Raw genomic sequence first — 55,850 nt, forward strand, 5'->3', positions numbered from 1 at the left:
CTGCAACTGTTCCGGTTCCTGCAAGCACTCGGCGGTTCCGCAGGACCAGTCCTCGGCAGAGCCGTGGTGCGGGACGTTTATACGCCCCGGGAAGCGGCAAAAATTCTCGCCCTGCTTGCCGGCATGATGGCCCTAGCACCGGCAGTGGCGCCCACGCTCGGCGGGTTTATCGTAGCCACCATGGACTGGCACTGGATCTTCATCGTCATGGCGGGCTACGCCTTGATCATGGTTGCCGTCATCGCCTTCGGCATCCCCGAACCCCTGCGCCTGGAACACCGGCAACCGTTCAGATTTTGCCAGCTCATGAGCAACTACCGCCGCATCAGCACCGACATGACCTTCATCGGCTACACCCTCACCAGCGCCGCCATCTACGGAGGCCTGTTCGCCTTCCTGTCCGGATCCGCCTTCGTACTGATCGACGTCCTGGGCGTTGCACCGGAACACTTCGGCCTGTACACCGCCATCACCGCCGGCGGCTACCTGCTCGGCAACATGGCCTCCATCCGCCTCGCCGGGCGCTACCTCCCAGACCAAATCCTACTCTACGGCCTGGCCACCACCCTCACCGCCGGCGCCACCATGACATTGCTTGCCTACCACAACATCTACAGCCCCTGGGCCGTGGTGCTACCGCAAGCCCTGTTCATGGCCGGCACCGGCATGGTCCTGCCCCAAACCATGGCCGGCGCCTTAGCCAACCACCCCAACATGGCCGGCTCGGCATCCGCCCTCCTCGGCTTCATCCAAATGACCGCCGCTGCCGCTGCCGGAGCCCTGGTAGGCATCCTCCACGACGGCACGCCACTGGTCATGGCCACGATTATTGCTATCTGCGCAGGGCTCGGCCTGATTGGTTACCTGTTTCTAGTGCAGCGATACCCTGCACCGGGATTTGAGGCGCAGGGAGCTGGTTCAAACTGATACCGTCTTTTGGACAAGGTAATCCCGTAACTTCAATTTGGTGAAAACCAGCAGAAGAGCCGAGGGTTCGGGTAGGGGACTGCTTTCCAAAACCTTGCGGAGCCATGGATGGCGGAGCAGAGCGTACATGGATGTATTCACAGCGTGTTTTGGAAAGCAGTCCCCTACCCGGACCTGCACCGGTGTTAAAGCATTGGTTTACGTGCAGAAGGATGAAAAGTCATCCAAAGTAGACTACACAGAGTAGATTGCAGAGATCCAAAACCACAAGACAAGGAGCACACCATGAGCAACGTCACCCTGGACGGCAACCCCATCGACGTCAGTGGCAAATTCCCCCAGCCCGGCGAAAACGCCGCCCCATTCACCCTGACCAACAGCGGCCTCGAAGAAGTAAAACTCGACAGCTGGCCCGGCAAACGCAAAATTCTCAACATCATCCCCAGCATCGACACCGGCGTATGCGCCGCCAGCACCCGCAAATTCAACGAAAAAGCCGGCAGCCTCGACAACACCGTCGTCCTCGTCGTCTCCGCCGACCTCCCCTTCGCCGCCGCCCGCTTCTGCGGAGCCGAAGGCCTGAACAACGTTGAAACCCTCTCCACCTTCCGCAACTACAGCTTCCAACAAGACTACGGCGTCGCCATCCAGGACGGCCCGCTGGCCGGCCTGTGCGCCCGTGCGGTTGTGGTCCTCGACGAGAACAACAAAGTCCTGCACAGCGAACTGGTCAACGAAATCAAAAACGAGCCGGATTACGAAGCAGCGCTGAAGGTTCTGTAAAACATCCCCAACCGGGTGGTCAGAGCATTTACGCAGCGTTGATATTGTTTTGGACTACCCGTTCCGAGCTTGGGCTGAGTGTGCGGGCAGGTCTTTCTCAAACCTTGCGGAGCCATGGATGGCGGAGCAGAGCGTACAGGGACGTATTCACAGCGTGTTTGAGAAAGACCTGCCCGCACACTTAGCACGCACCAAAAGCCAGACCTGTTAGAATCCACGCCCAGAATCCAAAACCCAAGGCACCGACCCCCAAGTGCAGAACCAACCGAAAAGCCCAAGCCTGGCCCGCCAGCTCTACCAAATGACCTGGCCCATGCTGTTCGGCGTGCTCTCCCTGATGACCTTCCAGCTCACCGACAGCGCCTTCGTCGGCCAGCTTGGCCGCGACCCCCTCGCCGCCCTGGGCTTCACCGTACCCATGCAACAACTGGTCAGCGGCATGTACGTGGGCCTCGGCATCGCCACCACCGCCATCATCTCCAGAACCCTGGGCCAGGGCGACAACCTCCGCGCCCAACGCCTTGGCGGCCTCGTTGTCACCATCGGCGCCAGCCTCGCGCTCATTCTGTGCCTTTCAGTCTGGCTATTACAAACCGGGATACTCAACTTCCTCGGCGCCGAAGACCAACTCCGGCCCGCCATTCGGGAATACTGGGTGCCGTGGCTTATGTCTGCCTGGCTTGGCGCCTTGCTCTACTTTGGCTACGCCGTCTGCCGTGCCAACGGCGACACCAAGTTACCCGGCTACATGATGATCGCCACCAGCCTGCTCAACATCGCCCTGGACCCACTGTATATCTTTGTCTTCGGCTGGGGCCTGCCCGGGGCCGCCTGGGCCACCATCACCGCCTTCGGGATCGGTGCCCTGGTGGTTTTCCCGGCATTGGTAAAGCGCCAATGGCTGCGCTTTGACCTGCTGCAACTGCAACTGTCCAAAGCAATCCGACAACTTGGCGGTATCATGGCACCGGCCATGGTCAGCCAGCTGATGCCGCCCCTTTCCGCCATGCTGGCCACCTCGCTGGTGGCCGGTTTTGGCTCCGCCGCCGTCGCCGCCTGGGGGCTGGGTACCCGGCTCGAGTTTTTCTCCATCGTGGTCGTATTGGCACTGACCATGTCCATGCCGCCAATGATCGGGCGCATGCTGGGAGCCGGCGAACTGGACAACATTCGCAAACTGGTGCGCATTGCCGTGCGCTTTGTGGTGGTCTGGCAACTGTTGCTGGGGCTGGTGTGGCTGGTGGCCTCCGGGCTGGTCGCCACCCTGTTCAGCCGTGATGGTGATGTCCAGGACATCCTGCTGAGCTACCTGCTGCGGGTGCCCCTGAGTTATAGCGGCTTGGGGGTCTGTATGCTGATGGTCTCGATCAACAATGCCCTGGGATTACCCATGCGGGCACTGCTGATCTCAACCCTGCGGCTATTCGCCTGTTACCTGCCAATGCTTTGGCTGGGCGCTCAGGTGTCCGGGCTCACCGGATTGATGACCGGGGCCCTGATCGGCAACCTGGCAGCCGGACTGTTGGCATACAGTCTGTACCGCCAAGGAATGACCCGTTTGCGACAAAAGTACCCGGCCACTTGACGGTTAACAATGAATTAATGTGCTAGTCTTCGGTAATCTGTTTTAGCTATCACGCCCGAGCCTGATCGCTGCGGGCGGATGAACAATTAACCCAAATATTCCTTCCGGGCTACCGGCCTCTCTATGGTACCAGGACTCATCATTTTGCTGCCGGTGCTGGGAGCGTTTGCTTCCTGGTTACTGAGCCGCCGCTCTGACGGCACCAGCATCCGTGCTCATGCACTTCTGGCTGCCGTTGCACCTTTTACCGGCGCCCTTTTGCTGGCAAGCCATTGGCCGCAGGCTTCAGACCAGAACGCGCTGATCACCACTGTACAGTGGATTCCTCAACTGGGGTTGGACCTGTCGTTCCGGCTGGACGGCCTGAGCTGGCTGTTTGCCACTCTGATCACCGGCATTGGCTGCCTGATCATTCTGTACGCCCGCTATTACTTTGACGGCAAAGCCAACGCGCCGCGCTTCTTTATCCTGATCCAGCTGTTCATGACCGCCATGCTGGGCATTGTGCTATCTGAAAACCTGCTGTTCATGCTGGTGTTCTGGGAACTGACCAGCCTGGTGTCGTTCCTGCTGATCGGCTTTACCTGGTCCAGCCGAGGCGCCCGCCGGGGTGCCCGGATGTCACTGGTGATTACCGGGGGTGGCGGCCTGGCCCTGCTGGCCGGCATTCTGTTGCTGGGCAACATGGCCGGCAGCTTCCAGTTGTCCGACATCCTCTCTCAGGGCGAGGCCCTCAAGCATCACAGCCTGTACCCGCTGATGCTGAGCCTGGTGCTACTGGGCGCATTCACCAAATCCGCCCAGGCGCCTTTCCACCTGTGGTTGCCCCACGCCATGGCCGCCCCCACGCCGGTCTCCGCGTATCTGCATTCAGCCACTATGGTCAAGGCCGGGCTGTTCCTGATGGCGCGTTTGCACCCGGCCCTGGGCGATACCGAGCTCTGGTTTGCCCTGATCACCGTCACCGGCATGGTGACCCTGATGGTGGGCGCCTTTGTGGCCATGTTCATGCACGACATCAAGGGCCTGCTGGCCTATTCCACCATATCCCATCTGGGCCTGATCACCCTGCTGATTGGTATGGGCAGTGAAATGGCCATGGCGGCGGCCCTGTTCCATCTGGTCTGCCATGCCCTGTTCAAGGCCCCGCTGTTCATGATGGCAGGCTATGTGGATCAGGCCACGGGCAGCCGGGATATGCAGCTGATCAATGGCCTGTGGCGCTGGATGCCTGCTCTGATGATCGTCACCCTGGTGCCGGCGGCCGCCATGGCGGGGCTGCCGCTGATGAGCGGCTACCTGAGCAAGAAGATGCTGTTCTCCGAAAGCCTGCTGGTGACCGCACCCCATTGGGCGGATGTGGTGATCCCGGCCTGGGTCACCGTGGCCGGTCTGTTCTCGGTGGCCTATTCGGTGCGCATCTTCCACAACGTTTTCTTCAATGGCCAGCCACGGGATCTGCCGGTGTGGCCGCCAAAGCGTAAGCCGGCCGCCGCATTGTTGCCGCTGGCCATTCTGGCGACGTTATCGTTGCTGGTTGGCTTGGCTCCCCAGTGGATCTACGACCACCTGGTGCATCTGGCGGTGCTGCAGACCACCGTGTCTCATCTACCAGCGTATGATTTCAGTGCCCTGTCGGACGCCCACACCCCAGCCATGATGAGTCTGGCCGCCATGCTGGGCGGGCTGGCGGTTTACAGCGCCCGCAAGCCGCTTTTTGCCATCCATGCACGACTGCCGGAAGTGGACGCCAAGGACATTTTTGAAACTGCCATGCAGCGCACCATCCGCTTCTCCCAAACGCTGGTTTATCGCCTGGAGAACGGCTCGCTCCAACGATACCTGGCACTGATCCTGTTAACCACCGTCGCCCTTGTGGCCTGGAGCCTGCTCGGGCTGGAGCGGTGGCGCGGGCCGGTGCCATTGAGCAGTCTCGATCCGCTAGTGGTGTTTGGCATCAGCATCCTGTGTCTGTCGGCCATTGGCGTGACACTGTTCCACCGCCACCGCTTGCCGGCCCTGTTGCTGTTGTCGGTCACCGGCCTGTTTGTCACCCTCACCTTTGCCTGGTTCTCCGCGCCGGACCTTGCCCTGACGCAACTGTCAGTTGAAGTGATGGCGGTGGTGATCATGATGCTGGCCCTGTCGTTCTTACCCCAGAGCTCACCCAAGGAATCCCGCTTTCCCAGAATTGCCCGTGATCTGTTCGTGGCCCTGGCCGCCGGCGGCGGTGTGGCTGCATTCACCTTTGCCGTGCTGACCCGACCGGTAAACTCCATTTCCGACTTTTTCCTGGCCAACAGTGTGCCCGGAGGCGGCGGCACCAACGTGGTGAATGTGATCCTGGTGGATTTCCGGGGGTTCGATACCCTGGGTGAGATCACGGTACTGGGCATTGCCGCCGTGGCGGTGTTCGCCTTTACCCGCAACCTGAATCTGAAAAAACGGGTGGCGGAATCCGGCCACTCCCATTGGGTAGCAGAGCCCCATCCGGTCATCCTGCAGATGGTGGCGCACATGGCTTTGCCCATTGCCCTGCTGGTGTCCGCGTATATTTTCCTGCGCGGCCACAACATGCCTGGGGGCGGTTTCATTGCGGGATTGGTCACGGCCGTCGCGCTGACCCTGCAATACATGGCCGGTGGCCTGGTCTGGGCCCAGGCGCGCATGCGTACGCACTTCCGCTCGCTCATTGGTGCGGGGCTGCTGATCGCCATGTTCACCGGGGTTGCCAGTTGGGTGTTCGGGTATCCGTTCCTGACCACCACCTTTGCTCATCTGCACTGGCCATTGATCGGCGAGTTCGAATTGGCCAGTGCGCTGCTGTTTGATCTGGGCGTTTACACCACTGTGGTCGGGGCAACCCTGTTGATTCTGGCAAACCTGGGCAAACTGATGACCATAGCCGGCCCCGGCAAGGAGGTAGGCTGATGGAATTGCTGATCGCAGTGGCTCTGGGCGTGCTTACCACTTGTGGGGTGTTTCTTATTCTGCGTGCGCGCACCTTTTCCGTGGTGCTGGGCCTGACCTTGTTGTCGCACGCAGTCAACTTGTTCCTGTTCAGCATGGGCCGGCTGACAACCGGCGCCCCGGCCATCGTCGGGCTCACTGAAACCAGCGCAGACCCGCTGCCCCAGGCGCTGGTGTTGACCGCCATTGTGATCAGCTTCGCCATGACCGCCTTTGTGGTAGTGCTGTCGCTGAAAGCCGCAGTGGAGTTGCGAAACGATCACGTAGACGGTGAAAACCCGAACGAGGACCGGCCATGACCCACCTGATGATTCTGCCGGTCGTCATCCCCATGCTGGCCGCCGCCTGGTTGCTGGTAAACCACCGGGCCAGTATCGGCCGGCAACGGGTGTGGAGTATTCTGTCCACCAGTTTGCTGGTGGCGCTGGGCGTGTGGGCGGTTATTGCGGCGCAAACCGATTACCACACCTACTGGCTGGGCAACTGGCAGCCGCCGTTCGGCATTGTGCTGGTGCTGGACCGGCTGAGTGCAATGATGCTGCTACTGGCCGCCTTACTGGCCCTGTTCTGCGTGCTCTATGCCAGCCGGGGCAGCGACCGGGAGGGTTCCCACTTTCATGCCCTGTTCCAGTTCCAGCTGATGGGCATTAACGGCGCCTTCCTGACCGGTGATCTGTTCAACCTGTTCGTGTTTTTCGAGATCCTGCTGCTGGCTTCCTACGCCCTGTTGCTGCACGGCGGCGGCCGGGCCAGAAGCCGGGCGGGCTTGCACTATGTGATCATCAACCTGCTCGGCTCTGCCCTGTTCCTGCTGGCCCTTGGCATTCTTTACGGCCTGACCGGCACCCTGAACATGGCCGACCTGGCGGTGCGGATTGCCGCCGCCAGCCCCGATGACCAGACCCTGCTCAAAGGTGCCGCCCTGCTGCTGATGGTGGTGTTCGGTATCAAGGCCGCAATCCTGCCACTGCTGTTCTGGCTACCCAGGGCCTATTCGGCTTCCAGCGCACCGGTAGCCGCGCTGTTTGCCATCATGACCAAGGTGGGTTTTTACGCCATGGTTCGGGTGCTTCTGATTGTGTTCGGGCTCGACCCGGCGCAGCCCCTCAATGCCGGGGTATTCCTCTGGCTCTGGCCTCTGGCGCTGGCCACCTTGGGCCTCGGCGCCATTGGCGTGCTGGGGGCCGCCAGCCTGCGCACCATGGCGGCTTACCTGGTTATCATGTCCAGCGGCTTGCTGATGGCCAGTTTTGCCATGGCCGAAACCACCGTATTGGCCGCCAGCCTGTTCTACCTGCTGCACAGCACCTGCCTGGCGGCGGTGTTCTTCCTGCTGGCCGACCTCATCGGCCGGCAGCGGTCCGACGGCTACGATTTGCTCTCGGTGACCGCGCCTCTGACCCATCGCTGGATTTTGGGTACGCTGTTTCTGGTGGCGGCGGTCAGTATGGCGGGGCTGCCGCCGTTCTCCGGGTTTATCAGCAAAGCCTGGCTGCTGCAAAACGCCACCGGGCATCCGCATTATCTCTGGCTTTGGGGTATCACACTGTTAGCCGGGTTATTCATGATTGCCGCACTCAGCCGTGCCGGCTCCGGCTGGTTCTGGAAACCGGAGCCGTTCACCGGCCGCCAGCGCCGCAAGCTGGACCCGGCGCGGGTGGCCACAGTATCAGTGCTTATCGGCATCAGTGGCACCCTGGCCCTGTTTGCTGCGCCGGTGATGGAGTATATGACCGCGACCGCAGGCCAGCTCTATCATCCGTCCGCCTACGTTCAGGCGGTGCTTGGTGAGCCCGCCACGAAAACGGGAGGGCTCACCCCATGAACTGGTTACAGCGCTGGGTGCCACACCCTCTGTTCGCCGGCTTTCTGCTGCTGTTATGGCTGCTGATGAATGAGTTCAGCTTTGCCCACCTGTTGCTGGGTGCGGTGCTGGCGGTGGTGATTTCCCGGGTCACCCAGCCGTTCTGGCCGGAGCGTTCAAAGATCAAGCATCCGGGTAGGTTGCTGCGCTACCTTGGCCGGTTGTTGATGGACATCCTGAAATCCAACCTGATTGTCGCCCGGCGCATTCTGTTCTATTCCCGGCAGCTGGAGCCAGGGTTCTTCACTTACCCTCTGACCCTGACCGACGATTTTGCCGTGACCATATTGGCCAGCACCATTTCGCTCACCCCGGGCACGGTGAGCGCCCACTACGATCGCGAGGGCCGGTGCCTGTTGATTCACTGTCTGCATCTGGAGGATGAGGCTGCGCTGATTCAGGACATCCGTGAGCACTACGAGAAACCGTTACAGGAGATTTTTGATGATTGAATGGGCGGTTAACCTGGCGATCACTGTGTTTGCGATTGCCATCCTGCTGAACCTTTACCGGCTGGCCATCGGGCCCGACATTGTTGACAGGATCCTGGCGCTGGACACACTGATGATCAACAGTATTGCGTTGATTGTGCTGTTTGATATCCGGTTGTCGCTGGGCATCCTGTTTGAAGCTGCCATGCTGATTGCGCTGATGGGGTTTGTCGGAACCGTGGCAATGACCAAGTACCTGTTGCGGGGGGATGTGATCGAATGACTGCGTCATCCATGCCGTTCGTTCTTGAGTTGGTGATCTCGCTGTTCCTGGTGGCCGGTGCCTTGTTTGCGCTGATTGGCTCTATTGGCTTGGCCCGGTTGCGGGATTTTTTCATGCGTCTGCATGGGCCCACCAAGGCCAGCACACTGGGCCTGGGGTGTTTGCTGATCGGCTCGTTGCTGTTTTTCAGTTTCCAGCGCGGCGCGCTGTCCGTGCATGAGGCGATTGTGACCGTTTTCCTGTTTGTGACGGCGCCAGTCAGCGCCCATATGATGGCCAAGGCCGCCCTTTTCCGGGGTGTGGATAAGGGCGGCCCGAGCCGGAATTACCCGGACCGTTAGCCGGCAAACCTGGCCCGGAAGCTCTCGGGCATGGGGGTGACTTCCCGGGTTTTGTAGTTGAAGAACACAAAACCGTATTTGGCCATGGCCACCGATTGGCCGGTGTCGGCTTTGGTAACCCGGAACACGAAATCCCCACCGTATTTGTTGAAATCCATCAGGCCGACTTCGAAGCGGAGCATGTCCGGGTAGAAGGATTCGCCCTGGTACATGGTGGCCAGGTCGGTGACGATGATGCCAGTGCCATTCTGGTCGGCTTCTTCGATGCCGTGTTCGACCAGGAACTGGGCGCGGGCTTCGGAGAGCATGGAGATGAGGGCGTCGTTGCCCAGGTGGTTGGCGCCGTTGATGTCGGTGATTCTGACGGGCATTCGGGTTTCGAAGCTGAAGGCGTTGTCGGGGAATTCGAGTTTGATTCTTGCCACGGGGGTGTCCTGATCTGGTTCAACATTGGATTGGGCTGAATCATACGCTTCCGGTTGTGACTTCTCATCTTATGGTGCTATCGGGTATCTTGCTTCTTGTTCCTGCGCTTTTTGTTTCGGAGTAAGCGGCGCTTGGGGCTGGGCTTTCCAGAACACGCTCCTTCGGCACATCCATGTGACGCTTGGGCTCCGCCATCCATGGCTCCGCACAATTCTGGAAAGCCCAGCCCCAAGCCCCACCCAGACTTCCTGAAAGCGCCCAACAAAACGTCATAATAAGAGTTACTTATGGATATTCGCCCGGCTGCCACCCTGGTTCTTACCCGCGATACCGAAAACGGCATTGAAGTGCTTCTGCTGCAACGCACCTGGGAGGCTATTTTCCTGCCTGGTTACTTTGTTTTTCCCGGCGGAGCGGTGAACGAGCAGGAGTCGGAGGCGCAGCCGCATGTTGTGGGTGTTGAAGACGCGGATATCAGTCAGACCATGAGTCTGGATGAAGGTGGCGCGGATTTTATGTTGGCGGCGGTTCGGGAGTGTTTTGAGGAGGCGGGGATTCTGCTGGCTCAGGACGGCAGCGGTCGGCTTATCGGTGCGGAGCATCCGGTGCTTGGTGAGCGTAACGCATTGTTCCGGGATGAGGTGTCGCTGGCGCAGTTGTGTGAGAAGCATGGGCTGGTGGTGCCGCTGGACCGGTTGGCGTATCTGAGCCATTGGGTGACACCGCCGGGGCCGCCGCGGCGGTTTGACACGCGGTTTTTTGTGGCGGTGGCGCCGGAAGGGCAACGGGCCGGGCATGATGGTCAGGAGACGATTGATCATGTGTGGATGTCGCCTGCGCAGGCGTTAGAGGAGCATCGGGCAGGCCAGCGTTTGTTGGGGTTGCCGACGATCCGTACCCTGCGGGTGTTGTGTGATTTCAATACCACCGCCGAGCTGATGCGCCATGCCCATGCCAATCCACCCGAGGCGTTTCCGACCGATCCCTGGCCGGCGCTTCGCAAGGGCAAGCCGGTGATGCTGGAGCCAAACGCGCCGGCTTACGATGAGGCGGTCAAGCTGGACCCGGAGGGGGAAGGCACCACCCGGGCGGAGATTGTGCCAGGGCAAGCGGTGGAGGTGGCGGCCGGTGTAGTACGATTGACGGCACCGAACCCGGGCATGATGACCGGGCCGGGCACCAATACCTATATTCTGGGCTTTGAGCGGTTTACGGTGATTGATCCGGGGCCGGCCCATGAAGCCCACATCGAAAAGATTCTGGAAGTGACCGGCGGGGTGGTGGACCAGGTGCTGGTCACCCATACCCATCTGGATCATTCACCGGCCGTGTCGGTTCTGAAAGAACGAACCGGTTGCCGGGTGTTTGGCTGGCCAGCCCCGGAGGGCGCAGGCCAGGACCAGTCCTTCAAGGCGGACGACGAGCCGGAGCATGGCGACCTGATTGTCAGCGAGGCGGGCATTCTGAAGGTGATCCATACCCCCGGGCATGCCTCCAACCACCTGTGTTTCCTGCTGACGGACCAGGAGTTGCTGTTCTCCGGTGACCACATCATGCAGGGCTCGACGGTGGTGATCAATCCACCGGACGGCGATATGAAGGCCTATGTGGAATCCCTCTACGAGCTATTGGAGGAGCCTGTGCGCTTTATCGCGCCCGCACACGGCTTTCTGATGGGGCAACCGGAGGCAGTGATTGATTACCTGATCACCCACCGGTTATCGCGGGAGCACAAGATCTTCCGGGCACTGGAAGCACTGGCGCCGGTGTCCCTGAAAGACCTGACGGCGAAAGCCTACGACGATGTACCCGCAGCCATTCATGGCCTGGCAGCACGATCAGCCCTGGCACACCTCCTCAAACTTGAGGCAGAACACCGGGCATACCAGTCAGACAACCTCTGGCATGCCCACTAGCCAGGGTACCGGGCTACTTCTTGGCGATGATCCACACCGCGTGCACGATGCCGGGAATGTAGCCCAGGATGGTCAGCAGGATATTGATCCAGAAATGCTTGCCCAGGCCCACCTGTAAAAAAACACCTAATGGCGGTAACAGAATCGCAACCAGAATTCGCAAAAGGTCCATTTAGTTCTCTCCTCGTGGCACGTATAACAGTCATATCTCTGAAAGATAGCAGTGTTATTACATTCAACCACACTGGGCCACCACAGATGGGCCCGTGATCATGAAAGTGGCATTAAACCTCTGTCACAGCGGTATTCATGAACCATACAGGGCCCTATCCTTGGGGCCACTGGACAGGTACTCGAGGACTTATGCTGTTTCAAAGGCCCAGACACTCCACAATCCGACACTTTCTGATCTGGCTTTTCGCGGCCGCCCTGCCAACGGTCACCTTGGCCGACACCAACGATTCGTCTGTGCTGGTGGCCCAACTCGCAGAGGATGAAAACGTTGAGGATGTGGTGCGCTCTGAACCCCGCCGCAGTCCGGGCGAAGATGACGACGCCAGCGACGACGGGCAGGAACCGTCGGCACCAGTTACCGACCAGCAAACACAAACGGTCAAACCCCTGGTGGCACCCGTTACCCGCAAGATTGCCCCCAACATCGACTTGAAAGAGGTAGCACCCCTGCCGGAACCTGAGCCGGAACCAGAAACCCTGCCGGGTGCGGAACTGTCTGCAGAGGAGGTTCAGGCCCTGCAAGATACCGCACAAGGGGAAACGCCCGCCGCCGAGGACGAAGCTGACGCGCCGGCAGAACCCCTGCCAGCCGAAAGTTTCACCCTGCTTGGCAAGGAAGTGCTGCCCGGCACCTCCACGCGGCTGGCCTGGTCACCCCAGATCCAGATTGCCGGCCTGTCACAAATTACCCCTGTTCTGGTGGTCAACGGCGTGAATGCCGGGCCAACCCTGTGCCTGACTGGCGCCGTACATGGCGACGAACTTAATGGCATCGAGATTATTCGCCGCACCATGTATGACCTCAATCCGGAGAAACTCAGTGGCCGAGTGATCGGCGTGCCTATTGTCAATCTCACCGGCTTCCAGCAGGGCAGTCGGTACCTGCCGGACCGTCGGGATCTGAACCGCTTTTTCCCGGGCCGCAAGGACGGCAACCTTGCCGACCGGGTGGCCTATTCGTTGTTCGAGAATGTCATTCGGCACTGCGACATGCTGGTGGACATTCACACCGGTTCCCTCAAGCGCACCAACCTGCCTCAGCTGCGGGCCGACATGAACAATCCGGACGTGGCGGAATTCACCCGTGGGTTTGACCGCATGGCGGTGGTGCACAGCTCCGGTTCCCCTGGCATGCTGCGCACGGCAGCCGTCCAGGCAGGTATCCGCGCCGTGACCATGGAAGCCGGGGAGTCGTTGCGAATTCAGGAGCATCAGATTGAAGCGGGGGTAAATAGCCTCAACAGCCTGCTGGAAAAGCACGGCATGATTTCCAGGATGTTTGTCTGGGGCGATCCGGAACCGGTCTATTACGATTCCACCTGGGTGCGCGCCGAACACGGCGGCATTCTGTTCAGCGAGATTGACCTGGGTGCCAACGTCTCAGAAGGCGAGGTGCTGGGCTATGTGGCTGACCCGATTACCAACGAGCAACACCCGATACGCTCCACCTCCAACGGCAGGATCATCGGCATGGCGGTGGATCAGGTGGTGATGGCCGGCTTTGCCGCCTACCACATTGGTACGGAGGCAGAAGTTCCAGGAGAGTAGTATGCTAGGGGTTTTACCCGACAGCCTATGATCCACAGGAGCCCATGTGTCTTCGGCAACCTCCGGTATTGTGTCCCGAATTCCCGGCCTGGCCTATGTGGGCCTGGTGCTTACGCCGCTGTTCTGGGCCGGCAATGCGGTGGTGGCACGGGGCACTGTTGAGCATATACCGCCCCTGTCCATGTCATTCTGGCGCTGGGTGATTGCCCTCGCCATCCTGCTCCCCTTCGGGCTTCCCGGCATGTGGCATCATCGCCGGGTCATCCGTGCCCGCCTTGGTTCCATTCTGGCCCTGGCCACCTTCAGTGTGGCGGCGTTCAACTCTCTGCTGTACTACGCCGCCATCACCACCACCGCCACCAATATTGCCCTGATCAATGCCACCATTCCTATTTTCGTGGCCCTGCTGGCGTGGATGCTTCTGGGCGACCGCACCCGGCCAATTCAGGCATTAGGCATCGCCCTGGCCATCGGAGGCATCCTGACCGTGGTGGCCCGGGGCGAGCTCTCGGTTCTGACCGGCCTTCAGGCACAACCCGGTGACCTGATCATGGTGGCGGCCGTCTTCAGTTGGGGGTTGTTCTCAGTCTTGCTCAGACGGCAGGCGGTGCCGTTACCGGCCCTCACTTTCCTGACCACCCAGATTCTGCTGGGCACGCTGGTGATCCTGCCGTTTTACCTGGTCGACCTGTTTTTCTTCGCCGGAGGCTTCGAGCTGACCCGAAATACGGCCATGTCGCTACTGTATTTCGCCATATTCCCCGGTATCCTTGCCTACGCATTCTGGAATCACGGCGTGCATGCGATCGGCCCCGCCAGGGCCGCGATATTCATGTACCTGACCCCAGTCTTCGCATCCATACTGGCCGGCATTTTTCTGGGCGAGTCGCTTGGCGTGTTTCACATGATTGGCGGCCTGCTGATACTCGCAGGCCTGGTACTGGCCACGCGAACCGGTCGCCGACAGGCTGCGTATTCACTTCGGAGTCAGGAACAAAACGGGAGAGACACATGATGAAAGCCACCACCAGCATCAGGCGAGCCCGCACCCTTTATGGTCTGTTGTTGATCATCCTGGCACTTGGCATGCCTGCATTGGCGTCTGCCGAGGCCTGTGATCCGGAAGACCATGAGTGGGTGCCCAGCCGCTATTACCCGGCGGGGTCCGTGGTGTTTCACAACGACAACTGGTACGAGTCCCGTGAAATTCACGAGGGTATGGAGCCGGGTATCACGTTCGATTGGAAACGCTTACATTCGGTGCCAGATTGTGGTGGTGAAAACAGGCCGCCCGACCCCATAGACCCGGCTGATGTGGAGGAAGGCGTTACCCAGACGGACAGTAACACAGAGTTTTGCGAACGCCCGGAACAATGGCTGTTTGCGGAAAGTTACTCCGTCGGCAGCCAGGTCAGCCATGGCGGCAAGATCTGGGAAGCTATCCGGGATACCAAGGGCGACATGCCGGGTATCCAGGAGCCACCACACTGGAAGCTGGTGGAAGACCACTGCGCCATTCAGTCGCAACCAGCACTATAGGCCAGCCAACGCTGCCTCGATCCGCGCTATCACCTCCTCCAGCACGGATCGCGGGCAGCCGATGTTCAGGCGCATGAACCCACTGCCAGGTTGCCCGAAGGACAAACCCGGGTTCATGCCCACGCCGGCCTCCTCCACGAAAAATCGTTTGAGGCCGGCGTCATCCAGCTCCAGGCTCCGACAGTCGAGCCACATCAGATACGTGCCTTCCGGCACAGCGACGTCAATGCCTGGCAATCGCCGGGACACCGCGCTGGCCACAAAATCCCGATTGGCCTGCAGATAGCCGAGCAGTTCATCCAGCCAAGTGGCGCCGTGGCGATAACCCGCTTCAAAGCCGGCAATGCTGAACGGGTTGCACTGGGGCAAGTGCATGGACTCAAACACCGCTTTCATGGCTTTGCGCCGATCCGGGTCCGTGATCACCAGGGCCGACAGACCAAGACCGGGCATGTTGAAACTCTTGCTCGGAGCCACCGCCGTCACCAGAGCATCCTCTTCTCCGGCGAGTCTACCCAGGACGGTATGCGGTGCCGCGTCCGGATAGGTCAGATCGCAATGTATTTCGTCCGAGAGCACCACCAGATTGTGGCGCCGGGCAATGGCCAGCAGCTCTTTGAGCTCCGCTTCCGTCCAGACCCGGCCGACCGGGTTGTGGGGGGAGCACAACAACAGCACCCTGGCATCGGGCCGGGCAGCGCATTGCTCGAGATGCTCCAGATCCATCCGGTACTGCCCGGTCTGCGGATCCTGAACCAGGGGGTTTTCGATCACTTCACGACCGCTCTGGCGCACCGAGCTGAAAAAAGGCGGATACACCGGCGGCTGTATAATCACGCCCTCGCCGGGTTCGGCGTAGGCCATACAGGCGGCATTCAGAGATGGCACCACCCCCGGCGCCATCAATATCCACTCCCGGCGAATGTGCCAGCCGTGGCGCTGCGCAAACCAGTCGATCATTGCCTGATACAGGCTGTCAGGAAACAGGGTATAGCCGTAAACCGGGTGCTGAGCCCGCTCAGTCAGAGCGCGGGTGACCGCCTCGGGCGCAGCAAAGTCCATATCCGCCACCCACACCGGAATGACATCCTCCCGGCCAAACACTGCCTGGCGGGCATCAAATTTGACCGAGCAGGTATTTTCTCGTCGAACAGGCTGATCAAACGCACTGGCCACAAACGAACTCCCCAACTGGTTGAAAGGCTGCCGAGGGCTATTGTGGTAGCCCCGGCCAACGACCGCAACCAACCGTGGCAGGCGCCTCCCGCTTTGGTCGAACATGGGCAAGTTTTGCTTGCCGAAACGGGCCGATACTTGCGAACCTAACCGTTTGTTGATGGTTGTCGTCCCGAACGTTTGTCGGAGTTCTCCCCATGATCGGCCAGATCCTAGCTACCATGCTGCCGGTATTCCTGATTGCCGGTTGCGGCGCCCTGTATGGCCGCTACCGCACACCAGACATTCAAGGCCTGAATGTTCTCAACATGGAACTGTTCGTGCCCATGTTGGTGTTTGCCGTACTGGCCGACCAGCAGGCGCCCCTGCAGGACTATGGCTGGCTGGCCCTGGCGGCAACAGTGGTGGTGCTAGGTTCTGGCATCATTCTGTACCCGGTGGCCCGGGTTCTGAACCTGAACCTGAAAACCTTCCTGCCGCCGATGATGTTCAATAATTCCGGCAACATGGGCATTCCGTTGCTGGTACTGGCGTTTGGTGAGGCGGCACTGCCGGCAGCGATCGTACTGTTCATCGTCGAGATGCTGCTGCACTTTTCCGTTGGCCTGTACATGCTGGACCCGCACACGTCGATCATCCGGCGATTGCGGCTACCGATCGTGTTCGCCAGCATCGCCGGGCTAACGGTTAACTTCAGCGGTGTTGCCCTGCCTGGCTGGCTGCTGGAAACCCTGAACATGCTGGGTGGCGTGTGTATCCCCTTGATGCTGTTTGCCCTGGGGGTGCGGATGCTGGATGTGGATTTCCGGGACTGGAAACTGGGGCTGATTGGCGCCATTGCCTGCCCGGTCAGCGGCTTGCTGCTGGCCTGGCCAATGATTGCCCTGCTCGACCTGCCGGGCCTTCAGGTAGCCTGCCTGTGGGTCTTCGCGGCCCTGCCACCCGCGGTGCTGAACTACATGGTTGCGGAGCAGTATCAGCAGGAACCCCACGCGGTGGCATCGCTGGTATTATTGAGCAACCTCGGCAGCCTGGTAGTCATGCCCATTGTCCTGGGCCTGGTGTTCGCCGCTGGCTACACCTGACCTCCAATTCGCTCAACACGTACACTGGTAACAGGGCTCAGCCTCTGAACCGGAACACGCTGACCCGTGAGCGCAACTGACCCGCCAGCACGGCCAGATCCCGGCTGGCACCGGCCACCTGATCCGATCCGGCAGAGGTTTCAATGGTGGCATCGTGAATTCTCGCGATGTTGCGGTTCACTTCCTCCGCCACGGAACTCTGTTCTTCTGCAGCGCTGGCAATCTGGGCATTCATGTCGTTGATGGAAGCCACCTCTTCCCGGATGCGCCCAAGCGCGGTTTCTGCCTCGGCGGTCTTCTCAACCGTCACCCGAGCCAGATCCCGGCTTCGTTCCATTTCACCGGAGGCCTCACCAGCACCGGCCTGCAACCGGCCAATCATGTCCTGAATTTCCCGGGTGGAATCCTGGGTACGGGATGCCAGCGAACGCACTTCATCAGCCACCACCGCAAAGCCCCGGCCATGTTCGCCAGCGCGGGCGGCTTCTATCGCCGCGTTCAGCGCCAGCAGGTTGGTTTGCTCGGCGATGGCGTTGATCACTTCGATGATTTTCTCGATATTACCGCTGTCTTCCGACACCCGGTTTACAGAAGCCGCCGCGTCCTCCAGCTTGTTCGCCAACTCGGTGATCGAGGTGGCGGTCTCCTTGACCACCTGATTTCCGGTTTCCACTTCCTGGTCAGCCTTGCGGGTTGCTGTCGCGGCGTTAGCGGCAAAGCCCGCCACCTCGTTCACCGTGGCCGCCATCTGGTTCACCGCGGTGGCCATCTGCTCAGCCTCGGTAGCCTGCATACGGATCTGTTTGCTGTTGTTGTCTGAGGTATCTTCCAGCTCACCAGACGCGTTGGACAGCTCCTCGGCCGCAGACCGTACCTCACGGATGATGCCCGTTAACCGGTCAATGGTATCCGCCAGAGCGCCCATCACGCTGTCCGGGTAACGGGTTTCCAGATTTTGCTCCAGCTGGCCGTCCGCCAGCTGCCGGATGGCCGCCGCCACTTCCTCGGGCTCCGCACCCAGGATTCGCTTGAGTTTGCGGATGATGACCGTGGCCACCAGCACACTGACCAGTACGGCAAAGCCGGTGATGGAGAGAATCATGATGTTGAAGCCACTGGCGGCGTCGCGCACTTCTTCCAGGTCAGCGGCAACGGTGTCTTCCTGATAATCAATAAACGCGTTAACCCGCGCCAGCCACTCGCTGTAAGCCGGTGAAACCTGATCCAGCAACAGGCGCCGGGCCTGTTCGGTATTGCCTGCGGTTCGAAGAGTCACCACCTCATCGGTCAGGGCGAGGGTTCGCTGCTCGGTGGCTTCGATGTCCCGCAGCAAACGGCGCTCCTGATCCGTGGCCCCCTGGCGCTGGAACATCTGGGACATGGCTTCGGCGTTCTTCCGGTACATAGCCGCGAGGTCATCAATGGTGCGCAGATGCTCACGCAAGGAAGCATCGCGGTTCACCAGCACCACATCCCGAATGGCGATGGCCCGGTCGTGCACGCTGCCCCGGAAATTAATGGCGAAGCGTTGTTTGAGTGAGGCGCCCTCATTAACCGAGGTCAGGGTCCGGTCAATGAATCCCACCTGGTGATTACCTACAACGCTGACCAGCACCATCAGCGCTACCATCAAACCAAATCCCAACGCCAGGCGTTTTGCTACCGTGAGCTGGCCCGTCATATAAGCACTCCACATATTGGTTAAGTGGAGAGAATTACGATTAAAAAAAGGAATGGATTTATTGCTTTTGCAAGATTTTGTAAATTCTTTAACGGTCTGCCACTCAGCCCCCTATTGAACCGTCCGTTTTCCTTGCAACTGCCTGGACTTTGGCCGATGGTTAGAGGCAAATCTGCCTGATCTGGTAATGATATGGAGGTCTGTCCATGAGTGTTCTGCTTCTGGTTATCAGTGCCCTGGTGCTGATCTATTTCAGCATCGGCGGCAAAACCGCTGCGATCGTGATGTCTGTCGCCACCCTCGTCGGCGTTGCCAACGACGGCTGGCACCTTCTCAGTTTTGTCATCGGCGGCCTGCTGTTAGCGTTGGCGTTACTGATCACCCTGCCCGGCGACCTGCGCCTGGACAAATTCAGCCGGCCCTTACTGGGCTGGGTCCGCAGCCGCCTGCCCAAGCTCTCGCCAACCGAGCAGGAAGCCCTGAACTCCGGTTCCGTAGACTGGGATGGCGAACTGTTTTCCGGCAAACCGGAATGGAACAAGCTGCTGGACGCCGCTCCGGCGCATCTGACCAGCGAGGAGCAAGCGTTTCTCGACGGCCCGGTGGAAGAACTGTGCAAGATGCTGGATGACTGGCAGATCACCCACGAACACTACGACCTGCCCGATAAGGTATGGAAGTTCATCCGTGACAAGGGCTTCTTCGGGCTGGTGATTCCCAAGGAAGACGGGGGCCTGGGTTTCTCCAACACTGCCCACTCCGAAATCGTGATGAAAATCTCCACCCGCAGCGTATCGGCAGCGGTGACCGTCATGGTGCCCAATTCCCTGGGCCCGGGTGAGCTGCTGATGCACTACGGCACCGACGACCAGAAACACCACTACCTGCCGCGCCTGGCCAAGGGCAAGGAAATCCCCTGTTTTGCCCTGACCTCACCGGTGGCCGGCTCCGACGCCGGTGCCATTCCGGACAAAGGCATCGTCTGCAAGGGCGAATGGAACGGCAAGGAAGTGCTGGGCCTGAAGGTCACCTGGAACAAGCGCTATATCACTCTCGCCCCGGTAGCGACCCTGATTGGCCTGGCCATCAAGGTCTATGACCCTGAACACCTGATCGGCGATCAGGACGACATCGGCGTGACCTGTGTGATGGTGCCCCGGGAGACCGACGGCGTGAACGCCGGAGCCCGCCACCTGCCCATGAACACCGTATTCATGAATGGCCCCACCTGGGGTACCGAAGTGTTCATCCCCATGGAACAGGTGATTGGTGGGCAAGACATGCTCGGCAAAGGCTGGAAAATGCTGCTGGAATGCCTGTCCATCGGTCGCTCCATCTCCCTGCCCGCCCTGGGCACCGGCGCCGGCAAGTTTGCAAGCCTTGCCACTGGCGCCTATGCCTACACCCGGGAACAGTTCGGCCGCACCATCAGCCAGTTTGAAGGCGTTCAGGAAGCCCTGGAGCCCATCGCCGGCTACACCTACATGATGGATGCCGCCCGCCTGCTCACCGCCGGCATGCTGGACCGGGGCGTTCGCCCATCCGTGCCCTCGGCGGTACTGAAATACCGCAACACCGACCTGATGCGGGAAGTCATTAACCACGCCATGGATGTAGTGGCCGGCCGGGGCGTGATCACCGGCCCCCGTAACTTCCTGGCCCGGGCCTACCAGGCAGTGCCCATCGGCATTACCGTGGAAGGCGCCAACATCCTGACCCGCAGCCTGATGATCTTCGGCCAGGGCGCCATTCGCTGCCATCCGTTTATCGTGGAAGAAATCGAAGCCGCCGGCATGGAAGACCAGGACAAGGCTGCAAAACAATTCGATGGCATCTTCTACCGCCACCTGGCCCACACCACCCGCAATGCCCTGCGGGCGTTCGTACTGGGCCTGAGCAAGGGCTGGTTGGAAACCGCGCCACGCCAGGGCGACATCCAGAAATACTACCGCCAGCTGGGCCGATTCTCCGCTGCCTTCGCATTAATGACCGACGTCACCCTGCTGACCGTCGGCGGCGGCCTGAAAGCCCGCCAGCGCTTGTCTGGCCGCATGGCCGACTGCCTGGTGCATCTGTATTACGCCACCGCGGTGATCAAGCAATGGCATGAAGAAGGCTACCCGGACGACCAGCGAGACCTGGTGGAATGGTGCCTGCAAACCTGCCTGCACGACCTGCAGGATTCCATGCGCGATGCCATCATCAACTTCCCGGTCCCGGCCCTGCGCTGGCCGCTGCGACTCATCGTGTTCCCACTTGGCGCGACCGGCCTGAACGGCCCGGACGACAAACTGGGAGCGAAAGTGGCCGCGACCATTGTGAATGATACCCCGGTGCGCCAACGCATCAGCCGGGGCACCTTTATCAACATGGATCCAGACGACCCGCTGGGCCGGGTACTCAATGCCTACAAACTGGCCAACGAAACCGCCGAGATGCGCCAGCGCCTGCACGAAGCGATTCGCAGCCGCGACGAAGACGAACTGGACGGCATTGCCCTGCTGATGGGCCATCAACGTAAAGAGCTGGTGGACTGGGCCTGCGCCCAGGGCATCATCAAGGCGGACGAATGCCCGAAAATGGAAGAAGCGCTGACAGCCCTGTATGACGTCATCCGGGTGGATGCCTTCGACGCCGATGGCCTGAAAGCCCTGGCCAAAGGTGCCAAGGGCAAGCGCAAGGTTGTAGAGCGGCCTGGCTCAGGTTCCTAGCCTTTTAGTTCGGTGGAGGTCAGTCCTTGGCAGGAGGCCTCCCAAAAACCGCTCCTTCGGCACATCCTTGTGGCGCTTCTGCTCCGCCATCCATGGCTCCGCACATTTTTGGGAGGCCTCCTGCCAAGGACTGCCCCCGCCCTGCTCAAAACACCAGAACCCGCAGGCTGCTAGAAGGTTACTCCCCACGAAGCCCACCCCGAATAGCCTCATCCACCAGCCAGCGGCGCAGCGTCTGAATCCCACGCTCCCGCCGGCGACTGGTCTTCCAGGCAAAGTAGAACTTGTCACCTGTCACCACCGAATGGGCGGGCAACCGAACAAAATCCGCTGAATCCTTGCGGGTACTGAGCATGTAGTCATTGGTCAACGCAATGCCCTGATGAAAGCGCGCCGCCTCCAGCGACAACAGCATATGGCTGGAATGCAGCAGCCGACTGGACGCAGGCAGCTTCATATCGGCCTCCTGATACCAGGCCTCCCAGTCACCGCCCTGCCTGTCATAGATACTGTGAGTCGACAGCAACGGAAACCGGGCCATCTCTGCCGGCGCTATCGGCTGCTCACCCCGCCGCTCTGGCTCCGCATCCCGCCCTAACTCCCGCCGTATACGCTGCCAATAATCCTGACTGCACACCGGGAACAACCGCTCCTCATACAGCAGATCGTAACTGTAGGCCCGCGAATCCCGGTGAATCGTAATAAAACAATCCGCCACCCTATCCGACAACACCGGATTCTCACTGCTCATCTCCAAAGCCAGATCAATCTGCGGATGCAAACGCTGCAAATCCGGCAACCTCGGCGCCAGCCAGCGCACCGCAAACGAACTGAACACCGACAACCTCAGCCGCGACTCCTCATGCCCCAACAATTGCTCACTGGCCCGTTCAATCTGCAACAGTGCCGAACCAACGGCATCCAGATACTGCCGCCCCTCATCCGTCAACGTCACCTTCCGGCCCGAACGCCAGAACAACCGCTCGCCCAGGTAGGTCTCCAACTGTTTGATCTGGTGACTAACGGCACTCTGGGTGATCGACAGTTCCTCGGCAGCCGCCGAAAAGCTGTTAAGGCGAGCGGCGGCTTCGAATACAGGGAGGGCTTTGAGGGGCGGGAGTCTCATTGTGGCTCACTATCGAATTTTCTAATAGATGGGGAATATTGATCATTTTATCGGATAGTTAAGCACGCCTAGAATCCACTTCCAAGGTAAGAGAGTGGGTAGGCGGTAGGGCTTCCGAAAATGCTTGTAGCCACGGATGGCGGAAAGCAAGCGTACATGGACGTACTCGCAGCGGTTTTCGGAAGCCCTACCGCCTACCCACTCCTGCACCAAACCAGCGAAATTCAGCCAGGAAAAGGAGCACCAACGTGTCAGGCAAAACCGTCAACAGCGCCATTCTGCTGCTGGTCATCGGCAACGCCATGGCCATCCTCTCCGATGTATTTATCAAAATGCTGGAACCCGGCGCCCCCGTCTTCCAGTTCGCCTTCCTGCGCTGCCTCCTGACCCTGGCCTTCCTGATTCCCCTGGCCCGCAAACTCGACCGCCAGAACCTCTTCGGCGGCCTGAAAATCCACGCCATCCGCGCCCACATCCACCTGGTCGGCATCGTCTGCATGGTGATCGCCCTCACCAACTTGCCGCTGGCCACCGCCAACGCCCTGTTCTATGCCGCCCCGATACTGGTGATGGTGCTCTCCGCCTTTTTCTTCCGGGAACAACTCACACCCCTGAGCGTCACCGCCGTCTTCAGTGGCTTTGCCGGCATCATCGTCATCCTGCGCCCGGTGGAATTCAACTGGGCAGTGATTGCGGCCCTGGGCTCGGCCTTCGCCCTGGCCATCAACGCTGTAATGGTGCGCCAATTGCCCAAAGAGCAGACCACCGTCCACAAGCTGTTCCTGAACTACCTGTTGATCGTGCCGGCTGCCGCTGCCCTGGCGTTCTGGGAAGGCGCCGCGTGGAACCCGCAGATCCTGATCAGCGCCGCCGGCTCAGCCCTGTTCATCCTCGGCTACAACATTACCGTGCTGCTGGCCTACCGGCAGGTGGATGCCAACCAGGTTACCAGCGCCGAATACACCGGGCTGATCTGGGCCGTCGCCATTGGCTGGATCTGGTTTGGTGAGGTGCCGGACCTGTGGTTCCTGGCCGGCAGTCTGATGATTGTGGTGCCGTTGGTACTGATTGGCCTGCGGCACCGGCGCCGCTCCCCGGCACGGGGCTTCAACCCCGCGACCCGGGAATCCACTTCGGAAAGGCTGGTTGCCGAACCTACCGGCGGGTCTGGTCAATAAGAATCTGGGTATCACGAATGATCCGGGCTGCCCGATACTCCGGCGGTATCCGGTCGTTGTATCCCAGGGATGACCGGTAACCACTGCGCTGGTTGTGGTACTTCGGTTTGTACTGGTAATGGGAATGCTTTTCACCATAGTCCCGGCGGTCGTACCGATGCTTGTGGCGATTATCCCGATAGCGGTTGTCACGATGGCGATCATGGTAGGACCGGCGATGCTCGGCACGCAGCATTTTCTTCTGATGGCCCGGTGGCAGCGCCTTGCCCCGGTCCAGCTGCTTCTGGATACCCGGCGGATGGCCGTGGCCCCGGTAGCCATCTGCCTGGGCAATACCGGCAAAGCCCAGGGCGACAATCAGGGTACTGCTGATCAGTAATCGTTTCATCATGACTCTCCCGTCCCTATCGACTGGAACCATGCTAAACGGAAACATTCCGTGAAGCCTTGCCACCAGATTAATGATCAGAAGGGAGATGTCAGCGCCCAAGGGCCGGTTTTGCACAAGCTTTACATGGGTTGACGTTTAACTGTCCGAAGCCTCGACAGGCCCGGAACGGGTGAGGTGAGATTCAATCGAAAAGGTATGGCGGCAGTCATCCCCCAACGCCCGCAGGGACTCCGCCAGCCTGAGCAGATATTCGGAATTGGGCCCACTGGGGCCAACCGCTGCGGCAATCTGGGCAGCAATATCGGCTTACGGAGCCTCGCCCAGAAACGCTTCGTTGTCTTCCGTGGCGATATACACCAAGCCCTCGGCATGGCTGCCATCGTCAAAGGTCATGGTGGTGCTGAAGCGCAGGTAACCGTTTTTCTCCCGCACATCCAGATACTCAAAGACATTCGGCGATACCCGGAACGCCATGCCCCGGCAGACCGCTCCGGGTTGCTCGATCAGCGTGACCACCCGGCCAGGAGCCTCAGGCGTGCCACGGTGGTCATGGGACCCCTGCCAGAACCTGCGAGCCCAACCGCGAATGGAGGCCGGCCGTTGTTCCAGGAACGGGAAATCCACCTTGTAGATCAAAGAGCCGTAACCGAACAACCAAACCGAGTCGATGCCGTCAAAGTTGTAGCGGGTACGATTGTGATCAATGGTGTTGGCGGGCATAACAAACCTGCAGACGATACAGAAACCTGATTCTGTCAGGCGCCTTGAGTGCTTGCAATAAAGCCGGCAATGCCGGTCAGCACGATTTCCGCCGCCATGGCAGAGAGAATCAGGCCACTGATTTTCGACATGATGTTCAGGCCGGTTTTACCCAGCACTTTTTCCAGGTAGCCGGACAACCGCAACAACACCGCCAGAATCAGCAAGCCGGAGACCAGACCCAGCAAACCGCCAGCCACTTCGTGAACAGCTTTCAGCTCGGCACCGTAGACCATGATGGCACCGATGGTCGCCGGGCCGATCATCACCGGAATGGCCAGGGGCACCACGGCGATATCGTCGCGGTCTTCCTCTGGCAGGCCCGTGGCATGGTTGCGGGTGCCGCTGGTCACCAGACTGATAGCCGTGAGGAACAGCAGGCTGCCGGCGCCAATACGGAAAGAGTTCAGGGTAATACCGATAGCGCTGAATAACAGCGGCCCGGCGAAGAACAGCACCACACCCAAAATGAACGCAGACACACAGGCCCGGCGAATGATCGACGCCTTCTCCGCCGCCGGCAGGCCACGGGTCAGCGCCAGGAACATGGTGACCACAAAGAACGGTGCCAGCAGAAACAGAAAACGGATGGTACTGCTAAGGTAAGTGGCGAAAAACGTTTCAAACATTCAAGCAAATCCGGCCAGGGGTTAAAGCCGGTAAGCATAGCGCCTGTGGGCAGATTCTGCCGTAAGGAAGAGAACCTATTGGCCGGCGGAGCGGGTCAACGCTTCTTGATGGAGGGCTTGCGCGGCTTGCCGGGTTTGCCTTTCGGGCCGGTCGTGCGCCCACCGGCCTTCGGGCCACGGCCAGGCTTGCCTGCAGGCGGTTTGCCGGTGCCTTTGCCAGCTCCCTTTCCACCTCGGCCGGGGGAAGGTTTACCTGACGGCTTTGCGCCGGCCCTGGCCGATTTACCACCGGCACCCGGGCGGGCACCTTTGGGCCCGGCGGGTTTCTTGCGGGGCTTGCTGGCCGCCGGCTGCGTTGCTTCCGAAGACGAATCCCGGATGGCATCAAACAGCACCGCCAGTTCCTTCTCCGTCAGATCCCGCCAGGCGCCCACCGGCAAACCTTGCAGGCTGACGTTCATAATCCGCACCCGCTCCAGCTTCGTCACCTCATAGCCAAAGTATTCCGCCATCCGGCGGATCTGGCGGTTCAGGCCCTGCACCAATATGATCCGGAAGACAAACCGGGAGACTTTCTCCACCTTGCAACGCTTGGTCATCGTCCCCAGAATCGGCACGCCGTTGCTCATGCCTTCCACAAACTCCCGGGTCACCGGCTTGTCGACGGTCACCAGGTATTCTTTCTCGTGGTTATTGCCGGCCCGCAGGATCTTGTTCACCAGATCGCCGTTGCTGGTCATAAAGATGAGACCTTGGGAATCTTTGTCCAGGCGGCCAATGGGGAAAATGCGCTCGCTGTGGCCGACAAAGCGCTGGATATTGTCTTTCTCCGCGCTGTCGGTGGTGCTGACAATGCCCACCGGTTTGTTCAGGGCAATGAAGACCAGATCTTCCTCATCCCGGGGCTCCACCACCTGGCCGTTCACCTTAACGGTATCGCCGGGCAGCACCTGATCCCCCACCTGGGCCCGCCGACCGTTGATGTGCACGTTGCCCTGTTCGATGTAACGGTCAGCATCCCGGCGCGAACACATGCCGCTCTCGCTGATGTATTTGTTCAGTCGGGTGGATGTCCTGTTGACCATGAAGCCCTGCCAGATGCGGATGATGAACGGATAGCGTGCAATGCAACCCGCGCATCATCCCATCGGGATTGGACGACGGCAACTATCGTTGGCCGCAACCCAAGGTTCAGCACCATGCCAAGAACAACCACTCCTTGCAATCTACCCAATTAGGGTATAATTTTGCCCAATATGGGTATTAAATAGCATGGGCGCTTCGATGATCTCAACAAACCCCGGCCATTATGAAGACACCAGCATTGCCGACGCACTTTTTTCCGGTACCCGTCAGAAAGTGCTACGTCTGTTTTTTTTGCAACCTGACAGAACTTTTACGATGGGTGAACTGATTGAGCAAGCCAAAGCCGGCTCAGGAGCAGTCCAAAGAGAAGTCGCCCGACTGACCGAAAGTGGACTTGTGAACGTGCAGTATCGGGGGCGACAAAAGAGCTATCATGCCAACATGGCGTCGCCAATATTTGGCGAACTGAGCGCATTGATTGTCAAAACCCTGGGGCCAACGGAGATTATCAAGAAAGCCCTTCAACCGGTTGCCCATGAGATTGAACTGGCTTTTATCTATGGGTCCGTAGCCAAACAAACCGACCGAGCTGATAGCGATATTGACGTATTGTTGGTGTCTGACACACTCTCACTCGAAGATATCTTCAGCGCTCTTGAAGGAGCAGAGGGTGAATTGTCCAGACCAATTAACCCGACACTTTATTCAAGGGATGAATTTGAAAAACGCCGCAAACAGGACAACCCATTCATCAGAAAGGTATTGAACGGGCCAGTTTTATTATTGAAGGGAATCATCGATGAACAAGGAAGCATTGGACAACCTGGTCCAGATCAGAAAACTTCACCATGAAACACCTGATACCGAAGAGATCAGTGGCTTGGTTCATTCCGGCTCCATCCGGCTCAAAGACGCTGCTCTGGAATCACTCAGTCTTGAGAGCCGCTTCGATCTCGCCTATAACGCTGCGCATGCCTTGGCGTTGGCAGCTTTGCGGTATCACGGGTATCGATCAGATAGTCGTTACCTGGTGTTCCAATGCCTGCAGCACACACTCGACCTGCCCTCAGCAAAGTGGAGAGTTCTTGATCAGGCCCACCGCAAACGAAATCTAGCCGAGTACGAGGGTGTCATCGACGTGGATAAGAATCTCGTTCTGGGGCTTCTCAGGGTAGCGGAAGAAATTCACGCCTTGGTTAATTCTCTGGATATTCGTCGCTGACAGAGCCGGGACGCTTTAGGGCCTGGCCACCGGCGATAGCACCCTCCGGTGGCCAGGAAGTGGTCAACCCGCCAATGCCGGCTCCCCACCCTGCTCCATTACCTCCGTAGCTTCACACACATACTGCTCGGCATCAAAACGCTTGGTCTGCTGCCGGAACTGCCAGGTGAAGCCCGGCCACAGGGTGGTGTTTTTGCCGTTCTCATTCACGTACCAGCTCTTGCAGCCGGTCTGCCACACGGAGTCGCCGAGTTTGGCGTGAATCGAGGCGTTGTATTGGCTGAAGGCGTCGTCCTTCACTTCCACCGTCTTCCAGCCCCGGTGCTGCATTTTCTTCAGGGCATCCAGCACGTACTGCACCTGGGATTCGATCATGTACACCATGGAGCTGTGCCCAAGGCCGGTGTTCGGGCCCATCAGCATGAAGAAGTTGGGGAAGCCGGCCACCGTGGTGCCCTTGTAGGCTTCCGCGCCTTCGCGCCAGGCATCGAGCAGGTCCTGGCCGCCGCGGCCGTAGATCATGCCCCGGGGAATCGGCTCCTGGGCCTTGAAGCCGGTGCCGTATACGATGCAGTCCACCTGGCGCTCGGTGCCGTTGGTATCCACGATGGTATTGCCCTTCACCTCACGGATGCCATCGGTCAGCACGTCCACATGATCTTGATCCAGCGCCGGATAGTAGTTGTTGGAGATCAGCACCCGCTTGCAGCCAAAGTGGAAATCCGGCGTCACTTTTTTACGCAGTTCCTTGTCCTTGATCTGACTGCGAATATGACGACGCGCCTGCAGCTCACCGATTTTCAGGATGCGCGGGTTGCCGACAAAGCCCAGCACCCGGGCTTCCAGCATCCAGTAGATACTTTGGCGAAACGCATTCAGGGTTTGCGGAACCTTTTTGAACATCATTCGCTCCAGCGGACGGATTTCCCGGTCCGGCTTGGGCATGATCCACGGCGGTGTGCGCTGGTAGAGGTCCAGGTGGGCCGCATCCTTGGCGATCTCCGGCACAAACTGGATGGCCGAGGCACCGGTGCCGATCACCGCCACTCGCTTACCGCGGAAGTCGTAATCGTGGTCCCAGTTCTGGGAGTGGAAGCTGGAACCGGTGAAGGTGTCCATGCCCTTGATATCCGGGTAGGCGGGCGTGCTCAGGCCGCCCATGCCGGATACCAGAACCTCGGCGTGCAGCTTGCGGAACCTGGGCAGGGTTTTGTCGCTGCGATCCAGAACATCCCCAGGTTTCAGGTTGTTGGCTTCCATGTAGGCCCAGAGTTTGGGGCTGTCGCAGGTTTCGATGGCCCAGGCGCCGGTTTTATCGTTCCAGCGGGCACCGGCCACGTGGGTATTGAGCTGGATGTGTTCGAGCAGGCCGTACTTCTCCGCGCAGTGTCGCAGGTAGGCTTTGATTTCCGGCTGGGGCGCGAACATGCGGGTCCAGTTGGGGTTCTGTTCGAATGAGAAGGAGTACAGCGCAGATTGCACGTCACATGCGCAACCGGGGTAGTGGTTTTCGTGCCAGGTGCCGCCGATGTCGTCGCTTTGTTCGAGGATGACGAAGTTGTTGAAGCCGGCTTCTTTAAGTTTGATGGCCATGCCGAGGCCGGAGAAGCCGGTGCCGATGATGGCGATCTGTGCGGTTTGTGTCATTGCTGCACTCCTGTGTGGCCTGTTTGGCCTTGCCTGTTGTTGTCTGGGTGGTCATCATTGACCGGTAGACACATGTATACCGCCAGGGGTAGACACTTGTATACTCTGGTTCGGGTGTTTGGCCCTTGGTGACAGATTGTTGGCCTGTGTGGCCTCGGGGTTGGGAGTCTCGTCCAACTAGCCTCTGGCTCCGGGGGTTGGTTGGTTTGGGGGTGGGCTTCCAAAACACGCTCCTTCGGCACGTCCGTGTGACGCTTGGGCTCCGCCATCCATGGCTCCGCACAGTTTTTGAAGCCCACCCCCAAACCAACCGTTAAACTATTGTGATAGCCGTCTCCCAAATTGAACTTTTGGGAAGGAATCCATACGCCAATGTTCGAGAGTCCGCTCTGGTGGAGCTTTCGAAAATGCTTGGAGCCATGGATGGCGGAAAGCAAGCGTACAGGGACGTATTTACAGCGGTTTTCGAAAGCTCCACCAGAGTGGACTAACTCCAGAAACGGAAGCGGGCACCGAACCAGCCTGACTCCAAAAACACGAGGCTTAGATGAACACACTGGCCGGCGGAAAACTGAAACTGGTGCAGGCCGCATTGCGGTTGATTACCGAAACACGGAGCCTGACGTCGTTGGGGCTGCGGGAGCTGGCCCGTGAGGCGGGGTTGAATCCGAATACGTTTTACCGGCACTTCAAAAGCCTGGACGAGTTCGGGTTGCAGGTTCTGGGGTATATCGCAGAGGACATGAAAACCGGCGTGCGACAACTGCGGCAGATGGCGGATTCATCCGAGCAGGCGTCACACGACACGGTCACCTTTGTGTATCACTACTTCCTCGCTAACCCCGCCGCCACCACCGTCGCCGTCCGCGAGCTGCACGGGCCCTCGCCGGTGTTGCGCCGCGCGCTGGAGGCACAGCTGGATGCCAGTGCCCGAGAGATGGCGGAGGATATTCTGGAGCGGGGGTTGGTGCCGGGCGTGGGGGCCGCTGTGGTGCATGAGATTTCCCACATGACCATCCGCTACATCCTGTTCCGGGCCATGGATTACATCGAGAAGCCCGAGCAGCGGGAAAACATTCAGCAGGAGACCGAGCGGTTTATCAACCGGCAGTTCCGGGGGGCACTGATTGAAGAGCTGGACGTTGTGGATGTCCTGACGCTGAAAACGACACCGGGGCGAACCTGAAGCCCACCCCGGCACTGAACAGCCTTACTCGGTGGTGTTAAACACGTAGGATGACACAGTGCCATCGCTATTGAACCGCACCACCAGGTCCGTCGTTTCTGCATCACCAAAGGCAGACCAGCGATACTTGCCATAAGTCCAGGTGCGCTTGCCGTCTTCCACCCCGGTGCGCCAGGGCTCGCCGAACATATCCTGAATGTCCGCCCGGGTGGTTTCACCAATGCGGATCTGGTCCACGTTATGGGTCGCAAAGTCTCGGCCTACCGTCGCGCAGCCCACCAGGGTCGCCAACAACAAGGCCATGCCAGCCAGTTTCAGATGTCGAGCCACTGCCATATACAACTCCTTTTCGATGATTGAGTCATTACTGAACACAGCATAGCGGTTCTGTAAAACTGTGCGATTAACAACCGGATAACTTTCACCCACAAAAAAGCCGCGGGGCCTGAACAGGCGCCGCGGCAAGCAGGATCGAAGGGATAGATCGATCAGTAAAGCTTGGCCAGGGATTTCTTGGCGAAGGCTTCCACTTCACTCAGCCGGCCTTCTTTCACTTTCACCAGCCATTCTGGGTCTTGCAGCAAAGCACGACCTACCGCAATCAGCTCGAATTCGCCGTTGTTCATTCGCTCTACCAACTCGTCGATGCCGGACTGCTCCACGGCTTCTTGCTTGCTGGCGAAGGTACCGCTGATGAAGTCTTCGGTCAGGCCCACGCTGCCAACAGACATGGTCGGCTTGCCGGAAAGTTTCTGGGTCCAGCCGGCCAGGTTCAGGTTCGAGCCTTCGAATTCCGGCTCCCAGAAGCGGCGGGTGGAGGCGTGGAAAATGTCGACGCCGGCCTCAACCAGCGGCTTCAGGAAGCGTTCGAGCTCTTCCGGGCTGTTCACCAGTTTTGCTTCATACGCCTGCTGCTTCCACTGTGAGAAACGCAGCATGATCGGGTAATCCGGGCCCACGCGGTGGCGTACTTCTTCGACGATTTCCACCACAAAGCGCAGACGGTTTTCCAGGCTGCCGCCGTATTCGTCATCACGCTGGTTGGTGCCTTCCCACAGGAACTGGTCCAGCAGGTAGCCGTGGGCGCCGTGGATTTCCACACCATCAAAACCCAATGCTTTGGCGTCTTGGGCGGCGTCGCCGAAGGCTTTGATCACGTCATCGATGTCTTCCTTGGTCATGGCCTTGCCGTTGGGCTTGCCTGGGGCGAACAGGCCAGACGGGCTGTAACCGGGGACGGACGGGTCCGGCTCGGTGCCTTCTTTACGCACGGCACCCACGTGCCAAAGCTGCGGGAAAATGGCGCCGCCGGCTTCGTGCACGGCATCAACCACTTTCTTCCAACCGGCCAGGGCTTCGTCGCCATAGAAGGCTGGTACGTTCGGGTAACCGTTGGCGGCCGCGTGGTTCACGATGGTGCCCTCGGTGATGATCAGGCCAACACCGGCTTCGGCGCGGCGGCGGTAGTAGTCCACCACGTTCTGGCCGGGCACGCCCTTGGGCGAGAAGTTACGGGTCATCGGAGCCATGGCTACGCGGTTACGCAGCTTGAGGTTGTGAAGTTCAAACGGCTCAAACATAGGACCAAGATTCATACTCATGTGATGTGCAACCTCATTAATTTGGTTTCGTTAAGCAACCCTATTAAATTCGGTTTCAAAATGCAACCCTATTCGGTACACTCCCTTACATGGCCAGAAAACGTTTTGATGACTCCAATTGCTCCGTCGCCCGTGCCCTGAATGAAGTGGGGGACTGGTGGTCCCTGCTGATTGTGCTGCACGCCATGTACGGTACCCGTCGGTTTGTCGATTTTCAGCAGCAGTTGGGCATTGCCAAGAACATTCTGTGCGACCGCCTGGCACGCCTGGTTGATAACGAAGTGCTTCGCAAAGTAGACGTGGGCGAGCACGGCTCCCGCTTTGAGTACCGCCTGACCGATAAAGGCCGGGATCTGTTCCCGGTGGTGGTGGCCCTGCGCCAGTGGGGCGACAAATGGAACCCGGCGCCGGATGGGCAGCCGCTGGACCTGCGCGATCGCGATACCGGTAAGCCGGTGCAACCGGTTACCGTGCGAAATGCCGAAGGCCAACCACTGTCAATCCGTGATGTGTTTGTTCCCGACAATGCTGAAAGCGACAGCAAAACGGCCTGACCATAAGGGCAAACCGCATTCTCCGGAAACACCTCGGTTTTTTTGAGCTGAATCAAGAGCCACACCAAACCAAATCCGCTGCCCGCCATTTCTTGCGCTAAATCAAGTTTCCCCGGCCCCGCTCCATTACATTGAGCCCATCGACTTTTAATGGATAAGGAGATGGCTATGTCTCGTGGTTTCAAATTGGGTGTTCTGGCAGCGGCTGTGATGGCAACTGCACCGACGGTTCAGGCTTTCGAAGCGGGTGATTTCATTCTGCGTGCGGGTGTTGTGCATGTGGCGCCGGATGATTCCAGTGACTCTATCACTGTGGGTGGCGCGCCGCTGCTTTCCGGTGCGGATTCAAAAGTCACCGTCGATTCCAATACACAGCTGGGCCTGCGTGCCACCTATATGTTCACCAACAACCTCGGTGTCGGCCTGCTGGGTGCAACCCCATTCAAGCACAACATCAACGGTGGCGGCGATATTCCGAGTGACATCAAGCTGGGCGAAACCAAGCACCTGCCGCCAACCCTGACACTGCAGTACTTCCCGATGGCAAGCTCTTCAGCCTTCCAGCCGTTCGTGGGCGTGGGCGTCAACTACACCACTTTCTTTGAAGAGAAGACCACCGGAACTCTGGATAGCGTGGTTGCTGCAGAATACGGCATCCCCGGAGCCCGCACGTCACTGGACCTGGACGACAGTGTTGGCGTGGCCGTGGAAGTGGGTATGGACTACATGCTGAGTGAGAATTTTGGTCTTAACGCGGCAATCTGGTGGGCAGACATCAATACCGATGCCCGTGTGAAGGTTTACGATGCGAACGGTGACTTCGCCGCACAGACCGACAAGTTCGAAGTTGAAATCGACCCCATGGTCTACATGGTCGGTTTCACCTACAAGTTCTGATCCCACGTACCCCTGGCAGCCTTCTGGTCTGTGGGCTGCCAGCTGGTGCGTTCTCCTGTGCGGGGCTGTTTTGCAGCCCCGCCTTTTTATGTCTGGAGAAGAACCGGAGTGATCAGGCGCTCTGGCGCTGAGCCGGGCGGCCACTTCTGCCCTGCCCCTGGCCACGGCCTTGGCCGTCGCCCTGACCACCACGGCCACGACCGCCGCTGCGACCAGCCGGTTTCGGGCCAAAGCTCTTACCAGCGCCACCCTGAGGGCGACGATTACGAGCCTTGCTCGGGTCGGCCTTTGCTTTGGGCTTCAGCGGCAGGTTGTTCTTCGGTTCAAAGCCTTCGATTTCCTTGCGCGGCAGCTGCTTTTTGATCAACCGCTCAATGCCTGCCAGCATCTTGCCTTCATCGGCGCTCACCAGAGACAACGCATGGCCACTTTCGCCGGCACGGCCAGTACGACCGATGCGGTGCACGTAGTCTTCCGGCACGTTGGGCAATTCAAAGTTCACCACCTGGGGCAGCTGCTTGATATCCAGGCCACGGGCGGCGATATCGGTAGCAACCAGCACACGCACTTCGCCGGCCTTGAAGTCCGCCAGCGCACGGGTGCGGGCACCCTGTGACTTGTTGCCGTGGATCGCGGCGGCGGTAATGCCGTCTTTTTCCAGCTTCTGGGTCAGGCGGTTGGCGCCGTGCTTGGTACGGGTGAATACCAGTACCTGCTCCCAGCCATTGTCACGCACCAGCTTGCTCAGCAGGGCGGTCTTCTGGCTCTGGTCGACCGGGTAAACCGACTGGACAATGCTTTCAGCCGAGGTGTTGCGGGCAGCCACTTCTACCTGCACCGGGTTATCCAGCAGGCCTTCAGCCAGACCACGGATCTCGTTGGAGAAAGTGGCGGAGAACAGCAGGTTCTGACGCTTGGCCGGCAACAAGGCGAGGATCTTGCGGATATCGCGAATAAAGCCCATGTCCAGCATGCGGTCGGCTTCGTCCAGTACCAGGATTTCCACTTCGTTGAAGCGCACGGCGTTCTGCTGATAAAGATCCATCAGGCGGCCCGGTGTTGCCACCAGCACATCAACGCCTTTGCGCAGTTTCATCATCTGCGGATTGATTTTCACACCACCAAAAACCACAGCGGCCTTGGTTGGAACGTATCTGCTGTACAGGTTCACACTGTCGTGCACCTGCGCGGCCAGCTCCCGGGTGGGCGTCAGAATCAACGCACGGGGGCCTTTGCCATTGCGCGGGTTATCCGCCAGGCGCTGCAAAAGAGGCAGGGTAAAGCCGGCAGTTTTGCCGGTACCCGTCTGGGCCGCAGCCATCACGTCTCTACCAGACAACACGGCAGGAATCGCCTGAAGCTGAATGGGAGAAGGGGTGTCATAACCCTGATCGGACGTGGCACGGACCAGCTGCTCGGACAAACCGAGAGAAGAAAAACTCATATAAAATATACTCTTGATTGATTCTGCCTCCACGAACACCGAATACGGCGAATGCGGGCAGATGCCATGAACATTCATGGAATAAAAGACGACTACGGTCACGCGCCGAATTCGGGGTGACGTCCTCTGACAGGTCGTATGGATGGTTCGCAAAGCGGCTTTGGGCCGGGAACTGCGGAATCCCTAGAGGCAGGATGCAGGCACGGTAACAGAGGGCCCGCGAAATAGCTATAGGTGGTTTTGATTAGCAGGCTTTCATTTTCCAGGCCATAAATGGAACTCTGACACGGCCCGCCGGTCATTAGCCGCCATAGATGCTTCAAAAATCCATTCATACCCTGGAGATACCATGCTCAGTGTTGGCGTTGGCCCTGTCAGTTTTTCCATCGGGCACCTGTTGCTGGTCCTGGCTTTTGTTGTTGCCCTGATTGTCGGGGGCATCACCGGCCGCAAACATGGAACACCCATCGCCGGCACATTGGCGGATATCTTCGTGGTCGCTATGCTCAGTGCCCGCATCGGCTTCGTGATTCGCTATTACGAGCACTACCAGGGCGACTGGCTGGGCATGATTGATATCCGGGACGGTGGCTTTGATATGGTCGCAGGCCTGGTCGCTGCCCTGGTGTTTGCCGGCTTCCTGATGTGGCGACGGGCCAGCAGCCGCCGGGCGCTGGGTACGGCCATGGCGGCCGGTCTGCTGACCTGGGGCCTGACCGGCGGGGCCATTCAGCTGATCAACCAGCAACTCAAAGGCCTGCCGGAAGTTGCGCTGACCGATCTCAACGAGCAACCGGTCGATTTGAGCGCCATCGCCAATGGCCAGCCCACGGTCGTGAACCTTTGGGCCACCTGGTGCCCGCCCTGCATCCGGGAAATGCCAGTGCTCGAAGAAGCCCAAAAGCGTTACCCCGGCATCAATTTCGTTTTCGCCAACCAGGGCGAGCACCCGGAAACCATACAGCGGTTCCTGTCTGAGCAGAACCTGGATTTACACCACGTGCTGAGCGACCGACAGGGCCAGTTTGGCCGAGTGACCGGCAGCCACGGCCTGCCTACCACCCTGTTCTATAACGCTGAAGGAAACCTGGTGGATAGCCATATGGGCGAATTGTCCCGTGCCAGCCTGTTCCGGGGGCTGGAACGCTTTGACTCCCGCTTTCTGACACCCGCAACCGAGGTTTCATCCAATGATTGAGCAAATCCCGAAACGCCTGTTCCAGGTCGCTCTTGTACCGGCAACCATTCTGGCCGGCGCAGCCCAGGCCCAGACGTACCCCGCCGCCATTCAATCGCTGGAACAGCAGGGAGTTCGGGTCGTTGAAAGCTTTGACGCACCCGGCGGAATGACTGGCTACGTGGGCGAAATGCAGGGCCGCTCGCTGGCGTTTTACCTGACGCCAGACGGCGACCATGTGATTGTCGGCACCCTGCTGGATGCCCAAGGCAACAACCTCAGCGCCGCCAGTATCGATGAACTGGTCACCGGCCCCAAATTCGCCGAAGCCTGGTCGCAGCTTGAGGAAAGCCACTGGGTAAGGGATGGCTCTGCCGATGCCGAAACCGTGGTGTACACCTTTACCGACCCCAACTGCCCCTACTGCTACCGCTTCCGCCAGCAGGCGGAGCCCTGGATTGACGCCGGTAAGGTACAGCTACGGCATATTATCGTGGGTATTCTGCGGGAAGACAGCCTGACCAAGGCCGCGACGATCCTCGGCAGCGATGACCCGGAAGCCGCACTGCACCAGCATATGGACACCTATGAGCAAGGTGGTATCGAGGTAGACCGGAAGCGGGTCAGCGCCGCCCATATGGATGTGAAAGCCAACGACCGGCTGATGCAGGATCTGGGTTTACAGGCAACACCCAGCACCCTGTACAAGGATGGTGAAGGCAACGTGAAGATGGTTCAGGGCCTGCCTAACCCGCAAGCCCTGCAGCGCATGATGGGCCCGAGGCCCTGATTTGCTGCCGTTGGTCAGGCCAGCCAGACAGTCAGGCCAACGGCAATAGCGCTGGCGGCGGACAACGCGATTAACGACAACACCAGGCTCCACCGTAAAGAAGCATCCCGGGCGGGATAACCGGTCAGCCGCTCCATGATCAGGGCGTTGGCCGCAAACGGGGTGCCGAATGCCGTGATACCCCAGCCGGTGACCATGGCAAAGCCCAGCCCCAGCACGGCGCCAGGTGGCCACGCTGGCCCAAGGATACCGCCAATCAAGGTACCTGTGAGGATCGGGTTGGCACCGGCCAGCCCAGCCAGAAAGAAACTCCAGGGCACCAGTGCCGCCAGGACCGGCCACGCCCAGCCCGGCAAGCCCATATCGCCGTTCACCTGCCCCAGCACCACCGCACTGATCACCGAACCAATAAAAGCGGAACCACCCACAATGGCCAGTTCATTACTGACGTTGGCCATAGTAGGTGGTCTAGGGGTGTTACCCGTAAACAAGGACAGGGCCCAGCCAATAATGACCGCCGCCAGGCAGCTCAGGGTAACCGAACGGGCGTAGCTGAGTTGGTAAACATGGCTGAACAGGAACACCCCGATACAGATACCCAGGATAATGCCGCCAAACCGCAACCAGGCTGCAGCACCGGCACTGTCTGCTGACCCGGTTGCAAGCTGCGATTCTGGCTCACGCCAGAGAAAGCCCGCCAGAAGCACCAGCATGGCAAACGGCAGTGAAAGGCCAATGAGCTGAGCGCCACCAAGGCTTGGCAGAAGCGTCAATGTCAGCGCTACAGAAATGGATAACGGCGACCAGATTGGCGATACGCCAAAGCCTCGGAGCACCGCCCGGGTGCTGTTGCGGGTAGCCGCAGAATCGCCGGAACGGCGGATTCGCTCGGAGATCAGGCTACCAACCACCGCCACCGAACCGAAGTTGAGAGGCACCGACACCAGCGCCGTGCCGAACGCCAGGCTCGCATACCGGGTACCCGGCTTGCCGCTGAACAGGCTACTGGAGATTCGCTGCAGATCCCGGGAACCGGCCAAAACCGAAGACAGCAACATCACCGACAGAATCAGCCCGGCCAAACGGGTCATGTTCCCGGCCGCCCCTTCCACCAATCCGGGGTCACGGCCAAACGCAAAGGCCATCGCCAGCACCGCCACCGCAAATACCGCACGAGGCACCCGGCGCATGTCCTGCCAGCCAAGACTGACCGCCATGCTTACGGCCACCGCACCCAAATACGCCATACCTGGCAGAGTCGCCAGAACAGAAGAGAGTAAAGCAACATAGGCTAACGCGGAGCGAAGTGGCAGCACGACCGTCTTCCCGAACAGATCAAAGGAACCTGAAAAGACGATCTATGTTAAGGAAGCTACCTTCATCGCGCTATCAGCAATTATGAGGATGGCCATCAAGCCAACCCATGCTCCCGGGCACTGGCCTCCAGGCGGGCCTGCTCCTGTTTCAAAAGTTCTCTTACCGCCGTTAACTCGGCAATCCGGGCATCCACCAGGGCCCCCTTGCGCGCCATTACCGCCGCGCCCTGCAGACAGTCGATCCGGTCTGAACGAACGGCATCCAGCAACTCGCGGATTTCACTCAACGAAAAGCCCAGTCTCTTGAGCTGCCGTACCATCGATACGCGTGCTACTGCCTGCTCCGGATAATCCCGATAATTGTTGCCGCTGCGGCCGACCTCCCGAATCAGACCCTGCTTTTCATAGTAGCGCAGCGTATCCCGGCTCACGCCAGTGCGCCGTTCCAGTTCCGATATTCTCATGCCAAGCACTCTCCCTGTTGACCCTGAAGCATACTCCATACTTTAGGCTGCGTTCGACTCAATGAACAAGGAACGCACCATGACCATCCTGATCACCGGCGCCACCGGTTTTATCGGCAAATACCTGTGCCTCACCCTGTTGCAGCAGGGGCATGAAGTTCAGGCACTGATCCGCTCCAAATCCAGCCTGAACCAGCTCACCGGCTTTCTTCAACAACAGGGCGCCGCCATGGAGCGGTTCTCCGCACTGGAAGGCGATCTCGAAAAGCCTGATCTGGAGCTAATCGCCTTGCCGGACCGCATCGAATGCCTTGTGCACCTGGCCGCCCGGTTCGCCTGGAACCTACCCGAGCAGGAGGCCCGGCATACCAACGTTACCGGCAGCCTCCGGGTGGCGGAGTTGGCCCGTCAACTGCGCTGCCGTTTGGTGTTTATCAGTGGCTTCATGCTGGCAAACACCGGGCATCTTTCACGGCTTGGAATCAATCGGAGCCATCCGGAGCAGACTGACTGGAGCCGGGTGTACCGGCGGGCCGGTGGTTATGAGGCGAGCAAACTGGAATCGGCCTTCCGGTTGCGGGAGTTCGTCGCAAGGCAGGGTATGGATGCGGTCGAGGTACAGCCGGCGACCGTGGCCGGCCACGGTTTAACCGGGGAACTCGACCCGGCCCAACCGCTATATGGTTTACTGGAAAATCTCTACCACGGACGACTGGCCATGATCCCGGGGTCGCCGGAGCACTGGTTGCCTCTGATTCCGGTGGATAGCCTGGCCCAAGTGATTGCGGTAGCCTGCGTGGCCAATCATGTGCCCGGCACGCTGTTGGCGCTGGACCAGAACACGCCAAACCTGGCAGCGCTTTTACAGGCAGCGGCGCACTCTCTGGGCAAGCCGGGCCCCCGCAGGCATCTTCCGATCGGCATGATGAAAGCGTTACTGACCATTCCGGGCCTGCCCGGCCTGCTGAAGGTTGCCCCGGAATCGCTGGCCTTTATTCAGACCTGCCGTTTCGATACAACCGTCACAGAACGCTTTCTGGCACAACAGCAGGTGACACTGCCCCCGTTCCGGCAGTATCTCCAATCAAGCTGCCGTCACTACCTTGAGAGTGAGGCTGGCACCGGGAAACTGACAACGCACGGGGCCTGACTCAGGCCCCGAACAACGCCGAGCGCAGCGGCTTCAGGAAGCCCGACTTCTCTGGGCTGGCCTGCTGGCTGCGCCGGCCATCAAACTCCAGATAGCCGTCTTCGATGGGTTCGAAGCGCAGGATTTTCACATCCTTCAGATAATTCTGGGACGCCTTCCAGGGCCCGTGAGTGCCCTGGCGCGGCAGGCGATCTTCGGCACGCTTGATGTAACCGGCGTCCAGCGAACCCAGAATGGTGTCGTTACCCAGGCTGTTTTCCGTGTCTCGCGGCACCACCACCTGATAACCCTTGCGATCCATATGGTTGATCAGCCGGCACAGGTATTCGCTGGCAATATCGGCCTTGAGGGTCCAGGAGATGTTGGTGTACCCGAAGATCATGGCGGAATTGGGCATGCCTTCCACCATCACGTTCTTGTAGATCACCTTTTCCTTCAAGACCACACCCTGGCCGTCCACGGTGGGCTGGATACCACCCAGCATCTGGATATCCAGGCCAGTGGCCGGAATGATGATATCTGCTTCGAGCTCTTCACCGGATCTGAGGCGAATGCCGGTTTCGGTGAAACGTTCAATATGGTTGGTTTTGATCGAGGCGGTACCCGCCTTGATGGCATCAAACAGGTCGCCGTCTTTAACCACACACAGGCGCTGATCCCAAGGGTTGTAGTCGGGGGTAAAGTGGCGCATATCCGCCTTGCCCTTCAACTGGCGTTTGATCACCGACAGGAACAGCCGGCGCATGGCCTTCGGGCTCTTGCGGGAACGCTCGTAGAGCAGGCGCGAAATCGAGATATTCCGGGCCCGGGTCAGCCGATAGGCGGCTTTCTCCGGCAGTACCTTCTGCATCGCCAGGGTAACCTTATCAGTCGACGGCAAAGGCATCAGGTAGGTGGGCGAGCGCTGCAGCATGGTTACATGGGCCGCTTTTTCCGCCATGGTGGGCACCAGGGTAATGGCGGTCGCCCCACTGCCAATCACCACCACCTTCTTGCCGGTGTAATCCAGGTTCTCCGGCCAGTGCTGTGGGTGCACCACCTGGCCCTTGAAGTCCTGCTCGCCGGGGAAATCAGGCTTGTAGCCCTGATCGTAGTTGTAGTAACCGGTGCAGCCCACCAGGAAGCTGGCCGTGTAGGTCTCCGCTTCGCCGGTTTTTTCGTTCACCGCCGTCAGATTCCAGCATTTTTCCTCACTGGACCAATCGGCGGTTTTCACCGCCACGCCGTAACGGATGTTTCGTTCCACATCGTGTTCCCGGGCGGTGTCAGCCACATACTGTTTGATAGACGCACCATCCGCCAGCACCTTGCCACCGGTCCACGGCCGGAAGTTGTAGCCAAAGGTGAACATGTCGGAATCGGAGCGAATGCCGGGGTAACGGAACAAATCCCAGGTGCCCCCTAACGACTGCCTGCGCTCGAGAATGGCGAAGCGCTTGCCGGGGCATTCCCGTTTCAGATGGCAAGCCATGCCAATGCCGGAAACGCCGGCGCCGATGATCAGAACGTCGTAATGTTGGTGGCTCATGTCAGGTATCTCCCGGGCTTATCTTTGTTATCAATACCCTCTAAGGTACGCCCGTCACTTTAGGCTGCAATTGGCCCTGGCCTCCCTGAATCGCCGTAAAGACAGCCAAAAGCCAAAACGCGGCCTAGGTTTCAACCCCGGGATACTTCTTACGGATCCGATACAGCCGGTAAATGGTAATGACGTTGGTCACCAGCACCATGGCCTCGGCCAGAATCCCGCCCACCGAACCGATCACGATGTTGTTCAGCATCCAGCAGAACGCCGCGAGCCCCAGAACAATGCGCAGCGGGATACCTCGGAGCATGAACATGCCGATGGTGCCCAGGATGGCTGCCGCCAATGGAAACACATCGGTGGCAGCTCGCCAGGTTGCCCAGGCCACCAGCAGGTTAACCCCCAGCATCGCCAGCATGAGCGGCCAACTGCCCTGGTACTTGCGGGCCAGGGAAATGCGCACGATCACCAGCACGGTCAAGGCCGCCGCGGTCCAGCTCTCGAAGAAGGCGAACATCAGGGCAAATGCGACGTTGGCAGAGATCAGTAGCACCATCAGCCGGTCGTCGTTCTTGTTGGCGAAGCCGGCAATGCAGAAGGCCAGCGCCACCAGACCAAACAACTGGCCCAGAATTTCACTCAACGGCATGATTCATGCGATCCATCGGTTAAAGGCTCCAGCCTGCCATAGTTAACCCGCCGGAGCCACGGCACGCTGTGGTTACACCGGGCAACGGTTATGGTGGAAAAAGTCATTGCCCATAGCTTGCTAACCGAGAGATCATCGGCCAATCATGCGCCAATGCCGGAAGATCACCATGGAAAACTACCTCAAGCCCACCGAGTTCTTCGATTACGACAAACCAGAAGTCAAAAACTGGATTGACCAGCAACTTGAGGGTGTGCCCAATGAACCGGTAGAGCAGGTCAAGGCGTTGTACCTGGCGGTGCGCGACAGCGTCCAGTACAACCCTTATGTATTCCAGACCGACCCAAACACCCTGTCTGCCAGCTACGCGCTGGAATCCCGCGAGAGCTACTGCATTCCCAAAGCGGTGCTGCTCGGCGCCGCTGCACGCTATATCGGCATTCCCAGCCGGCTGGGCCTGGCCGATGTGCGCAATCACCTGTCCAGCCCCAAGCTGATCGAGTGGCTGCGCTCCGATATTTTCCGCATGCATGGCTTTATCGAGCTGTACCTGAACGGCCAATGGGTTAAGGCCACACCAGCGTTTAACAAGCAGCTTTGCGCGCTAATGAAGGTGGAGCCGTTGGAGTTTGATGGCGTGAACGATTCCGTGTTCCAGGAGTTCACCGAAGACGGCCAGGCCCATATGGAATACATCAACGACCACGGCGTGTTTGATGACGTGCCCTTCGACTTTATCGTTGACGGGGTGCGCGCCGCCTACGGGCACCTGTTTGAAACCGATGGCCAGCCGGCAGAAGTGACCGGTAGCCTGGAGCAAGACGTCACCAGCAACCCATAAAAAAACCGGCCACCCACTTCCCGTGGGCGCCGGCTACAGGGGTCAGCCTGAATTCAGGCTTGCGTGAACAACTTACTCGGCGGAGTTGCGAATCAGGAAATCGAAGGCACTCAAGGCGGCTTTGGAACCTTCGCCCATCGAAATCACGATCTGCTTGTACGGAACCGTGGTGGCATCGCCAGCGGCGAACACACCCGGAATGGAGGTCTCGTTACGATCATTTACGATGATCTCACCGTGCTGGCTCAGCTCAATATCACCTTTCAGCCACTCGGTGTTCGGCACCAGGCCGATCTGAACAAACACGCCTTCCAGCTCAACGTGGTGCGCTTCACCGGTGGTACGGTCGGTATAGTTCAGGCCACTGACCTTACCGTCTTTGCCGACCACTTCGGTGGTCTGCCCGGAGGTAATGATCTTCACGTTATTCAGGCTGCGCAGTTTCTTCTGCAGCACTTCGTCGGCACGCATTTGCTCACCGAACTCAATCAGGGTTACGTGGCCAACAATACCGGCCAGGTCGATTGCCGCTTCCACGCCGGAGTTACCACCACCGATCACCGCCACGCGCTTGCCTTTGAACAGCGGGCCGTCGCAGTGCGGGCAGTAGGCCACGCCCTTGTTGCGGTACTCTTCCTCACCCGGCACACCCATCTGGCGCCAGCGGGCACCGGTAGACAGAATCACCGTGCGGGCTTTCAGGGAACCGCCGTTCGCCAGCTTCACTTCATGCAGGCCACCGGTTTGCGCCGCGGGAATCAGCTTCTCCGCGCGCTGCATGTTCATGATGTCGACTTCGTATTCGTTAACGTGCTCCTCCATAGCCGCCACCAGCTTCGGGCCTTCGGTGTAAGGCACGGAGATCAGGTTTTCGATACCCATGGTGTCTGCTACCTGGCCACCAAAGCGCTCGGCCGCAATACCGGTTGAAATCCCCTTACGGGCGGCGTAGATGGCCGCTGCAGAACCCGCCGGGCCACCGCCAATCACCAGCACCTCAAAGGCGTCTTTCTGGTTGATCTTCTTGGCTTCTTTCTCCGCCGAGTTGGTGTCCAGCTTGGCCACAACCTCTTCCAGCGTCATCCGGCCCTGGCCCCAGGGCTGGCCATTCAGGTACACGCTCGGCACCGCCATTACCTCACGCTGCTCGACTTCGTCCTGGAACAGGGCGCCGTCGATGGAGGTGTGCTTGATGTTCGGGTTCAGCACACTCATCAGGTTAAAAGCCTGCACCACGTCCGGGCAGTTCTGGCAGGACAGGGAGAAATAGGTTTCAAACTCGAACTCTCCGTCCAGTTCCTGGATTTGCTGAATCACTTCCTGGGAAGCTTTGGACGGGTGGCCGCCCACCTGCAACAGCGCCAGTACCAGGGAGGTAAACTCGTGGCCCATGGGAATACCGGCGAAACGAACGCCAATGTCAGTGCCCACACGGTTGATGGCAAACGACGGACGACGCACATCGGCGGAGTCTTCGGTCCGCAGGCTGATCTTCTCGGACATCGGCTCGATTTCTTCCAGCAGCTGCTTCAGCTCCTGGGATTTCTTGCTGTCGTCATAGGCTGCTACCAGCTCGATCGGCTGCTGCAGCTTTTCCATGTAGGCCTTCAACTGTCCTTTGATATTGGCGTCCAACATGTTTGGTATTCCCCTTTATGTCGTGAAACTAACTGTCTGAATTCAAAAATGAATCGTTATCTGAAGTTGCAGGTACGATAAGGGCAAGCCGGGGCCTTCTCAAATTGATTGACCCAACCCATCTGATAGCTCAGACCTATACGATTCCATAAAGTCGATTGATAGATACAAAAAAGGCCCGCTGTGCGGGCCTTCTTGCAAGTTTCACCCGTGCAGGGAAACTTAGATCTTGCCAACCAGGTCCAGAGACGGAGCCAGAGTTTCTTCGCCTTCTTTCCACTTGGCCGGGCATACTTCGCCAGGATGGTTGCGAACGTACTGGGCAGCTTTAACCTTGCGCAGCAGGTCGTCTGCGTCACGGCCGATGCCTTCAGCAGTGATTTCCATCGCCTGGATAACGCCATCCGGATCGATCAGGAAAGTAGCGCGGTCTGCCAGGCCCTGGCCTTCACGCATCACACCGAAGTTGTTGGTGATGGTGCCAGTCTGGTCGCCTACCATGTAGTAGTTGATCTTGCCGATGGTCTCGGAAGTGTCGTGCCACGCTTTGTGGGTGAAGTGGGTGTCGGTAGACACAGAGAACACTTCAACGCCCAGCTTCTGCAGCTCTTCGTACTTGTCAGCGACATCGCCCAGTTCGGTCGGGCAAACGAAGGTAAAGTCGGCCGGGTAGAAGAAGAAAATGGCCCACTTGCCTTTCACGTCTGCTTCAGAGATTTCAACAAACTCGCCCTGCTTGAATGCGGTGGCGTTGAACGGTTTGATTTCGCTGTTAATGATACCCATCTCAGAATAACTCCTGTTGGTTCATTTGGGTTTAGGCTTGAAAACAGTGCGTAAGATACGGCTTTGGCCTATTGAGTGAAAATTGATTATTTCCACACCCAGGATAGGCTCAACCTATGTATGGGGCCTTATCCCGCAAGTTCAATCTTTCGGAAATCCAGAATATTTTCTTTTGGTGACGATTTGATGGCCGCCACCTCGGCCCGCTTGTTTGCCAGAATGTAGGCGAAACAGGCGAAATACAGGCCAATCACCAACGCTCCAACCCATTGAATACGCAGAAAATCGAGCTGGAACAGCATGGTCAGCATCACCATGGCGCCAAAATTCACGATCACGTAGTTCATTCGGCCCATACGCCGGGCAGTCAGGTTCAGGTTATCGGTGTACAGTCGAATCAGCGAATCCAGTGAGTTCACCACCATCAGAACCCCCACCGAAATCATGGCCAGGTTGGTCATCGCCGCAATCTTCAGACCCTCAGCGTGGTAGTGGAACAGCACCGAGAACCACACACCGATGGCGATGGACGGCACCACCAGCATGGCGATCAGCAACTGCCAGGTTTTGATGCCACTGACAAAACGGGCGGTGAACTGGCCGATCATGATGCTCCAGGAGAACCACCAGAACAGGTAGAACTCATGGTAGTCGTTGATCGGCAGGGCAAATCGGTGAATGTTGGTAAAGTATTCCCCAAGCATGCCTGCGGTACCGAAGAAATCCGCCGGTGAGCCCTTGCCCAGGGCAAAGGCCCGCAGCCACATACCGGCAATCAGGGCAATAAACAACACGCTGGAGCCGATGCTCAGGATACGCACGTATTTGATCTTGGAGCTGGAGTACACCGCCAGGGCAATGGCCGCAAACACGATCACATAGAACGCCGGCATCACGGTTTCACCGTCGCCCAACTGGGGCAGATACCAGGGCAGGTTCACCAGCAACAGGTACGCCGTGAAGGCGCAGGTACCGATGATCACCACGTTATTGATGATTTTCACCACCGGGATTTCAAAAAACTTCACCCTCGGCTCGATGATGGCAAAGTAAAAACACGTCAGGAAGTAGAACCCCCAGATCAGAAAGGCCCAGAAGCCAAATTCAATGGCCAGGGGGTTGGCGAACCCGTATTCCGGGCTGGCAGAAAGATCGGCATAGCTGCCGAACTCGGTCAGCGGGAACATGATCAGCCCCACATCCAGGCCCGAGGTGAACAGAATGGCAATGAACGTCAGGGTGCGAACCGGTGTGACACCGATGCACTGTACGTCCCACCATTTGTACAGAATCAGGGCAATGGCGGCGAAGGTGAAGATCAGGCCTGTGGATAACCAGAGTGTCATGCGCAGAGCCTCCGGTTGGTTGTTTTCAGTTTAATGCACAGCATGGGTGTTCCTCCTCTACTTTTTAAGCGCTGCTTAATTCGAATCGGACACAAACCCCCGCGTTTTCTTCTCGTTACGGGCCAGGACTTGCCTATCTGACGCCCAGGAAACGGCCAGCACAGCCGTCGCGTTGATAGGGAAATCCTGATGGTTTGCTAACCCCGGAGGCCTTGCGCCCCCGGGGCCGGGGCTTCGGGCGCTAAATCAGCACCCGTTTTGCTTGCCCCGGTCGTTGGTGTGCCTGCCACTGGTCATCCATTTGGACCGGCACATCCTCAGGTTGCAGGGGCTCCCTGCCCCGGATCAGGTCGGCTGCCCGCTCGGCCACCATGATGGTGGGCGCATTCAGGTTGCCATTGGGTATGGTGGGGAAGATGGACGAATCCACCACCCGCAGGTTCTTGATGCCGTGTACCCGGGTATCCGGGCCTACCACGGCACGTTGATCGGTGCCCATCTTGCAGGAACAGGACGGATGGTAGGCACTCTCCACCGCCTGGCGCACAAAGGCATCGATTTCGTCATCGCTCTGCACAGCCACGCCGGGCTGAATTTCCGCACCGCGGTACTGGTCCATGGCGGGCTGGTTGATGATCTCGCGGGTCAGGCGCACGCAATCCCGGAAACCTTCCCGGTCGGCTTCGTGCTCCAGATAATTAAAGCGAATGGCCGGTGCCTGTCTTGGATCGGAGGACTGAACCCGCACATAGCCCCGGCTTTTCGGCTTGTTGTGGCCGATGTGCAGCTGGAAGCCGTCGCCATCAAAGGCTTCTTTGCCGTCATAGCGCATGGCCGCCGGCAGGAAGTGGTATTGCAGGTCTGGCCACTCAACACCCGCTTTGGAGCGGATAAAACCGCAGGACTCGAAGTGGTTGGTGGCGCCCAGCCCGTCTTTGCGCAGAATCCAGCGCACGCCGATCTTGAGCTTGTTCCACCAGTCCAGCTTGCCGTTGAGCGACACCGGCTGTTTGCAGCGGAACTGGAAGTAGAATTCCAGGTGGTCCTGCAGGTTCTCACCCACGCCGGGCAGCTCGTGCTTGACCTCAATACCGGCCTGTTCCAGCACCGCTCGCTTGCCGATGCCGGACAGCTGCAGCAAATGGGGTGAACCAATGGAACCGGCAGACAGAATCACTTCCTCGGCGGCATTGGCCTCGTGCATCTTGCCGCCCTGCTCATAACGCACACCGGTGGCGGTTTTGCCATCCGCGCCACCAAGCAGCACCTTGTGCACAAGGGCGTGGGTCACCACCGTCAGGTTCGGTCGCGCCATGGCCGGGCGCAGGTAGGCGTTGGCCGTTGACCAGCGACGACCGTTCTTCACGGTCATGTGCATGGCACCGAAGCCTTCCTGCTGGGCGCCGTTGTAATCGGCCGTTTCCAGGTAGCCGGCATCCACACCCGCCTTGATGAACGCCTTGTACAGCGGGTTACGCATGTTGTTGCCGTTGTTGACGCCCAGCGGGCCGGTGTCGCCCCGGTAGTCATCACCGCCAAAGGCCCAGGTCTCCGCCTTTTTGAAATACGGCAGTACGTTCTGGTAATGCCAGCCCGTGGCGCCCTCGGAATCCCACTCGTCGAAATCCCGGGCGTGGCCACGAACATAGACCATGCCGTTGATGGACGAGGAGCCGCCCAGCACCTTGCCCCGGGGACAGTGCATGCGGCGGTTGTCCAGGTACGGTTCTGGCTCGGTCTCAAACTGCCAGGCGTACTTCTTGGTGTTCATGGGGATGGACAGGGCGGTGGGCATCTGGATAAAGATGCTCTTGTCGCTGCCACCAGTTTCCAGCAGCAGCACCCGGTGGCGGGCGTCTTCGGTGAGGCGGTTGGCCAGCACACAGCCGGCCGAGCCCGCGCCCACAATGATGTAGTCGTATCGGTTTTCTGTCATACGCATTCTCCTCTGTGACCTCCGGGATTAAAACGGGGCGTCGATGTCGTTCATGCCCACATACACCGATTTGATCTGGGTGTAATGAGCAATGGTCTCGCGCCCGTTTTCCCGGCCAATGCCGGAGAGTTTGTAGCCGCCCACCGGCATTTCCGCCGGTGAGGCACCGTAGCTGTTGATCCAGCAGATGCCCGCCTGGATCTGGTGAATCACCCGGTGCGCCCGGCGGATGTCATTGGTGAACACCCCGGCGGCCAGGCCGGTGTCGGTGTTGTTGGCACGGGCAATCACCTCGTCTTCGTCACGGAAAGTGAGCACCGACATCACCGGTCCGAAAATCTCTTCCCTCACGATGGCCATGTCGTCGGTGCAGTCGGTGAAGATCGTGGGCTCCACGAAGTAACCGCCTTTGGAATCCTCCGGCTCGAAGGCCCGGCCGCCGTGGCTCAGGGTGGCGCCTTCGGCAATGCCCTTGCTGATGTAGCCCAAGACCAGTTCCTGGTGCTTTTTGGAGATCAGGGCGCCGAAGTTGGTTGCCGGGTTCATCGGGTCACCGGCTTTGATGTTCTTGCGGGTGCGTTCCAGCAGGCGCTCGATAAAGCGCGGGTAGAGGTCTTCGTGTACAAACACCCGGGTGCCGTTGGTGCAGATTTCACCCTGGGTGTAGAAGTTGCCCACCATGGCTGCAGAGATGGCGTTCTCCAGATCCGCATCGTCAAAGATGATCAGCGGGGATTTGCCACCCAGCTCCATGGTCACGTCCTTCAGGGAAGAAGCAGCCGCGGCCATCACCTTCTTGCCGGTGGCCACTTCGCCGGTGAACGACACCTTGGCAATCTCCGGGTGATGGGTCAGCCACTGGCCCACCTCGGCGGCGCCCTGCACCACGTTGAACACGCCCGCCGGCACGCCGGCCTCGATGAAGATTTCCGCCAGCTTCACCGCGCCCATGGGGGTTTCTTCCGACGGCTTGAAGATCATGGCGTTGCCACAGGCCAGCGCCGGGGCGGACTTCCAGCAGGCGATCTGGATGGGATAATTCCAGGCGCCGATGCCAGCACAGATGCCCAGCGGCTCCCGACGGGTGTAGTAAAAATCACCGCCCAGGTCCTGCTGGTTGCCCTCGATGGACGGCGCCAGGCCGGCAAAGAACTCGATGGCATCAGCACCGGTCACCACATCCACGGCTTCGGCTTCCTGCCAGGGTTTGCCGGTGTCACGTACTTCCACCGCCGCCAGTTCGTCATTACGTTCTCTGAGCAGCGCCACCGCTTTGAGCAGAATCCGGCTGCGCTCAATGGCCGGAGTGGCCGCCCACTGGGCAAACCCGGCGCGGGCACTTTCAATGGCGGCCTGCTGGATGGCTTCATCCGCCACTTCCACCTGGTAAATCACCTGGCCGGTGGCCGGATTCACCACCGGGAAGGTCTCACCGGAACGGTTGGCCAGAAAACGGCCGTGGACAAAGTTCTGAACAACAGGAGCAGATGCAGACATAAGCGGTTGGTAACCTCGATTCAGTGTCTTCAGGCCTTGTGGGCCATGGCATTCGTGTTGGCTCAGGCGCTTGCCCGGGCCAGTGTCTCGTGAACAAACTGCTTGCAAAGCCGCTCACCGGCTTCAAAGCTTTCGGCCGGGTCCAGGCTCAGGGCGCTGCGCAACCAGAAGCCGTCAATCATCGCTGCGGTTTGTCGGGCCGCTTCCGTGGCCTGCTCTGGTGGCAACACCTGGGCAAACGAGTAGCGCAGGTTGCTATACAGCCGGGCGTTGTTGATCTGCTGCAGCCGCTTCAGCCCCGGCTCGTGCATGGAACGGGCCCAGAAGCTGAGCCAGGTTTTCGCCGCCAGCGCCGAGCGCTGGAACTCGGAAAAGTTGGACTCAATGATGCAATCCAGCCGCTGGGCCGGGGAGCGATCGGTTTTCGCCATGCGCTCCCGCAGCTCCTTGCCGAGCTGGTCCAGCAAATACCGCAAGGCCGCTTCGATCAGCCCCTGCTTGCCCCCGAAGTAATGGCTGATAATCCCGGACGACATGCCTGCCCGTTTGCTGATACTGACAATAGTGGTGTTCTGCATCCCCAGCTCGGCGATGGACTCCATGGTGGCGTCGATCAACTGTTGGCGACGGGTGTCTTTGATTCCGACTTTTGGCATGGCAGGCGTGCGCTTTTCCGTATTTTTCATTAATTGAACGTTCAATTAATAAAAAGGTTACCGAAATGTGAGGAAGGATTCAAATATTCCGAACCCGGCTACCGTTTCAGGCGGTAGTCCGGGTCGACCCAACACTTGGCCCATTGCCAGGACTCAGGGGCTGTCCCACCCATCTTGCAGCAGCTGTTGCTCATCTTGCCGGCTCAGTGCGGGGCCAACCATCAGTTGATCCAGGGTATCGTCCATGGCCTGACCACCACTGGCTGTCTGGTAGGTTTGGTCGGGCTGGTGCGGTTCAACCTCGGCGTGGGCCACGGCCTGCCACGTGCCGCTGGCATCCCGGCAAGCAACGTTTTCAGAAGAGGCCGCCGGTTGATCAACTCGGAACTGACGGCACCAGTCGCCAGCCTGGCTTCGGAAGGTCAGTCTCGGCATGACGGTGGTATCGGAACCAACCTCATAGGCCTGGCCGCTGGGCTTCTGTTCCAGGGCCTGGGCGATGGACGGCCAAGCGGGATCGTCCACCGCCGGTGAACCCAGCCACTGGGTCATGGCGAAGCCGGCCACCACGGCGGCAGCCACCGCTTTACCGGAATGTTCCTTCAGCCGGCGCCACCAGGGAAAGCCCACCACGTTGTCCGGGCGGTTCTCGGGGGCGGCCTGCGCCAGCAATTGCGTTACCCCATCCGGCATGGGCTGTTGATCAATGGCCCCGTAATGCCGCTGCAACTCGGCATCCACCGAGGCCAGTTCCGCCAGCCGGTCCGCCAGGGCCGGGTCCAGGGCGATCTGATCGCGCACCGCGTTCATTTCCGGCTCGCTCAGTTCGTTATCGAGAAACGCGGACAGTACTTCGTCTGTGATGTTCATGATTCGGTCCTCATACCCGCCGCCGGCGCCAATGCCTCACTTAACGCGGCTCTTGCTCGAGCCAGGCGGCTCATTACGGTACCCGTGGGGACTTCCAGAATATCGGCCACTACTTTGTAGGGCAGGCCCTGAATGGCCACCAGTGAGATAATCTGGCGCTGGTCCTGGGGCAGCTCCGCCATTGCCGCATCCACCCTGCTCCATTCGATCTGCTGGGTGGTGTGGTGCTCGCCGTTGATGACCTGGCCATCCGACAACTCCGGCTTTTCGGCCGCTTCCCGGCGAACCTTTCTGGCCCGGCATTCGTCTATCCACACATTACGGCACACCCGGAACGCCCATTTGGTCAGGTCTGCATCATCCGGCCCTGTTCGTAATAGAGCTTAAAACCGTCGTCATAGCGGGAGCTGATCACGAAGCGAGGGTTGGAACCCAGCTCGCCTTCTTCCAGGCGGGCCACCACCCAGCGAGGGAATTTCCAGGAATGCGCCTGATACCTGAACCGATAAGTGGCGGAGACTTTTTCACCGACTTTTTGGTGCGTGTCCCGGACCAGTTGTGACGGCCGCAGAAGACGTACAGCGGGAAGTAATAATGGTGATCATAATAGGCGTTAAAGAACTTGCCGGGCTGGTCACCATGAACCGGAATATCGGTGCCATCAAAATCCAGCACGATTTCCTTCGGCGGTGTCTCGTGCTGTTCGATGAAATGCTGCCACAGCAATTCGTGGGCCTTGACCACCGATTGCCTGTCCACCTGCTGCTCCATTCGGCAGAGCGTGGACTTGCCGGCTAAATCGCTCTCTTTGCCGACGGCGGTTTGCAGAGCCTGATCAAAGCGCAGCGCCTCATGATCGTTCAGGTCTTCGTATCCTGCCGCCACGCCGAAGACCCGTTGTCGAGTCATGGTTTCCAGCTTGTGGCGCACCAGCACTGGATTCCGTGAATCGTTGAGCACCAAGGCCAGGCGCTGAGTCAGGCTGTGTTGCTTGTCGACTTCCCGAAGCAGGAGCAGTCCAGCATCGGAGGTGATATGACCACCGGAAAAATCGGCTTCAATTTGGCGGCGAGAGAATGGCGAGAAGGTCAGCTTTTCGGGTACCATTTTGGATAGCGGCGGTTAGTGTTGGTTTTTTGTGTAGGAGCTTGAAATCATAACACTTTCAGCCGCTTCTTCCTTCCTTACGCTACCTTCTCATGAGAAATCCGGGCTAAGTTGATCGTAGTTTCTTAACCGCAAGGGATCGAAGAGCCATCAAACACAACGATGACCGCGCTCCCGACGCCTGCTCATCAAGCTACGGGGGCGGGATATGGAAAGTTTCAGTTCAGGTATCCGAGTCACGCGACAGGTTGGCTAATACAAGCATGTACGCAAGTAGGTGCCCTATTTGTCCGGCTCAATCGAGATATGCCGGTCCGGCGGCGGCAGGTTCGGTAGCATGGTGTCTACATCAACTGTGTAGGTAGAAAGGAACGCTTCCGCCGCTTCAATCAGAGCCGTCTCGGTTTTGAGGATACCGAGATAGACGGGCCATTCGGCGACGATCAGTTCGGTGCTGTACCGGTGCGGATCGATGTCCAGCTGCCGCGCCATAAACCGGAACTCCAACTCGTTCATGACGATGTAATCGCACCGTTTGTGCAGAAACATGTCCAGCATCTGCTGGGCATTGTAGGCGTCATGGCGGCTCAGGTTGGTACCGACCCGCCGCTCGAGTTGATCGCTGTAAACAAACCATCTGCGCAGGCAGATGCTGCCCTGAAGGTCATCGAAGGAGCCCGGCTGTCGGCCAGGTTGCGCGAACACACGGTCACGCCAGGTTAATACCGGCCCAACAGCGTGCATCCGGTCCGGCAGTGGCATCCACCGCGGGTTGGCGAAAACCGCATTGGCTCGCCCTTCTTCCAGCGCCCAGACCTGGCGGTTACGCGGCATCGGGTGGAACGCGACGGCGATACCGGCCTCCAAGCCAAAATTATTGATCACCTCGACCAAAATGCCCTTGTCCAGATTGTCACCGTAGTAAAACGGCAGAAAACCCTCGTCTGACCCCATAACCTGGAGTGTCTGGGTCGAAGCTGGAAGGGACCAGAATAAGGCAATGATCAGCAGGGTTATTCTCATTTCAGGCTCCGTCGACTGATCGATTCAGACAGGCAATCCGCAGCCCTCAGGCACTTGCTGGCCATTTTATAGTTGAAAGACCGAGCCAACCCGCCGATAACCGAGCTTCTCATAGTAGGCATCCTCATCTGAGAGCACATAAACAGGCTGGCTCGGATATTTATGCTTAATTTTTGCCAGCAGCTGTGAGCCATAGCCATGCCTCCTGTAATGTGGAGCAACATACAATTCACTAATGTAGATGCCAAAGCCATCCACCAAGGCACGGAGATAGCCGCAGATAGTGCCTGTGCTTTCGCACACAAAGGTTTCACTTTCGAGCAATACCTGCTTGAACGTATCCATTGCATCGTCGCTCAAAAACGAACTCCAGTCAGGCTCCTTACCTAAGAGCGCTATTAGCTCACCTTCGTGCTCTTTCTTGTAGTTTAGGACGCGGGCCATAGATATACCCCTTATTCGCGAGCGCCCGGCTTGCGCGCCGGTTTGCGGCGCTCCGGAGCGCCAGCGCAGGCACGTCCGACAACAGCCATTGGTTAAATGTTGCATGCGCATAACTATGCGCATAAGATCAGACTTTGTATTCTATATCCTCTGGGAGGCCCCCATGGCCGAACTCTATAACTCAGCCGCCCCCAAAAAAGCAGCGAACCTCTCAATCAATAGCGACCTTTTGCGTAAAACCCGGGAACTGAACATTAACCTGTCTGCCACCCTGGAACGTGCTTTGAAAGAAGAGCTTTCGAAACGCGAAGCCGCTCGATGGGTTGAAGAAAATCGCGCTGCGATAAAAAGTTACAACGACTTTGTCGAACAGCATGGATGCTTTGGCGACGAATTCAGGGAGTTTTGATGGCACAGTTCGATGTGTACCCCAACCCGAGCAAAATCAGCAAGGCTCACTATCCTTACCTTGTAGATATTCAAAGCAGCCTTCTGAGCGATTTGGCAACTCGCATTGTTATCCCTTTGGGCAAACGTTCTGCCTTCGGTGGCGAAGCCATGCAAGGGCTAACCCCCGAAATCAGCTTTGCCGATCAGGAGCTGTTGCTGTTAACTCCCCAAATTTCCTCCGTGCCTGAAAAACATCTCAAAAGTCCGATTGGCTCTCTCTCACATTTCAGAGACCAGATTGTTGGAGCTTTGGACCTGGCTATCACCGGCATTTAACGCCCGGCTACTGCGCCGGTTTGGAGCCGCGAAGCGGCGGAAGATCGGTCGCTGTGCAGCCGATTGTTAAATCCTCTGACGTACGGTATCCTGTCCATGATCAACATCCTGTACAGGAGCAATCTTATGGATGCCATCAGCTACACAGCCGCTAGAACCAATCTAGCAAAAACCATGGAGCAGGTCTGTGAAGACCATTCCCCTGTGATCATTACCCGGAGCAAGTCCCAGTCAGTGGTTATGATCTCCCTGGAGGACTATGAGGCGCTCCAAGAAACTGCATACCTTCTGCGCGCACCCAAAAACGCACGGCGTTTGCTGGAATCCGTTGCCGAGCTGGAGCAAGGCGGTGGTCAAGAAAAGGAACTTCTTGAATGAAATTCATCTTCTCCGAGAACGCTTGGGAAGACTATCTGTACTGGCAGAAAACCGATAAAAAGATTCTTAACCGAATCAACAAGCTGATCAAAGAGACCAAGCGAGAACCGTTCGAAGGCGTTGGCAAGCCAGAGCCCCTCAAGCACAGCCTCGCCGGATACTGGTCTCGCCGAATCAACGAAGAACACCGAATAGTTTACAAAGTCACGGATGACGCTTTGCTTATCGCCCAACTCCGGTATCACTACTGATCTAACGCCGAAGCGCACCGGTGACTTCGACGTAGCGAAGCGGGGACAAAGGCATCCGAA

General features: G+C 58.9%; 55 protein-coding genes and 2 pseudogenes (1 of these 57 only partly in view). 29 read left to right on the top strand and 28 right to left on the bottom strand.

From position 1 onward, the window contains the following. The 9 genes from RVM24_RS15825 to RVM24_RS15865 all read left to right on the top strand — a co-directional run. Positions 1-927 carry the 3' portion of a multidrug effflux MFS transporter gene (locus RVM24_RS15825; RefSeq protein ID WP_431474348.1) on the top strand. Its footprint begins 294 nt before the window's first position, so only the last 927 of its 1,221 coding nucleotides appear in the window; its start codon lies beyond the left edge, outside the window; the stop codon is at positions 925-927. Positions 928-1,212: 285 nt separating this feature from the next. After that, on the top strand, positions 1,213-1,710 hold the full coding sequence (gene tpx, locus RVM24_RS15830) for a thiol peroxidase (RefSeq protein ID WP_138436066.1): 498 nt from the start codon (positions 1,213-1,215) through the stop codon (positions 1,708-1,710). Positions 1,711-2,011: 301 nt separating this feature from the next. Continuing rightward, on the top strand, positions 2,012-3,295 hold the full coding sequence (locus RVM24_RS15835) for an MATE family efflux transporter (RefSeq protein ID WP_431475411.1): 1,284 nt from the start codon (positions 2,012-2,014) through the stop codon (positions 3,293-3,295). A gap of 123 nt (positions 3,296-3,418) precedes the next feature. Beyond that, a complete protein-coding gene (locus RVM24_RS15840) occupies positions 3,419-6,226 on the top strand; it encodes a monovalent cation/H+ antiporter subunit A (RefSeq protein WP_431474349.1) in 2,808 nt (935 codons plus the stop codon). Continuing rightward, on the top strand, positions 6,226-6,564 hold the full coding sequence (locus RVM24_RS15845; protein ID WP_058090812.1) for a Na+/H+ antiporter subunit C: 339 nt from the start codon (positions 6,226-6,228) through the stop codon (positions 6,562-6,564). Before RVM24_RS15840 ends, RVM24_RS15845 begins: the two co-directional genes overlap by 1 nt. Next, a complete protein-coding gene (locus RVM24_RS15850) occupies positions 6,561-8,090 on the top strand; it encodes a monovalent cation/H+ antiporter subunit D (protein ID WP_431474350.1) in 1,530 nt (509 codons plus the stop codon). The genes RVM24_RS15845 and RVM24_RS15850 overlap by 4 nt, the downstream gene beginning before the upstream one ends. Then, positions 8,087-8,581, top strand: coding sequence for a Na+/H+ antiporter subunit E (locus RVM24_RS15855; RefSeq protein ID WP_106696101.1), 495 nt, complete (start codon positions 8,087-8,089; stop codon positions 8,579-8,581). The genes RVM24_RS15850 and RVM24_RS15855 overlap by 4 nt, the downstream gene beginning before the upstream one ends. Further along, positions 8,574-8,843: a K+/H+ antiporter subunit F gene (locus RVM24_RS15860; protein ID WP_058090815.1), complete on the top strand. Its 270-nt coding sequence runs from the start codon at positions 8,574-8,576 to the stop codon at positions 8,841-8,843. The genes RVM24_RS15855 and RVM24_RS15860 overlap by 8 nt, the downstream gene beginning before the upstream one ends. A gap of 11 nt (positions 8,844-8,854) precedes the next feature. Then, complete coding sequence (locus tag RVM24_RS15865) at positions 8,855-9,184, top strand: Na+/H+ antiporter subunit G (protein ID WP_058090949.1); 330 nt, start codon at positions 8,855-8,857, stop codon at positions 9,182-9,184. Here RVM24_RS15865 and RVM24_RS15870 read toward each other — a convergent pair. Beyond that, a complete protein-coding gene (locus RVM24_RS15870; RefSeq protein WP_058090816.1) occupies positions 9,181-9,609 on the bottom strand; it encodes a thioesterase family protein in 429 nt (142 codons plus the stop codon). The genes RVM24_RS15865 and RVM24_RS15870 overlap by 4 nt on opposite strands. A gap of 288 nt (positions 9,610-9,897) precedes the next feature. Here RVM24_RS15870 and RVM24_RS15875 point away from each other — a divergent pair, with 288 nt between their 5' ends. Beyond that, positions 9,898-11,526, top strand: a complete 1,629-nt coding sequence (locus RVM24_RS15875; protein ID WP_431474351.1) for an MBL fold metallo-hydrolase — start codon at positions 9,898-9,900, stop codon at positions 11,524-11,526. Between the two features lie 13 nt (positions 11,527-11,539). Here RVM24_RS15875 and RVM24_RS15880 read toward each other — a convergent pair whose 3' ends face one another. Then, on the bottom strand, positions 11,540-11,698 hold the full coding sequence (locus RVM24_RS15880) for a YqaE/Pmp3 family membrane protein (protein WP_068351496.1): 159 nt from the start codon (positions 11,696-11,698) through the stop codon (positions 11,540-11,542). Positions 11,699-11,889: 191 nt separating this feature from the next. Between RVM24_RS15880 and RVM24_RS15885 the strand changes: the two genes are divergently transcribed. The 3 genes from RVM24_RS15885 to RVM24_RS15895 are packed head-to-tail and all read left to right on the top strand — an operon-like array spanning position 11,890 to position 14,847. After that, positions 11,890-13,308: a succinylglutamate desuccinylase/aspartoacylase family protein gene (locus RVM24_RS15885; protein WP_431474352.1), complete on the top strand. Its 1,419-nt coding sequence runs from the start codon at positions 11,890-11,892 to the stop codon at positions 13,306-13,308. 46 nt (positions 13,309-13,354) lie between these two features. Further along, a complete protein-coding gene (locus tag RVM24_RS15890; protein ID WP_431474353.1) occupies positions 13,355-14,323 on the top strand; it encodes a DMT family transporter in 969 nt (322 codons plus the stop codon). Then, positions 14,320-14,847 carry a carbohydrate-binding protein gene (locus tag RVM24_RS15895; protein WP_138436072.1) on the top strand — a complete coding sequence of 176 codons (528 nt, stop codon included), beginning with the start codon at positions 14,320-14,322 and terminating at the stop codon, positions 14,845-14,847. The genes RVM24_RS15890 and RVM24_RS15895 overlap by 4 nt, the downstream gene beginning before the upstream one ends. On the opposite strand, the gene RVM24_RS15900 is transcribed toward RVM24_RS15895, so the two are convergent. Further along, the gene (locus tag RVM24_RS15900; protein WP_374787155.1) at positions 14,842-16,023 is read right to left on the bottom strand and encodes a MalY/PatB family protein; all 1,182 of its coding nucleotides are present in this window, start codon (positions 16,021-16,023) and stop codon (positions 14,842-14,844) included. The two genes, RVM24_RS15895 and RVM24_RS15900, sit on opposite strands and share 6 nt — an antisense overlap. A gap of 197 nt (positions 16,024-16,220) precedes the next feature. Between RVM24_RS15900 and RVM24_RS15905 the strand changes: the two genes are divergently transcribed. Continuing rightward, complete coding sequence (locus tag RVM24_RS15905) at positions 16,221-17,108, top strand: AEC family transporter (protein WP_431474354.1); 888 nt, start codon at positions 16,221-16,223, stop codon at positions 17,106-17,108. Between the two features lie 37 nt (positions 17,109-17,145). On the opposite strand, the gene RVM24_RS15910 is transcribed toward RVM24_RS15905, so the two are convergent. Further along, the gene (locus RVM24_RS15910; RefSeq protein WP_061331999.1) at positions 17,146-18,789 is read right to left on the bottom strand and encodes a methyl-accepting chemotaxis protein; all 1,644 of its coding nucleotides are present in this window, start codon (positions 18,787-18,789) and stop codon (positions 17,146-17,148) included. 206 nt (positions 18,790-18,995) lie between these two features. Here RVM24_RS15910 and RVM24_RS15915 point away from each other — a divergent pair, with 206 nt between their 5' ends. After that, a complete protein-coding gene (locus RVM24_RS15915; protein ID WP_431474355.1) occupies positions 18,996-21,500 on the top strand; it encodes an acyl-CoA dehydrogenase in 2,505 nt (834 codons plus the stop codon). Positions 21,501-21,678: 178 nt separating this feature from the next. Here RVM24_RS15915 and RVM24_RS15920 read toward each other — a convergent pair whose 3' ends face one another. Further along, positions 21,679-22,626, bottom strand: a complete 948-nt coding sequence (locus RVM24_RS15920; protein WP_431474356.1) for a LysR family transcriptional regulator — start codon at positions 22,624-22,626, stop codon at positions 21,679-21,681. A 248-nt stretch (positions 22,627-22,874) separates the two neighbouring features. Between RVM24_RS15920 and RVM24_RS15925 the strand changes: the two genes are divergently transcribed. Continuing rightward, positions 22,875-23,804, top strand: a complete 930-nt coding sequence (locus RVM24_RS15925) for a DMT family transporter (RefSeq protein WP_431474357.1) — start codon at positions 22,875-22,877, stop codon at positions 23,802-23,804. On the opposite strand, the gene RVM24_RS15930 is transcribed toward RVM24_RS15925, so the two are convergent. From RVM24_RS15930 to rluF, 4 genes and pseudogenes are all read right to left on the bottom strand, one after another. Next, a complete protein-coding gene (locus tag RVM24_RS15930; protein WP_431474358.1) occupies positions 23,782-24,195 on the bottom strand; it encodes a hypothetical protein in 414 nt (137 codons plus the stop codon). The two genes, RVM24_RS15925 and RVM24_RS15930, sit on opposite strands and share 23 nt — an antisense overlap. 135 nt (positions 24,196-24,330) lie before the next feature. Further along, positions 24,331-24,915: pseudogene (locus RVM24_RS15935) on the bottom strand (gamma-glutamylcyclotransferase). 35 nt (positions 24,916-24,950) lie between these two features. Continuing rightward, positions 24,951-25,583, bottom strand: a complete 633-nt coding sequence (locus RVM24_RS15940) for a MarC family protein (protein WP_058090830.1) — start codon at positions 25,581-25,583, stop codon at positions 24,951-24,953. Between the two features lie 95 nt (positions 25,584-25,678). Continuing rightward, positions 25,679-26,668 carry a 23S rRNA pseudouridine(2604) synthase RluF gene (gene rluF / locus RVM24_RS15945; protein ID WP_431474359.1) on the bottom strand — a complete coding sequence of 330 codons (990 nt, stop codon included), beginning with the start codon at positions 26,666-26,668 and terminating at the stop codon, positions 25,679-25,681. A gap of 199 nt (positions 26,669-26,867) precedes the next feature. On the opposite strand from rluF, the gene RVM24_RS15950 reads away from it, so the two are divergent. Together RVM24_RS15950 and RVM24_RS15955 are read left to right on the top strand one after the other, a co-directional pair. After that, entirely contained in the window at positions 26,868-27,521 is a 654-nt protein-coding gene (locus RVM24_RS15950) for a nucleotidyltransferase domain-containing protein (RefSeq protein WP_431474360.1), read from the top strand. Next, positions 27,469-27,891 carry a hypothetical protein gene (locus RVM24_RS15955; protein WP_431474361.1) on the top strand — a complete coding sequence of 141 codons (423 nt, stop codon included), beginning with the start codon at positions 27,469-27,471 and terminating at the stop codon, positions 27,889-27,891. Before RVM24_RS15950 ends, RVM24_RS15955 begins: the two co-directional genes overlap by 53 nt. A 63-nt stretch (positions 27,892-27,954) precedes the next feature. Here the strand turns inward: RVM24_RS15955 and RVM24_RS15960 are convergent, their stop codons facing one another. Then, positions 27,955-29,538 (bottom strand): flavin-containing monooxygenase, encoded by a 1,584-nt coding sequence (locus RVM24_RS15960; protein ID WP_431474362.1) that lies wholly within the window; start codon positions 29,536-29,538, stop codon positions 27,955-27,957. A 547-nt stretch (positions 29,539-30,085) separates the two neighbouring features. Here RVM24_RS15960 and RVM24_RS15965 point away from each other — a divergent pair. After that, on the top strand, positions 30,086-30,724 hold the full coding sequence (locus tag RVM24_RS15965) for a TetR family transcriptional regulator (protein WP_431474363.1): 639 nt from the start codon (positions 30,086-30,088) through the stop codon (positions 30,722-30,724). A 24-nt stretch (positions 30,725-30,748) separates the two neighbouring features. Here the strand turns inward: RVM24_RS15965 and bamE are convergent, their stop codons facing one another. Then, positions 30,749-31,060 carry an outer membrane protein assembly factor BamE domain-containing protein gene (gene bamE / locus RVM24_RS15970; protein WP_052009733.1) on the bottom strand — a complete coding sequence of 104 codons (312 nt, stop codon included), beginning with the start codon at positions 31,058-31,060 and terminating at the stop codon, positions 30,749-30,751. Between the two features lie 152 nt (positions 31,061-31,212). Further along, complete coding sequence (locus RVM24_RS15975) at positions 31,213-32,325, bottom strand: NADH:flavin oxidoreductase (protein WP_374812731.1); 1,113 nt, start codon at positions 32,323-32,325, stop codon at positions 31,213-31,215. Positions 32,326-32,414: 89 nt separating this feature from the next. On the opposite strand from RVM24_RS15975, the gene RVM24_RS15980 reads away from it, so the two are divergent. Beyond that, a complete protein-coding gene (locus tag RVM24_RS15980) occupies positions 32,415-32,879 on the top strand; it encodes a winged helix-turn-helix transcriptional regulator (protein WP_061332016.1) in 465 nt (154 codons plus the stop codon). Positions 32,880-33,047: 168 nt separating this feature from the next. Beyond that, positions 33,048-33,776, top strand: a complete 729-nt coding sequence (locus RVM24_RS15985; protein ID WP_374787168.1) for an OmpW/AlkL family protein — start codon at positions 33,048-33,050, stop codon at positions 33,774-33,776. A gap of 112 nt (positions 33,777-33,888) precedes the next feature. Here the strand turns inward: RVM24_RS15985 and RVM24_RS15990 are convergent, their stop codons facing one another. Then, positions 33,889-35,220, bottom strand: a complete 1,332-nt coding sequence (locus RVM24_RS15990) for a DEAD/DEAH box helicase (protein WP_106693255.1) — start codon at positions 35,218-35,220, stop codon at positions 33,889-33,891. Between the two features lie 349 nt (positions 35,221-35,569). On the opposite strand from RVM24_RS15990, the gene RVM24_RS15995 reads away from it, so the two are divergent. Together RVM24_RS15995 and dsbG are read left to right on the top strand one after the other, a co-directional pair. Beyond that, complete coding sequence (locus RVM24_RS15995; protein ID WP_374812733.1) at positions 35,570-36,418, top strand: prolipoprotein diacylglyceryl transferase family protein; 849 nt, start codon at positions 35,570-35,572, stop codon at positions 36,416-36,418. After that, positions 36,411-37,187 carry a thiol:disulfide interchange protein DsbG gene (gene dsbG / locus RVM24_RS16000; RefSeq protein WP_374787170.1) on the top strand — a complete coding sequence of 259 codons (777 nt, stop codon included), beginning with the start codon at positions 36,411-36,413 and terminating at the stop codon, positions 37,185-37,187. Before RVM24_RS15995 ends, dsbG begins: the two co-directional genes overlap by 8 nt. 14 nt (positions 37,188-37,201) lie before the next feature. On the opposite strand, the gene RVM24_RS16005 is transcribed toward dsbG, so the two are convergent. Both RVM24_RS16005 and RVM24_RS16010 read right to left on the bottom strand, forming a co-directional pair. After that, entirely contained in the window at positions 37,202-38,503 is a 1,302-nt protein-coding gene (locus RVM24_RS16005; RefSeq protein WP_431474364.1) for a hypothetical protein, read from the bottom strand. Between the two features lie 95 nt (positions 38,504-38,598). After that, positions 38,599-38,967 (bottom strand): MerR family transcriptional regulator, encoded by a 369-nt coding sequence (locus RVM24_RS16010; RefSeq protein ID WP_072675930.1) that lies wholly within the window; start codon positions 38,965-38,967, stop codon positions 38,599-38,601. A 79-nt stretch (positions 38,968-39,046) separates the two neighbouring features. Between RVM24_RS16010 and RVM24_RS16015 the strand changes: the two genes are divergently transcribed. Further along, on the top strand, positions 39,047-40,117 hold the full coding sequence (locus RVM24_RS16015; RefSeq protein ID WP_431474365.1) for an SDR family oxidoreductase: 1,071 nt from the start codon (positions 39,047-39,049) through the stop codon (positions 40,115-40,117). Between the two features lies 1 nt (position 40,118). On the opposite strand, the gene RVM24_RS16020 is transcribed toward RVM24_RS16015, so the two are convergent. Together RVM24_RS16020 and RVM24_RS16025 are read right to left on the bottom strand one after the other, a co-directional pair. Next, a complete protein-coding gene (locus RVM24_RS16020) occupies positions 40,119-41,645 on the bottom strand; it encodes a flavin-containing monooxygenase (protein ID WP_431474366.1) in 1,527 nt (508 codons plus the stop codon). Between the two features lie 124 nt (positions 41,646-41,769). Continuing rightward, positions 41,770-42,291: a YgjV family protein gene (locus RVM24_RS16025; protein ID WP_431474367.1), complete on the bottom strand. Its 522-nt coding sequence runs from the start codon at positions 42,289-42,291 to the stop codon at positions 41,770-41,772. 169 nt (positions 42,292-42,460) lie between these two features. Here RVM24_RS16025 and RVM24_RS16030 point away from each other — a divergent pair, with 169 nt between their 5' ends. Beyond that, positions 42,461-43,132: a transglutaminase-like domain-containing protein gene (locus tag RVM24_RS16030; protein WP_431474368.1), complete on the top strand. Its 672-nt coding sequence runs from the start codon at positions 42,461-42,463 to the stop codon at positions 43,130-43,132. Between the two features lie 72 nt (positions 43,133-43,204). Here the strand turns inward: RVM24_RS16030 and ahpF are convergent, their stop codons facing one another. From ahpF to RVM24_RS16085, 11 genes and pseudogenes are all read right to left on the bottom strand, one after another. Next, the gene (ahpF, locus tag RVM24_RS16035) at positions 43,205-44,770 is read right to left on the bottom strand and encodes an alkyl hydroperoxide reductase subunit F (RefSeq protein WP_431474369.1); all 1,566 of its coding nucleotides are present in this window, start codon (positions 44,768-44,770) and stop codon (positions 43,205-43,207) included. 222 nt (positions 44,771-44,992) lie between these two features. Beyond that, positions 44,993-45,556 (bottom strand): alkyl hydroperoxide reductase subunit C, encoded by a 564-nt coding sequence (gene ahpC, locus RVM24_RS16040; protein ID WP_082780548.1) that lies wholly within the window; start codon positions 45,554-45,556, stop codon positions 44,993-44,995. Positions 45,557-45,684: 128 nt separating this feature from the next. Continuing rightward, positions 45,685-46,902, bottom strand: a complete 1,218-nt coding sequence (locus tag RVM24_RS16045; protein ID WP_431474370.1) for a BCCT family transporter — start codon at positions 46,900-46,902, stop codon at positions 45,685-45,687. A 241-nt stretch (positions 46,903-47,143) separates the two neighbouring features. Further along, the gene (betA, locus tag RVM24_RS16050; RefSeq protein ID WP_431474371.1) at positions 47,144-48,838 is read right to left on the bottom strand and encodes a choline dehydrogenase; all 1,695 of its coding nucleotides are present in this window, start codon (positions 48,836-48,838) and stop codon (positions 47,144-47,146) included. Between the two features lie 27 nt (positions 48,839-48,865). Then, entirely contained in the window at positions 48,866-50,335 is a 1,470-nt protein-coding gene (gene betB, locus RVM24_RS16055) for a betaine-aldehyde dehydrogenase (RefSeq protein WP_431474372.1), read from the bottom strand. Positions 50,336-50,397: 62 nt separating this feature from the next. Beyond that, complete coding sequence (gene betI, locus RVM24_RS16060) at positions 50,398-50,991, bottom strand: transcriptional regulator BetI (protein ID WP_061332048.1); 594 nt, start codon at positions 50,989-50,991, stop codon at positions 50,398-50,400. Between the two features lie 153 nt (positions 50,992-51,144). Then, positions 51,145-51,861, bottom strand: a complete 717-nt coding sequence (locus RVM24_RS16065; RefSeq protein ID WP_431474373.1) for a hypothetical protein — start codon at positions 51,859-51,861, stop codon at positions 51,145-51,147. Continuing rightward, positions 51,858-52,211 (bottom strand): RNA polymerase sigma factor, encoded by a 354-nt coding sequence (locus RVM24_RS16070; RefSeq protein ID WP_431475412.1) that lies wholly within the window; start codon positions 52,209-52,211, stop codon positions 51,858-51,860. The genes RVM24_RS16065 and RVM24_RS16070 overlap by 4 nt, the downstream gene beginning before the upstream one ends. Before the next feature lie 17 nt (positions 52,212-52,228). Continuing rightward, positions 52,229-52,968 (bottom strand): annotated as a pseudogene (locus RVM24_RS16075) (transposase); the annotation flags it as partial. 282 nt (positions 52,969-53,250) lie between these two features. After that, positions 53,251-53,991 (bottom strand): substrate-binding periplasmic protein, encoded by a 741-nt coding sequence (locus tag RVM24_RS16080; RefSeq protein ID WP_431474374.1) that lies wholly within the window; start codon positions 53,989-53,991, stop codon positions 53,251-53,253. A 66-nt stretch (positions 53,992-54,057) separates the two neighbouring features. Then, positions 54,058-54,435 (bottom strand): GNAT family N-acetyltransferase, encoded by a 378-nt coding sequence (locus tag RVM24_RS16085; protein WP_431474375.1) that lies wholly within the window; start codon positions 54,433-54,435, stop codon positions 54,058-54,060. A 163-nt stretch (positions 54,436-54,598) separates the two neighbouring features. On the opposite strand from RVM24_RS16085, the gene RVM24_RS16090 reads away from it, so the two are divergent. From RVM24_RS16090 to RVM24_RS16105, 4 genes are all read left to right on the top strand, one after another. Further along, positions 54,599-54,844 (top strand): type II toxin-antitoxin system CcdA family antitoxin, encoded by a 246-nt coding sequence (locus RVM24_RS16090; protein ID WP_319635244.1) that lies wholly within the window; start codon positions 54,599-54,601, stop codon positions 54,842-54,844. Next, complete coding sequence (locus RVM24_RS16095; protein ID WP_203301045.1) at positions 54,844-55,161, top strand: CcdB family protein; 318 nt, start codon at positions 54,844-54,846, stop codon at positions 55,159-55,161. Before RVM24_RS16090 ends, RVM24_RS16095 begins: the two co-directional genes overlap by 1 nt. A 126-nt stretch (positions 55,162-55,287) precedes the next feature. After that, the gene (locus RVM24_RS16100; RefSeq protein ID WP_012137510.1) at positions 55,288-55,539 is read left to right on the top strand and encodes a type II toxin-antitoxin system Phd/YefM family antitoxin; all 252 of its coding nucleotides are present in this window, start codon (positions 55,288-55,290) and stop codon (positions 55,537-55,539) included. Next, on the top strand, positions 55,536-55,790 hold the full coding sequence (locus tag RVM24_RS16105; protein ID WP_431474376.1) for a Txe/YoeB family addiction module toxin: 255 nt from the start codon (positions 55,536-55,538) through the stop codon (positions 55,788-55,790). The genes RVM24_RS16100 and RVM24_RS16105 overlap by 4 nt, the downstream gene beginning before the upstream one ends. Positions 55,791-55,850: the final 60 nt, after the last annotated feature.

The organism is Marinobacter sp. KM021 (genome assembly GCF_050707965.1).
Classification (GTDB): domain Bacteria; phylum Pseudomonadota; class Gammaproteobacteria; order Pseudomonadales; family Oleiphilaceae; genus Marinobacter; species Marinobacter shengliensis.

Coding starts and splice junctions, on each gene's coding strand:
- tpx (WP_138436066.1), top strand. CDS start 1,213: ATGAGCAACGTCACCCTGGACGGCAACCCCATCGACGTCAGTGGCAAA.
- RVM24_RS15835 (WP_431475411.1), top strand. CDS start 2,012: ATGACCTGGCCCATGCTGTTCGGCGTGCTCTCCCTGATGACCTTCCAG.
- RVM24_RS15840 (WP_431474349.1), top strand. CDS start 3,419: ATGGTACCAGGACTCATCATTTTGCTGCCGGTGCTGGGAGCGTTTGCT.
- RVM24_RS15845 (WP_058090812.1), top strand. CDS start 6,226: ATGGAATTGCTGATCGCAGTGGCTCTGGGCGTGCTTACCACTTGTGGG.
- RVM24_RS15850 (WP_431474350.1), top strand. CDS start 6,561: ATGACCCACCTGATGATTCTGCCGGTCGTCATCCCCATGCTGGCCGCC.
- RVM24_RS15855 (WP_106696101.1), top strand. CDS start 8,087: ATGAACTGGTTACAGCGCTGGGTGCCACACCCTCTGTTCGCCGGCTTT.
- RVM24_RS15860 (WP_058090815.1), top strand. CDS start 8,574: ATGATTGAATGGGCGGTTAACCTGGCGATCACTGTGTTTGCGATTGCC.
- RVM24_RS15865 (WP_058090949.1), top strand. CDS start 8,855: ATGCCGTTCGTTCTTGAGTTGGTGATCTCGCTGTTCCTGGTGGCCGGT.
- RVM24_RS15875 (WP_431474351.1), top strand. CDS start 9,898: ATGGATATTCGCCCGGCTGCCACCCTGGTTCTTACCCGCGATACCGAA.
- RVM24_RS15880 (WP_068351496.1), bottom strand. CDS start 11,698: ATGGACCTTTTGCGAATTCTGGTTGCGATTCTGTTACCGCCATTAGGT.
- RVM24_RS15885 (WP_431474352.1), top strand. CDS start 11,890: ATGCTGTTTCAAAGGCCCAGACACTCCACAATCCGACACTTTCTGATC.
- RVM24_RS15895 (WP_138436072.1), top strand. CDS start 14,320: ATGATGAAAGCCACCACCAGCATCAGGCGAGCCCGCACCCTTTATGGT.
- RVM24_RS15905 (WP_431474354.1), top strand. CDS start 16,221: ATGATCGGCCAGATCCTAGCTACCATGCTGCCGGTATTCCTGATTGCC.
- RVM24_RS15910 (WP_061331999.1), bottom strand. CDS start 18,789: ATGACGGGCCAGCTCACGGTAGCAAAACGCCTGGCGTTGGGATTTGGT.
- RVM24_RS15915 (WP_431474355.1), top strand. CDS start 18,996: ATGAGTGTTCTGCTTCTGGTTATCAGTGCCCTGGTGCTGATCTATTTC.
- RVM24_RS15920 (WP_431474356.1), bottom strand. CDS start 22,626: ATGAGACTCCCGCCCCTCAAAGCCCTCCCTGTATTCGAAGCCGCCGCT.
- RVM24_RS15930 (WP_431474358.1), bottom strand. CDS start 24,195: ATGATGAAACGATTACTGATCAGCAGTACCCTGATTGTCGCCCTGGGC.
- RVM24_RS15940 (WP_058090830.1), bottom strand. CDS start 25,583: ATGTTTGAAACGTTTTTCGCCACTTACCTTAGCAGTACCATCCGTTTT.
- rluF (WP_431474359.1), bottom strand. CDS start 26,668: ATGGTCAACAGGACATCCACCCGACTGAACAAATACATCAGCGAGAGC.
- RVM24_RS15950 (WP_431474360.1), top strand. CDS start 26,868: ATGATCTCAACAAACCCCGGCCATTATGAAGACACCAGCATTGCCGAC.
- RVM24_RS15955 (WP_431474361.1), top strand. CDS start 27,469: ATGAACAAGGAAGCATTGGACAACCTGGTCCAGATCAGAAAACTTCAC.
- RVM24_RS15960 (WP_431474362.1), bottom strand. CDS start 29,538: ATGACACAAACCGCACAGATCGCCATCATCGGCACCGGCTTCTCCGGC.
- RVM24_RS15965 (WP_431474363.1), top strand. CDS start 30,086: ATGAACACACTGGCCGGCGGAAAACTGAAACTGGTGCAGGCCGCATTG.
- bamE (WP_052009733.1), bottom strand. CDS start 31,060: ATGGCAGTGGCTCGACATCTGAAACTGGCTGGCATGGCCTTGTTGTTG.
- RVM24_RS15975 (WP_374812731.1), bottom strand. CDS start 32,325: ATGAGTATGAATCTTGGTCCTATGTTTGAGCCGTTTGAACTTCACAAC.
- RVM24_RS15980 (WP_061332016.1), top strand. CDS start 32,415: ATGGCCAGAAAACGTTTTGATGACTCCAATTGCTCCGTCGCCCGTGCC.
- RVM24_RS15985 (WP_374787168.1), top strand. CDS start 33,048: ATGTCTCGTGGTTTCAAATTGGGTGTTCTGGCAGCGGCTGTGATGGCA.
- RVM24_RS15990 (WP_106693255.1), bottom strand. CDS start 35,220: ATGAGTTTTTCTTCTCTCGGTTTGTCCGAGCAGCTGGTCCGTGCCACG.
- RVM24_RS15995 (WP_374812733.1), top strand. CDS start 35,570: ATGCTCAGTGTTGGCGTTGGCCCTGTCAGTTTTTCCATCGGGCACCTG.
- dsbG (WP_374787170.1), top strand. CDS start 36,411: ATGATTGAGCAAATCCCGAAACGCCTGTTCCAGGTCGCTCTTGTACCG.
- RVM24_RS16010 (WP_072675930.1), bottom strand. CDS start 38,967: ATGAGAATATCGGAACTGGAACGGCGCACTGGCGTGAGCCGGGATACG.
- RVM24_RS16015 (WP_431474365.1), top strand. CDS start 39,047: ATGACCATCCTGATCACCGGCGCCACCGGTTTTATCGGCAAATACCTG.
- RVM24_RS16020 (WP_431474366.1), bottom strand. CDS start 41,645: ATGAGCCACCAACATTACGACGTTCTGATCATCGGCGCCGGCGTTTCC.
- RVM24_RS16025 (WP_431474367.1), bottom strand. CDS start 42,291: ATGCCGTTGAGTGAAATTCTGGGCCAGTTGTTTGGTCTGGTGGCGCTG.
- RVM24_RS16030 (WP_431474368.1), top strand. CDS start 42,461: ATGGAAAACTACCTCAAGCCCACCGAGTTCTTCGATTACGACAAACCA.
- ahpF (WP_431474369.1), bottom strand. CDS start 44,770: ATGTTGGACGCCAATATCAAAGGACAGTTGAAGGCCTACATGGAAAAG.
- ahpC (WP_082780548.1), bottom strand. CDS start 45,556: ATGGGTATCATTAACAGCGAAATCAAACCGTTCAACGCCACCGCATTC.
- RVM24_RS16045 (WP_431474370.1), bottom strand. CDS start 46,902: ATGACACTCTGGTTATCCACAGGCCTGATCTTCACCTTCGCCGCCATT.
- betA (WP_431474371.1), bottom strand. CDS start 48,838: ATGACAGAAAACCGATACGACTACATCATTGTGGGCGCGGGCTCGGCC.
- betB (WP_431474372.1), bottom strand. CDS start 50,335: ATGTCTGCATCTGCTCCTGTTGTTCAGAACTTTGTCCACGGCCGTTTT.
- betI (WP_061332048.1), bottom strand. CDS start 50,991: ATGCCAAAAGTCGGAATCAAAGACACCCGTCGCCAACAGTTGATCGAC.
- RVM24_RS16065 (WP_431474373.1), bottom strand. CDS start 51,861: ATGAACATCACAGACGAAGTACTGTCCGCGTTTCTCGATAACGAACTG.
- RVM24_RS16080 (WP_431474374.1), bottom strand. CDS start 53,991: ATGAGAATAACCCTGCTGATCATTGCCTTATTCTGGTCCCTTCCAGCT.
- RVM24_RS16085 (WP_431474375.1), bottom strand. CDS start 54,435: ATGGCCCGCGTCCTAAACTACAAGAAAGAGCACGAAGGTGAGCTAATA.
- RVM24_RS16090 (WP_319635244.1), top strand. CDS start 54,599: ATGGCCGAACTCTATAACTCAGCCGCCCCCAAAAAAGCAGCGAACCTC.
- RVM24_RS16095 (WP_203301045.1), top strand. CDS start 54,844: ATGGCACAGTTCGATGTGTACCCCAACCCGAGCAAAATCAGCAAGGCT.
- RVM24_RS16100 (WP_012137510.1), top strand. CDS start 55,288: ATGGATGCCATCAGCTACACAGCCGCTAGAACCAATCTAGCAAAAACC.
- RVM24_RS16105 (WP_431474376.1), top strand. CDS start 55,536: ATGAAATTCATCTTCTCCGAGAACGCTTGGGAAGACTATCTGTACTGG.